Source organism: Aliirhizobium wenxiniae, assembly GCF_019511445.1.
In the GTDB taxonomy this organism is placed as follows: Bacteria; Pseudomonadota; Alphaproteobacteria; order Rhizobiales; family Rhizobiaceae; genus Neorhizobium; species Neorhizobium wenxiniae_A.
On the sequence record NZ_JAEUAN010000024.1, the window covers coordinates 1 to 57,671 of the forward strand.

Here is a 57,671-nt window from a genome sequence, read left to right on the forward strand (position 1 = left end):
GCGACGGCGGCGCTCAGGGCCGGACAGGACTTCTATCTTAGGACTGTGACTGGTCATAATGGGCACATTACCTCGCACACTTGTTAAGTGGGAGATCGTGTCCGGATATTTATGGGGCCATTACAGTTCCGGCCAGCATGTCCCAGGCGGATAGGTGGCGTTCGTAATAGAGGTCGGCCACGCCTTCGGCGACGCGGATCAGGCCGATTGCGGCGGCGCCCATGCGGCGATAATCCATGCCGGTCTCGTAGATTTTTCGGGAGATAGACAGGTAGTCTTCGAAATCGGTTCGGCGGGAATGGCCGAGAATGGCGATGCCGCGTGACGGGTCGGTTGTCTTGGCTGCCGTGATCGGCTTGCCTTCGCGGACGGCGCCTTCTCCACGGATCGCGCTGAAGACGGCGTTCTGGGTGGCGTCATATATGACGCCAACGAGGATCTCGTCGCCGCTGACGAAGGCGATCGAGACGCCCCAGTGGCGGAAGCCGCGGATGAAATTGGTGGTGCCATCGATCGGATCGACCATCCATGTGCCGCCGGACGAACCATTACGGCTGGCGCCGCCCTCTTCGCCGAGAAAGGCGTCATCGGGAAACTGCTCGAGAAGCGTTTTGCGGATCGTCTGTTCGGCGCGCTTGTCGGCGACCGTGACGAAATCCTGCAGGCCCTTGTTTTCCACGGCAAGCGTTTCCGGCTGGATGTCGGCGCGGAATTTTGCGGTTTCGGTCCCGACAAGACGGGCAATGTCTATTGCTGCCTCGGCGCGTTTGCGCAGCGAGGCGAGATCGAATGGGGATGGCATCAGGCACTTCTTCTTTTGATCAATGTGACCGGCGTGAATTCCACGCGGGCAACGGCATCGGGGTCCAGGATCCGGCTGGACAGGAGGTCGATCACCTGTTCCGCCTGAATATCGCAGGGCTGCAGGAAGGTGGTCAGGTCATAGGCGCCCCAGCTTGCCTGGGGAATGTCGTCATGGCCGATGACCCTGACCGAACTATCGTTCCGGCCAGCATCGCTTAACCCGTCGATGACACCGCAGGCCATGTAGTCGTTGACGGCGAAGATGCCGTCGATGCCGTTATCGAGCAAAGCGTGGACGATATTGCGGCCGTTGCGATAGTCGTTCTGGGCAACGGAGATGTGCGACACTTCCATGGCCAACGCTTTCGCGCGTGCCAGAAATGCTTCGGCGCGGCGGCGCGACGAATAGGAGATGGTGGTGCCGGCAATGACGGCGAGCCGGGTCGCGCCTGCCTGCAACAGGTGGTCGACTGCGAGATGTGCGGCATTGTGGTCATCGGAGAGCACACGGTCGACCAGCGGATAATCTTCGCCCTTGTTGATCAGCACGATCGGAACGCCTTCCGCCGCACATTCCTCGCAAATATGCGAGGGGGGGGCATCCGAAGTGACGATCACGCCCGATACCGCGTAATGCAGCAACTGGCCGATGACGGTGGCGCTGTCTGCTTCCTGCGAGGTGGGAAGCAGGATAGGCCGATAGTTGCGGGCGATCAGTGCACGGGCGAGATGCTCGACCTGCTGCGTTCGAAAAGGGTTGTCGAGGCCGGCTGCGACAAGGCCGACCAGATCGGAGCGCTTGTTGGTGAGGCTGCGGGCGAGATAGTTGACGCGATAGCCGAGGTCCTTGGCGGCCTGATAGACCTTTTCGCGGGTCTTTTCGGAAACGCTGGCATCCGGCGTGAAGGCACGGGAGACGGCGGCGCGGGAAACGCCGGCGGCACGTGCTACATCGTGCGACGTGACGCGCTTTGCCGGGCGATCGCTGCCATGGCTTTCGCGCGGGCGCATCAGGTCCGGCAGGTTGGTGCAGATGCCGAGGACCGGAAACGCCATGATATCGGCGAGGACTTCCGGCCGCTCCTCGTGCCACAGAACGATTTCTCGACCATTCGCGAAGGATCGTTCGATCAGGTCATCTGTGACGAATTCCTGCGGCGTGTCGCTCGCCTTTTCCCAGCATAGATGCAGGATATCGGCGGATGCTTCATCGCCCATTGCGTGGGGATCGGCACCAACGCGGATGAGGATCGCCAGCGGATAGTCGCAGCCGAGTTCGCGCAGTTCCCGTACCTGTGCCGGATCGAAGGAACCGAAACAGGCGAAACGCTGCTCCCTGTCCTTCAGGTGCTGCCAGCAGAGCGGGCCGGTGCCGGCGCGTTTCAGCTCGATATAGAGGCCGCAATCGGTTTCGCGCGCCAGCGCTGCCACTTCCTCGAAACTCGGCACGTCCGGCACTGCGGCACGCAGATCGGCAAAGGTGAGGTGCGAGATATGGACGTCCCTGCCGAAGACGCGCTCGAGATGGTCGTCATGCGAGATAACCACGATGCCATCGGCAGTCAGTTGCGTGTCGATCTCCCACATTTCGGCACCGAGTTCGGCAGCGCGGCGAAAGGCGGCGAGCGTGTTTTCCGTCGCGTGGCCGCTGGCACCGCGATGGCCGATACAGAAGGGCAGGCGTCCTCTGTTTTCAGGCCAGCCGAAGCGGGAGAAGAACGGCGAAAAATCCCTGGCAGAGGTCATGATCGTCTCCCCGTCAAAGTCTGAGGCCATCGTCAGAAAAGACGAAAGCCGATTTGCTGTCGATAAACCAGCGTACAGGTTCGCCGAGTTTCCAGTTTCTTGCCGCGGGCTGGATCGAGCGTAGTACCGATCCATCAGCAAGTTCGACATCATAAAGATTTTCGCGGCCTTGCGTTTCGGCAAAGGTGATCTTTCCTTCCACCGCTATGTCGCCTTCCGGGCCGAAATGTTCCGGCCGAACGCCGAGCTTCAACGGCGTGCCATCGGCAATGCCTTCGTGTGAGCCGAGCGGGACGCGCAATTTGATCGGCGCGATGGAGAAGGTGTTCCCCATGGCAATACCATTGAGGAGAGAGATCGGCGGATTGCCGAGAAAGCCTGCGACGAAAGACGTGCGCGGATTGCTGTACATGTCGGCCGGTGTGTCGATCTGGACGATCTCGCCCTTTTTCATGATGGCGATACGGTCGCACATGGACATGGCTTCCACCTGATCATGGGTGACCAGAACGGCGGTGATGCCGGTTTCGAGCTGGATACGGCGGATTTCGGAGCGCATTTCCAGCCGCAGCTTGGCATCGAGATTGGCCAGCGGTTCATCAAGCAGCAGCACATCCGGCTTGCGAACGAGGGCGCGAGCGAGCGCCACGCGCTGCTGCTGGCCGCCCGAGAGCTGGCCGGGGCGACGTTCGAGCAGCTCCGAGATATGGGTGAGCGCAGCAATGAAACGGACTTCGCGATCGATATCGGCCTTGTTGTCCTTCCTGACTGTCAGCGGGAAGGCGATGTTTTCGAAGACGTTCATGTGCGGGTAGAGGGCGTAGTTCTGGAAGACGACACCGACATTGCGCTTCTGGCTCGGCAGGCCGCTGACGTCGCGGTCGCCGAACATGAGCTGGCCCTTGTCCATGCGGTGGATGCCGCTGATGGTGAAGAGGGTCGTCGATTTTCCGCAGCCGGAAGGGCCGAGCAGCGCGAGCATTTCGCCATCGCGGATGGTCAGGTTCATATCGTCGATGACAGGAGTGCCATCGAATGTCTTGGTGAAGTTGTTGATCGAGATTTGCATCAGCCCTTGGTGCCCCCGCCGAAAATGTTCATGAGACGGTTCTGGAACAGCACGAAAAGTGCGAGCACCGGCAGCGTGTAGAACAGCCCGACCGACTTGAAGATGTTGAAATTATAGGTGCTGGAATTGGGGTCAGACACCGTGTTGAGATACATGGACAGGACTTCGAAATCGCTGGACGGGGCAAGAATCCGTGGCAGCATGTATTCGCTCCAGCCGTCGATGAAGGCGAAGAGCGCCAGCGACAGAAGGCCGGGTTTTACCTGCGGCAGGATGATGCGCCGCCAGACGGTGAAGCGGCTTGCACCGTCCTGCACGCCGGCCATTTCGATTTCCCACGGAACGGCGTCGTAAAAGCCCTTCATGATCCAGATGCCGAAAGGCAGCATCAGGCTGGCTTTCACCAGAATGACGCCGGTCAGCGAATTGTAAAGGCCGGCAAACTGAAGGACGAGGAAAACGCCGATGATCAGCGTGACCGAAGGGAAGGCATGCATGACCATGATGCCGGAGAGGACGAAACGCCGGAACGGCAGAGCCAGTCGCGAGAGCGCATAACCGGCGGTTGCCGAAACGGAGACGACGATGATCATCAGGCTTGCGGAGAAGATGACTGTCGTCAGCGTCGGCTTCCACACGTCGCCGGTAATGGTTGGGTCGATGAGGAAACGCCAGTGTTCGAGCGTGAACTCGTTGGGCAGAAGCGAGCCGGGCGCCGTGTTGCTGAAGGTGTCGACCAGCAGGAACAGGTACATGATGAAGAGCGGCAGGCTGAGCACGGTCAAAAGCAGGATGATCGGCCAGGCGGCGAAATTGCGGGTCATGATCGTCCTCCTTTAAAACTCGATCTTTGGCTTCGACATCATCTCGTCGAAACGGAAGAGGCGGAGATAGACAATGGAGAGGATCAGCCCGACTGCGACGAGGATCAGCGCCATGGCAGCGCCCAAGCCGTATTGCAGGTTGCCGGTATAGTTGTTGAGCGCGGTCTTAAAGGCTTCGAGCGCCCAGACCGTCGTGGTGCTGCCGGGGCCGCCATTGGTGGTGAGCCAGATCTGCTCATAGGACGAGAGCAGCGACAGCGTCTGGTAGCTGGTGACGAAGAGGATCGGCCAGCGCATATGCGGCAGGATGATGTAGCGGATCTGCTGCCAGCGCGAGGCGCCGTCCACTTCGCTGGCCCAGAGCTGCTGCACCGGAATGGCTTTCAGCGCGCCGGAAAACAGGATCATGCCGAAGGATGCGCCGACAAAACCGTTGACGAGGATGACCACCGTCCAGGCGCTCGCGACCGATCCCTTCATGTAGTTGAAGGCGGGAAGGCCGAGATCCTGGGCGATGTTGAAGACAAAACCGTCTTCCCAGGTGAACCATTTCCACATGACGGCATAAAGCACGACCGGAGTGATGCGCGGCAGAAGCCACAGTACGCTGAAGAAACCGGAGCCCGCGGGCGGCAGATAGAAGGTGGTGATGGCCAGAAACAGGCCGACCAGAACGTTGAAGGCCAGCGTCAGCACCACATAGAAGACCGTGTTGCCGATGATGCGCCAGGTATCGGGGGTAATGACGAGGTTCTTGAAATTCTCCGTCGTCCAGGTCCAGCCGGTATAGCTTGCAGTCGCGACCTTTTCGATCGCGCCTTCCGGCGGGTTTTCGAGCATATGCGTAAGCGCCGCTTCCATTTCGCCGCGGCTGGCGTAGCGCACGTTGAGAACCGATTGCTCGAAGGCGCCGGCGGCAATCTTCAGATCGCGCACCCGCGTCGGGCGGGAGGGCAGCGTCTTCAGTTCTCGTTCGAAGGCCGTGGAACTGGTGAAGGACCGGTCCTTGAGCCTTTCTGCGATCTCAGTGATGAATCTTGCATCGACGCCGGCTGCGTGGGCCTTTTCCAGCCCCGCCTGATCGATGACGTAGCTCGACTGGCCGAGTGCATCGATCGTTTTCGCGTCCAGCCCCTCATCCTTGAGTGAGCGCAGAAGGTTGCCGGTGACGACATAGGAGCCGCCGGAAATGCCGGTGGCCGTGCTCATGTTGGTGAAGGCGAAGACGCTGGTCAGCACGACCGGCAGGAAGAAGAAGCCGAGAAGCAGAACCATGGCTGGTGTCATGAAAGCCAAGCCAAGGAGATGTGCCCTGTGAGGCGAAGAGGTGCGCATGGGAACCCGAAGAAATGCAGAGGGGCCGGGCGGCAGTTACGCCGCCCGGTGGATGGATGGGATCAGCGGATGACGATCTTGTCGCCGAGTGCGTTGCGTACTTCCGTCTCGACGGCCTTGACGGCATCGGCGACGGAATTGGTCCGGGTCCAGGAGGTTTCCAGCCCCTTGTACATGGCCTTCCAGACGACGCCGAAATCGCTGTTGTTGGGAATGGCGTTCGCCTTTGGCAACAGGCCTTCCGTGGCCGCGGTCGTCCAGCGATCATTGGCGTAGAAGGGGATCGACGCTTCGGCGGAGCCGATGGCGAGATGGCCCGACTTCACGGCATGCAGAGCGTTGATGTAAGGCTCGGAGGCTGTGGTGATCAGCTCGGCTGCGAGCGTCGCATCTTCATCCGAACCGCCGGTCGACAGAAGATAGACGAGCGGGTGAGTGATCGTGTTGGCGCGGCCCTTTTCGTTGCCGGCCGGAATCAGGCTGTACTGCATCTGACCGAAGAAGTCCTTCAGGCCCCATTTGGCTTCCCATTCGGCCTTGTGCCAGGTGCCACCGTGCCAGATGCCGGCCTTGTCGCCGGCGACGGCCTGATGCCAGGTATCCCAGGTGGTGCCGAGATAGGTGGCCGGAACGACGCCCTTTTCAACCGCATCGACGAAGAACTGGTACATGCCGGTCAGCGCCTGACGGTCGAGAACCAGCTTGCCGGATTCCGCGTCGGCCATCTCGCCGCCGAAGCTTTGATAGAACTGCCAGTAGTCGGTGCCGTTGTTCGGACGCGGCATGAAACCCTTGCCGGGTTCGACAACCTTGGCATCCTGCATCTTCTTGGCGTCGTCGAGCATGGAATAAAGCGTGTATTCGCCGCTTTCGACCTTTGCCGGCAGCGCTTCGATATCGGCGTCCGAATAACCGATCGCCTTCAGATGCGCCTTGGAGAAGAAGAAGGGGCGCGCTTCGGCATCCTGCGGAATACCCCAGATACGGCCGTCATAGGAGGAGACGTCGATCAAGTTGGGGTAGAGCTGGTTAAGCGGCCAGGCGTCGAAATCGACATAGTCCTCGATCGGGCGCAGGAGGCCGGATTGCGACCAGGGGCCGATGTCTTCGTGACCGGAAACGATGATGTTCGGCGCCTTGCCGGATTCGGCGGCTAGCGTCACGGCCTGCTTGAAATCGTCCCAGCCGGTCCAGGTCTGGGATTCGATCTTGATGGTGAGGTCCTCACCACGGATCTTTGCCTGACGCGAAACGACGTCGGCCGCCATCTTGATGGCTTCGATGCGGTAATCATTGGTCGGGCCGGTGCCGCCGGCCCAGACGGAAATGGTGACATCCTTGGCCATGGCGAAGGTTGCCGTCGATGCCAGCAGCGCTGTCGCCAGAATGGCGGATTTGAAACGCGGAAGTACGGTCATGACTTATCCCCGATAAGCGATCTCGCCTCCTCCGGGGCCGGTCGCAAACAGCGTTATCCGGGTGGGAAAGCGAGGAGTTGATCCTGAACGAGGCGGACCTTAGGAGCGCTCCACAACAACGAGATGACAAATTGTACACGTGTACATTTTTTATTTTGGCGCGGTGGACTGCTCAGTCTGCCGGGGTGCGTCTGATGCCGGAGCAGCAAGATCTGGATGGTTGGATGGCGAAAGAGGTGGAAAACGCCTCCTCGTATTCGTCCCGACAAGTGAACGGCGGGGATTTCCTGGCCTTGTGTCCTCTTGCAAACGCGGTCTGAAACTATTCCGTTTTTGTTGTGCCGGTTCGGTTCTGGCTGAAGTAGTCTCCCGGCCAGCCTGAAGACCGGAACCTATTCAATGACCAGTGAACCTCGTGCGCGCCTGCGCGACCTCGATATATCCATAGGCCATTATGAGACCGGCGCGCTCAATGCGATCACCGATGTCGCGGGTGTTGCCGTTGGTCATGTCTCCTGCGTCGAGGGCGAACGGACGCGCACTGGCGCGACGGCGATCCTGCCGCATTCCGGCAATCTGTTTCAGGACAAGCTGCCGGCGGCGCTTGCCGTGTTCAACGGCTTTGGAAAATTCGCCGGTTCGACGCAGATTGCCGAACTGGGTGAGATCGAGACGCCAATCCTACTGACCAACACGCTGGGTGTCGGCCGCGCCATCGAGGCGATCAATCGGCATGTGCTGGCGCAGGCCGGTAATGAGCGGGTCGTGTCGCTGAATGCCATTGTCGGCGAGACCAATGATTCAAGGCTCAACGATATTCGTGCTGCCCGCCCGAGTGTGGATGAAATGTCCGCAGCCCTTGCCGCCGCCAAGACCGGGGCGGTTGCAGAAGGTGCGATCGGTGCCGGCACCGGCACGGTTGCCTTCGGTCTCAAGGGCGGGATCGGCACGAGTTCGCGGGTCGTGAAGGCCGGCGGAGCAGACTATACGGTGGGCGTGCTGGTGCAGTCCAACTATGGCGGCAAGCTGATGGTGGCCGGCAAGCCTTATGAGGCGGAAGGTGCGCATGACAAGGATGGCTCGATCGTGATGATCGTAGCGACCGATGCGCCGCTTTGCTCGCGCAATCTGAAGCGCCTTGCCGAGCGCTGTTTTGGCGGTCTGGCGCGCACGGGTGCGGCGCTGAGCAATGGTTCCGGCGATTATGCGCTGGCGTTTTCCACTGCCGAAGAGGTGCGCCGGACGCCGGAGCGTCGCAAGGCGGTCGCCAATTATCCGGTTCTTTCCAACGATGTTGTCTCGCCGCTTTTCGAAGCGGTGATCGAGGCAACCGAGGAGGCGATCCTCAATTCGATGACGATGGCGACGACCACGCACGGCTACAATGCCGGGACGGACAAGGCCTCGACCATCGAAGCCATTTCCCTTGACGCGCTCAAGCGCCGCTGAATTTTCTCGAAGACTGGAGTTCTTAATGCCTGCCGCAACGTCCCGCATCGTCTATCTGAACGGTGCCTTCCTGCCTGAGAACGAAGCTCATGTTTCGATCTTCGATCGTGGTTTTCTCTTCGGTGACGGTATTTATGAAGTGACGGCGGTGCTGGACGGCAAGCTGATCGACAGCCCGCTGCACATGACGCGTCTGGAGCGCAGCGTGCGCGAAATCGGCGGCCATCTGCCGATCTCGACCGACGAGATCGTCGCCATCGAAAAGCGTCTCGTCGAAGAAAACAAGCTGACCGAAGGCGTAATCTATCTGCAATATACGCGCGGTGCCGAAGACCGGAACTTTCTCTACTCGGAAGATCTCGAGCCGACGCTGCTGCTCTTCACCCAGGCAAAGACGCTGGAACATGTTGCCGCCGTCGAAAAGGGCCTGAAGGTCAAGGTCGTGCCGGATCAGCGCTGGGAACGCCGCGATATCAAGACGGTCTGCCTGCTGCCGCAGGTTCTGGCCAAGCGGATCGCCAAGGCCGAAGGCTGCGACGAAGCCTGGATGGTTCAGGACGGTTACATCACCGAAGGTGCGTCTTCGACGGCCTATATCATCACCAATGACGACAAGATCGTCACCCGCGGTAACGGCAATGCCATCCTGCCGGGCTGCACGCGTCTCGCCGTACTTGAGCTTGCCCGCGAGCAGGGGCTGACCGTGGAAGAACGCCTGTTCACCGTCGAGGAAGCCATGGCTGCACGAGAAGCTTGCCTCACCAGCGCTTCGAACTTCATCGTGCCGATCACCTCGATCGACGGCAAGCCGGTCGGTGACGGCAAGCCGGGTGCGATGTTCAAGCGCCTGCGCGAGCTTTACATGGACAATGCCCGCCGTACGGCCGTGTAACAAAAATCAACCGGCGGCCAATGTCTCCCAGATGCGTTTGACGATGGGCCGCCGGTTTTCCTTCGAACGATAGAGCCTGATCTCGACTGCGAGATCCCAGTCCTTTTCTGCGGCACGCACCAGGCGGCCGTCCGCGAGTTCCGCATTGGCGAGGCTTTCGGGTATCCATGCTAGGCCCCAGCCGGCCAGAACCATGCTCTTCAATCCTATCGAATGACTGCCGACATGGACGCGATTGTCCGTCGGCAGGCGGGTCGCCAGTGCGCCGGCCATCAACTGGCCGAAGAATGACGTTTTCTGATAGCTGACATGGGAAAAACCCGGCTCGACCCGGTGCAGCGGCGCGCCTGCTTTATCCGGGGCGCTGACGGGGATGATGGTTTCGGCTCCCAGCGTGTGGTGTTCGAATTGCGGATCGAGCAGCATCGGCACATGCAGGTTCTGGTAGGTCAGAAGAAAATCGGAATCGCCGTCGATCAGCGAGTTGAGGTTTTCTTCCATGCTGCCGGAATCCGGGCGCATGTTGGAAACGAGCGGTCCCAATTGAGCGCTCAGGTTTGTCAGCCAGCCCGGAAAGAAGGTGAAGGACAGCGTGTGGAGCGCCGTCAGCGTCACGGTGCGGGCGTCGTTGCCTTCCTCATGCTGCAGGTTGCGGCGGGCCTGATAGAGGTTCTGCAGGGTATGCTCGGCAACGGGCACGAAACGGTGGCCGGCCTCGGTCAGGCGGGACGGGTAAGTGGCGCGGTCGATCAGGCTGGTGCCGACCCAGGCTTCCAGCTGCCGGATGCGGCGGCTGAAAGCGGATTGTGTGACATTGCGCTCGTCCGCCGCCTTGGAAAAATTCAGCGTCTGGGCGAGTGCCAGAAAATCCTCAAGCCATTTGACTTCCACCGAACACTCCAAAACAAAACCGTCTGCGGTTCTGCATTGGTCCCATCGGCGGGAAAATGCAATCAGCTTGTCCGGCTATATTCGATCATGCGGGCACGGGATAACACGAGTTCGAGACGATTTTCGGACAGGAGATGCAGGCAGACACGCTTCGTCCAGGGACCATCCTTGAGGGTGAAGAGGAAACGGCCGTTGCCGAGTGCGGTCATCGGCATGCGGTGGCGGACCGGGCCGACGCCCATGACGAGGTTTTCGCCGTCGATCTCGAACGTTGCGCCTTCATCTGAAAACCAGCGGCCGGAAAGCGAGGCCGGGACGCCGGTATCGACAGCCGGGAGGAAGCGGCGGGCGGGATAGCCGATCTGGCCGGTGATCGCCGTGCCATCCATCTTCAGGCGCATGGGAGACGTGGCGGAGAAGGACGAGACATAACCGTCTTCATCCTCATAAACCGCGGTATCGGCGTCGAGCCAGTTGACACTGGAACCCTTGACCTCGATCCAGAATGGGCCGGTCTCGGTGACGTAAAGGCCATCCTGCAAGGCAGAAGAGGGGACGGGCAGAGCAAGGCCGAACAGGGCGGCCATGGCTGCCTGGGCGATCTTGCTGCCGTTGGTGTCCTCACGGTTGGAGACGATGACGACACCGGTTTGGTTCTCTTGATCGAGCAGGAAATAGGTCTTGTAGCCGGGATGCGATCCGCCATGGCCGGTGAAGTCGCGGCCGCCAAGTGTCGTGCGGCATATGCCGAGGCCGTAGCCGCTTTCGCGGCCATCGGAGAGGGCGCGCGGTGCGGCGAGGCGAGCGAGCGTTCCGGCGAACGGAGCCTTGCCGGAGAGAAGGAGGCGTAGCCAGTTGGCGAGGCTCGTGGCGCTGCCGGTCATGCTGCCGGAGGCGGAGATGTGCAGGCCGGCGGCGGAGAGCTGCCATTTTTCGCCGTCGTGCCAATAGCCCGGCACGAGACCGGCGACGGCATCGTTCCAGACATCGGGGGCATCGAGCGTGGCGCTGGCTTTTGCGCCTGCATCGCGGATGAAGTCGCGGAAGAACAGGCCCTTGCGTTCAAGTGCCGTTTCGACCAGGCGATAACCGGTGTTGGAATAGGAAACTTCCGTGCCTGCTTCGTAGTTGAGGCGCCTCTGACGGGCGAGATAGTCCATTAGCGGACCGGCCTTGGTTTCGGTATAGACCGAAAGGCCGAGAAGGGAGAGGCATTCGCGCGTGTCGGGCAGGCCGCCGCTCATATCGAGCGCGCGACCGACGGTGACGCTGGCCAATGGTTCCTGCAGCTCGGGCAGGTGCTGGCCGAGGGTGTCGTCGAGGGCGATCGCTTCCGGATGCGACAGCACCATGGCGCAGAAAGCGTGCTTGGTGACGGAGGCGTAACGCACGATCGTATCGGCGTTGAAGGGCGCCATGGTGGAGAGGCTTTCGACGCCGCCGACTTCGGCAAAGCGGATGCCTTGGGCGTCGAAGCCGATCACTGCGCCACCGGGCTGATCAGCACCCCATCCGTCAGTGAATTTCCTGACAGCCTGTTGCGCCTTATCCCAATGGGCCGTGATCGACATCTCGCTTCTCCACTTTGCTCTAAAACCGGACCGGGTCCGCCAGAACCTTAAAGGTCAGGCCGGTTCTTCGAGCTCCACGCTCAGACTGCGCAATTCGCGGGTATGAGCGTGATTGACATTACCGAGTCTCAGGTCCTCGGCCGTGACTTGTTCAACCATGTGACCATCGATCATCACACCGACTTCGGTGCAAAGATGGGTGATGACGCTGAGATTGTGGCTGACCATCACATAGGTGAGGTTCCGCTCTGCGCGGAGATCAGCCAGAAGGTTTAGGATTTCCGCCTGAACCGAGACGTCGAGCGCCGAGGTCGGTTCATCCAGCAGCAGCACTTCCGGTTCGGCGATCAGGGCGCGGGCGATTGCCACGCGCTGGCGCTGGCCGCCGGAGAGCTGGTGCGGGTAACGGAAGCGCGCGGTCTGCGGCAGGGCAACGGCGGACAGCACCTTGGCGATGCGGTCGTCGATATTGTCCATTCCGTGCACGAGCGGCAGTTCCGACAGGATGCGGTCGATCGTCTGGCGCGGGTGCAGCGAACCGTAAGGGTCCTGGAACACCATTTGCACCTTTCGGAAGAAGGCCGGCGGGCGAAACAGCGGGGCATCTTCGCCGGAAAAGGCGATACGGCCGGACCAGTCGTTGTTGAGGCCTGCCATGGCGCGCAGGACGGTGGATTTGCCCGAGCCGCTTTCGCCGACGATGCCGAAGCTTGCACCCCTGGCAACGTTGAAGGACACGCCCTTGACGACTTGCTTGTCACCGAAGGAGATGCGCAGGTTGTCGATCTCGATCGTCATTTCAGCCACTCCGGATCACGGGTAAGGACGGGCAGGCGCTCCTTCGGGTGCATCAGTGAGGGCATGCAGTTCAAGAGGCCGCGCGTATAGGGATGCTGCGCGGACAAGAGGTCCGATGCCTTCAGCTCTTCCATCACATGGCCGGCATACATGACGGCAACGCGATCGCAGAAATGCGAGACGAGCGGCAGGTCGTGGCTGATGAGCAGGAGGCCCATGCCGCGTTCCGAGACCAGTTCCTCGATGAGGCGCAGGATTTCGGCCTGTACCGTGGCATCGAGCGCCGAGGTCGGTTCGTCGGCGATCAAGAGTTCCGGATCGGGCGCGAGCATCATGGCGATCATGACGCGCTGGCCCATGCCGCCGGAGACTTCGTGCGGATAGGAGGCGGCGACCTTGCGGGGATCGCGGATTTTCACCTGTTCCAGAAGGTTGATCGCAGCTTCGAGCGCCGCCCGCTTGCTGCCGCCCTTGTGGGTGCGCCATGCTTCGGCCACCTGGCTGCCGATCGTCTTGACCGGGTTCAGAGAATATTTCGGATCCTGCAGGATGAAGCCGGCCCGCTTGCCGCGGATCGTGCGCATCTGCTTTTCCGAGGCCGAGCGGATATCGATGCCATCGAACTCCAGCTTATCCGCCTCGATGACGGTCTGGGTGGGCAGGAGTTTCATCAGCGCGCGGGCGGTCAGGCTCTTGCCCGAGCCGCTTTCGCCGACGATGCCGAGCTTTTCGGTGCCGAGCTTCAGCGATACGCCCTTGACTGCCTGATGGAAGCCGGTGCGCGACTTGAAGCCGATCTTGAGGTTTTGAATATCGACCAGCATCCGTCAGTTCCCCTTCGGATCCAGCACGTCGCGCAGCGCGTCACCCAAAAAGTTGAAGGCGAGCGAGACGAAGAAGATTGCGATGCCGGGAATGGCGGCGACCCACCACTGTTCGAAGATGAAGCGCTTGGCCGTTGCGATCATTGCACCCCATTCCGGCGATGGCGGCTGTGCGCCCATGCCGAGGAAGCCGAGCGAGGCGGCGGTGATGATGATCGAAGACATGTCGAGCGTGACGCGCACGATCAGCGTCGGCACGCAGAGCGGCATGATATGGCGGAAGATGATGCGCCAGGAGGAACCACCGGTCAGGCGGTAAGCGGCGATGAAATCGCTGCCGCGAACGGTCAGCGTTTCGGCGCGGGCCATACGGGCATAGGGCGGCCATGCGGTGAGCGCGATGGCGAGCACGGCGCTTTCGACGCCCGGCTTCAATGCGGCGACGAAGGCGAGAGCCAGAACGAGGCGCGGGAAGGCGAGGAAGATGTCGGTGATGCGCATCAGGATCGTATCGACGATGCCGCCGAAATATCCTGCGATACAGCCGATGGCCAGCCCGATCGGGGCGACCAGAACGACAACGGCAATGACCATGCCGAGGGTGACGCGACCGCCGTAAAGCAGGCGCGAATAGATGTCGCGACCGAGCTCATCGGTGCCGAACCAGTGCAGCGCGCTTGGGGCTGCAAGACGGTTGGCCAGATCCTGCGCTGCCGGATCGTGGGTGGCGAGCAGCGGCGCAAAGATGGCGATGCCGATGAAGATCGCGATGATGGTCAGGCCGATCATGCCGAGCGAATTGCCGCGGAAGTTCAGCCAGATACGGTACCAGTTGCCCCAGGCGGCCTGGCGGCGCGAGGACGGATTTTCGTCCAGCGCCCAGTTTCGGAAGGTGGCGTTCATTATTGTACCCGTGGATCGAGGACGCGGTAGAGAATGTCCGCAATCAGGTTGAGGCCGACATAGATGAGGCCGATCAGAAGCGTGGTGCCGACGACCGGGTTCATGTCCGCATTCATCAGCGAGACGGTCAGATACTGTCCGATACCCGGCCAGGAGAACACGGTCTCGGTGACGACGGCACCTTCGAGAAGGCCGGCATAGGTCAGCGCCATGACGGTGACGAGCTGGACGGCTACCGTCGGGAAGGCATGGCCCCAGATGACTTTCGTCAGCGACAGGCCCTTGGCGCGGGCGGTGATGACATATTCGCCCTTCAATGCGTCGATCATGAAGGCACGCGTCATGCGGGCGATGTAGGCCATCGAGAAATAGGCAAGGATGATGACCGGCTGGGCCATATGCGCAAGCGCATCCTTGAAGGCATCGAAATCGCCGGCGATGAGGGTGTCGATCGTCAGGATGCCGGTGACCGTATCGATCATGCCGTCATAGATGATGTCCTGACGGCCGGGGCCGGGGGCGATGTCGAGCCAGGAATAGAAGATCAGCAGCGAGATCAGCGACAGCATGAACACCGGCACGGAATGACCTGCGAGACAGACGACGCGGATCGCCTGGTCGGTGAACGTGCCCTGACGCACAGCTGCCCAGACACCGAGCGGAATGCCGATCAACGCGGCCAGGATCAGGGCTGCGGTGGCAAGCTCGAAAGTGGCCGGGAAGAAGCGGACGATATCGGTTGCGACCGGGTTCTTGGTCAGAACCGACATGCCGAAATCGCCGTGTGCCAGCTGGTAAAGATAGTGCAGGAACTGCACCGGAATGGGCTGATCAAGGCCCATTTCGGCACGTACGCGAAGAATGACATCCTCAGGCGCATTGTCGCCAACGGCGGCAATGACCGGATCGACCGGCATAACCCGGCCGATGAGGAAAGTCAGAACAGTCAAACCGAACAGCGTCAGGAGGACGCTGCTCAGTGTTGCTGCAAGGCTTTTAAAACGTCTGTTCACGCCTTGTTGGTCCCGAGGTAGGAGTTGCCGTTCGACAGGACACCGAGTTCGAAGCCGGTGACGCCCTTGCGGCATGCAGCCGTCTTGGTTTCCTGGAACATCAGGGCAAACGGGCTGTTGTGCATGAATTCCCGCTGCAGGGCTTCGTAGAGTTCCAGACGCTTTGCCGGATCCTTCTCGTCACGAGCGGCTTCCGCCTTGGCGGTCAGTTCGTCGTTCTTGAAGCTGGAGCGCCATGCGAAAGGCTTCTTCTTGGCGTCGTCCGAGTTGTCCTTGTTGATGCAGAAGACTTCGGCATTGGAGTTCGGGTCGAAGTAGTCGGTGCCCCATGCGGACAGCGCCATTTCGTGCTGGCGGGCGCGCATCTTGGTGAGAACCTGACGGTTTTCAGCCGACTGCAGTTTTACACGGATGCCGATTTCGCCGAGATTGGCCTGAATGGCCTGGGCAAGGTCCGGATAGGGCTGCGCCGAATAGTGGTCCATGGTGATGTCGAAACCGTCTGCGAGACCGGCTTCAGCCATCAGCGCCTTGGCCTTGGCGACATCCTTCTGGAACGGCGTATCGGTGACAGTGCCGGGGAAACCAGCCGGTTCCATGCTCTGGTGAATGGCATGGGTCATCGGCAAGATGTTCTTCTGCATGCCTTCGTAGTCGAGCGCCCACTTGACGGCTTCCCACACCTGCGGCTTGGCAAGGTTCGGGTTGGCCTGGTTGAGAGAGATCAGCATCAACGATGCAACCTGCTTGCGGACCATAACGACGTTTTCGTCCGACTTCAGAACCTGGAGCTGTTCCGAGGTCAGATTGCGGGCGATATCGACGTCACCCTTCTGCAGCATCAGCATCTGCGAGGAAGGATCGACGACGTGGCGGATGATGACGCGCTTGAGGTTGCCCTTGTACGGGCCGTTCTCGTTGAGCGTCAACGCGATGCTTTCGGAAGCCTTCCAGGACTGAAGCTTGAAGGAACCGGAGCCGGCGCTGTTCTTCTGCAGCCAGGCATTGCCGAGGTCGCCGTTCACTTCGTTTTCGAGAACCGTCTTCTTTTCGACGATGGCGCCGATGTTTGCCGAGAGGCAGAACAGCAGGAAGGAGATTGCGGTCGGCTTTTCGGTCGTCAGCGTGACGGTCTTTTCGTCCTTGGCAACGATCATGGCTTCGACATTTTCTGCCGTGAAGCCAAACTGATTGATGATGAAGGCCGGGCTCTTGTTCATCTTGATGGCGCGCTGCAGCGAGAACGCAACGTCCTCAGCCGTCACAGCTGCGCCCGAGGCAAAGGTGGAGTTGCCGAGCTTGAAGGTGAAGACCTTGTTATCCGCATCGGCTTCCCAGGAAGCGGCAATGACCGGGATGACTTCGCTAGGGTTGTCGCTGTTGGCGCGCACCAGCGTTTCATACATGTTGTTGATCATCTCGCTGCCGACGGCCTCAAAACCCTCATGCGGGTCAAGGCTGGTCATGTTGTCGAGCTGCTGGGCAACAACCAGGATGTCCTTCGGCGTCGCCGCGAAAACGGTGTCGGCCAGGTTGATGTAGGACAGGAAGGGCAGGGCTGCGCCGCCGATCAGGAAGTTACGTCTGGATACCATTGCTATATTCCCCATTGAACAACTGAACCCCCAGAATTTGAAGGGTCAGCAAGATTTTGCCGCAATTTGTCGCGCGTCTTAACAGTGCGTTTACGGGCCGACCAATTCCATTTTTCGAATAGGTTATGCGCGGTTTGCATTTGCGACCGCGGCCCCACCTACTTACGGATAGCCAAAACTGATAGGTTCCGGCAGGACGATTTTGAAAATGTTGAACAATCCTCTCCCGATTTTCGATGGCCACAACGACGTGCTTCTCCGCTTGCGACGTGGTGGCGGCAACGACCCGGTAAAGCGTTTTCTTGAAGGCGAAGAAACAGGACATATCGACCTGCCTCGCGCCAGAGCCGGCGGCCTGGCCGGCGGTCTATGCGCTATTTACGTGCCCTCGCCAAGCATGACGAAGGACGCGAACGGGGATTATCCAACACCTTTGCAGCCTGATGCACTGAATGAAACGCTGGCGATGGCGCGGCTGCTTTTCGATATCGAAGCCCGTTCACAGGGTTGCGTGACCGTATGCCGCACGGCCGACGACATCCGTCGATCGATTGAAACCGGCAGTTTTGCCGCGGTCTTCCATATCGAGGGCGCGGAAGCTGTCGCTGCCGATCTGGATGCGCTTCACGTGCTGCATCAGGCAGGTCTTCGTACGCTCGGTCCGGTCTGGAGCCGGCCGAACGTCTTCGCTTACGGTGTGCCGTTCCGATATCCGTCCTCGCCGGATATCGGTCCGGGTCTCACCGATGCCGGCCGTGACCTGATCCGTGCCTGCAACGAGCTGAAGATCATGGTCGACCTGTCGCACATGAACGAGGCGGGCTTCTGGGAGATCGCCAAGCTTTCCAAGGCGCCACTGGTTGCCTCGCACTCCAACGTGCATGCGCTGTGCAACCATAGCCGCAATCTCACCGATCGCCAGCTCGACGCAATCCGCGATACGGGTGGCCTTGCCGGTATCAATTTCGGTGTGCTGTTCCTGCGTGACGACGGGGTGAAGGACCCGAATACCAGCATCGATCTCCTAGTGCGCCACGTGGCCTATATCGCCGAGCGGATCGGCGTTGAGCATGTCGCGCTCGGTTCCGATTTCGACGGCACGACTATTCCGGCCGAGATGAAGGATGCAGCCGGCCTGCCGCTGTTGGTCGATGCTCTGCGCAAGCATGGCTTCAACGATGCCGAGCTGAAGAAGATCGGTCACGAGAACTGGATTTCGGTTCTGGAGCGCAGCTGGGCTGCTTGAGGTTTACGCGACTTGGCGGCGCGCTCGTGCCGCCAAGTCGTCTCGAATAAAGGGTCAGGCAGCCTTTGCCTTGATCGCCAGAGTGGCTTCCGCATAGGCCATCATGAACGGGCCCACCCCCTTGGCGTCGTCGGCCACGACTTCCTCGACCAGATAATAGGCCGGCGAGCCATCGCGATAACGGCCATTGAAGGGGCCGAGGCCCGCCACCTGGCAGATGCCGACAAGGCTGGTTTCTCCGTTTTCTTCGACAAGCCGTGTATCGACCAAGGCTTCTGCCGCCTTCTGGCCGGATGTGCGGATTTTCGATGCCTCTTCCGGAGCGGCCAGATTCAGTCGTTCGGCGCGCAGCAAAGCATAGGCGAACATGGCCGATGCGGAGGTCTCGTCGTAATTGCCGGCCAGATCCGGGGCATCCAGCACCTGCGGCCAGAGGCCGGATGGCTGCTGTCGCTCAGTAAGTGCCAGAAGAACCGTGCGTGTCTGCTTTCTCAGTGTCGCAGTTGCCTGATCTGCCGGAATAGCGGCGAGGATATCGACCAGCGCCATGATCAGCCATCCAACAGCGCGCGACCAGACGGCCGGAGATTTGCCGGTGAGCTGATCGGCCCATTGTTCGGCGCGGCTGTCGTCATAGCCGTGGACATAAAGTCCGTTGCCGACCTGAGTCAGCGCAAGCGCGGTTGCCAGTTGCTGCAGGGCATCGGTTATCCGCGGCGTCTCACCGACTTTAAGCGCATATTCGACCTGGAAGGGCAGGCCCATATAGAGCCCGTCCAGCCAGACCTGGGAGGGATAGCGCTTCTTGTGCCAGTAGTTGCCGGCTGGAATACGCGGATGCGTATCGAGCTGTGCGATCAGCCGGCGTGCGGCTGCCATGTAGCGGGGATCGCCGGTTTGCCGGTCGAGGAATATCAGCGCCCGTCCCGGCAGGACGTTGTCGATATTGAATTCTTCTTGAGTATAGCCGGCAAGGCTTCCGTCCGGGCCGACCTGGGGATCGATCAGCCGCAGGATATGGTCGAGCCAGCGCTGCTCGCCGGTTGCCTCAAAGAGCAGTTCAAGGCCGCGATAGATGCAGCCGTCTTCATAGCACCAGTTGCCGTTCTTGTAGGCCTGGTAGCGGGTGCAGAATTGGTCGAAATAGTCGGTGGGTTTCATCGGGGTGCCAGTAGGTTCGGGAGGGAGATCGGGTCGGGGGAGAGCAGGCTCGCGTCATCGATGTCGATTTCGGCGTGTTCGCAGAGGATCTGTTCGTGACGCATGGCCCGCACGCCATCGGCCATGATGGGAGGTGCCGCTATTGCGGCCGGGTCGGTGGAATGGATACGCAAGCCGCGGATGCGGATGTTGCGGACCGGCATTTCCGGCAATCCGAGGAAGACGCCTGCGGCAAGCGCCAGGCCATAGACATCGACGTCCTCGACGAAAATGCCATCGACATAGGGTGTTCCTTCGACGACCGGTGCGGGCTCACGTGACTGAACCCAGTCGTCGTGGCCATCGGCATCGCAAAAATAGTGGACGTTTGCCGAAAGCGTCACCAGAACGCCGTCCATCTTCACCCGGCGCATGGATATGTTGCTGATACCGCCGCCGCGACCGCGGCGGGTCTTGATCCGCAGGCCGCGGTCGGTGCCGACCATGTCGCAATCCTCGACGGTTACATCGTGAACGCCGCCGGACATTTCCGAGCCGATGACGACGCCGCCATGGCCGCGTTCCATCAGGCAATGACGGATTTCGACGCCGCGGGTTTCGCTCAGGTGGTCTGCCTCGCCCTTGTCACCGCGCTTGCCTGCCTTGATAGCGATGCAATCGTCGCCGACCGAGAAGCGCACGCCTTCGACAGTCACATTGCGGCAGCCTTCGGGATCGAAGCCGTCGGTATTGGGGCTGTCATGGGGCGCCTGGATGTGGAGCGAGACCGCTGCCAACCCGTCGCAGCCCTGCGGGTGGACGGTCCATGACGGAGCATTGCGTATGGTGAAGCCGAGAAGAAGGGTTTGCTTGCAATCGACCAGGTGAAGGCCGCGCGGACGCCTTGCGCCGTCACGGGTTTCCTTCGGCCATGTCCACCAGTCGCCGGCGTTGCCTGAGCCGTCGAGAATGCCTTTGCCTTCGATCGTCAGACGTTCCGAACCGATGGCATGTACGGGGGCTGCAAAGCAGGCATCGGGAAGTCCTTCCCAGCTGCCGAGCATGCGGCCGTCGTCAGCGCGCGCCGGCAGGATCGGCCAGCCTTCGCGGGTGCTCGGGGCGCGAAGCACCGCGCCTTCCGCCAGATGAAGGGTCAGGTCGCTTCGCAGCTTCAAGGGGAAGGCTGTCCATGTGCCGGGTGCAATATAGAGCGTGCCGCCCAAGGGGGTGTCTGCCAAAGCCTTGGCGAGGGCTTCGGCATTGGTGCGCGCTGCGGCAAGGTCCGACAGATCGGCATTCTGAACAAGCCCGTAATCGGCTGCGCGGACAAGGCCTGCGCAATCGCGGGTCCGGAATGAAAGAGGGTCGAAGCCTTCCGCCTCGAAAAGGTAATTCGTGGCGGGATAAAGGGCATCAAGGAGGGTCACCACGGTGGTCGCCGTTCCCTGCTGTACGGGGGCGTTTTCCCCATTGCGCAACAAGCGCCAGGCTAACGGTTGCGGCAAGGCATGGCGTGCGCCGGGCACAGCCAGCCTTATGGCCGCGATCCGTGCGGAGATCGCAACTGAAATGGCTTTGTTCATCGTTTCTCTCTTGATTTATGCACCACCCGGCCTGCGGTCAGGCCGGGTGGAGAGTTCCGTTCGCGCTTAGTCGAACTTCTTCAGGGCGTCATTCACGCCATCGATGATCTGCTCGGCGGCGTCCTTTGAATCGATCTGCTCGTAGGCATATTCTTCGAGCGTATCGATGATGATGCCGCGGATGACCGGGTTTTCGTCGAAGGGCGAAATCGTCGGACCTTCCGAGGCCATGACGATTGCATTGGCGGCACGAACTTCCGGCTCGCCTGCATTGGTCAGCCGTGCCATGGCGGCCTTGGAGGCCGGAATGCCACGCGAGGTGCCGAGAATGTCGATGCCTTCCGGTTCATTCAGCAGGCAATTGGTGATCTGTGCTGCTGCTTCCGGGTTCTTCGAGTTCTTCGAGATGGAGAAGACCATAGACGGCTTGCGGAAGACGCCTTCGGTCTTGCCGTCAGTCATCTTCAGCATTGGTACCGGTTTCAGAACCTGACCTTCCTTCAGCGGATCGGCATATTTGGAATAGGTCGAATCCCACTCGTAGGAACCTGCGATCTTGCCTTCCGACCATGCCGGCTTTTCGAAGAGGTTGACGTTGCCGTCGGCTGCTTCCTGTTTCTGCGAGCGGATTGCGCCGGTTTCCACCAGCTTGCCGAGGAAGTCGATGCCGGCTGCCAGTTCTTCAGGCGTCCAGGCAACACGGTTGGTCTTCGGGTCAACCATGCCCTTGCCGGTGGCCTGGGTTACGGCCAGCGTCATCAGAAGATGCGCCGTCTCCTTGACGGCGTTGAAGGTGTAATAATCCGGGCCGAGCTTTTCCTTGACCGTCTTGGTCATTTCGAAGAACTCGTCCCAGGTTTTCGGCACTTCCACGCCGGCCTTTTCGAGCGTCGTCGTGTTGAAGAAGAAGACGCGGCCCGAGGTGGAGACCGACAGGCCCTGCAGCACGCCGTTGGTGGAGCCCGATTCCAGATCGCCGTCGCTCCAGTTCGAAAGGTCGAGACCCTTCAGGGCGCGCAGGTCGGCAAAGCCCTTGCCGTCCTTGGAAAACAGCGGCAACCATGGCCAGTTGACCTGGATGATGTCGGCTTCCGTCTTGCCGGCCATCTGGGTGGTCAGCTTTTCCAGATAACCGTCGAAGCCGGTGAACTCGCCCTTCACGGTGTGTCCGTATTTTGCGCCGCAGGCGGCAATGGCCTTCTGCGTTGCGACGTGGCGGCTTTCACCGCCCCACCACGACATGCGCAGTTCCGCAGCGCTTGCCGAAGGTGCCATTGCGATGACCGCAAGGGCTGCTCCTGCAAGAAAGACGGATGATTTCAGTATGCTTTTCATGTGTGCCTCCTCAAATTGGCTTTAAATTGTTATGCCGCAATGCTGCCTCCATGCAGCGAAACGTTGCGGCCGTCTGACTTGTCGAAAACGTGCAATGTTTTCGGGTCGGGGCGCAGGCGGATCACGTCGGATTGCCCCCGCGCCTCGAATTCTGCTGCGCCCACGACGCTCACCAGTCTGTGGCCTTCGCAATCCGCGTGCATGTAGACCTCGTGGCCCATGAACTCGGCATTGACGAGCTTGGCCTGCAGTGCCGGGCCTTCCGACACGAGCGAGAACTGCTGCGGACGGATGCCGAGGACGGCGCTGCCGGGCTGGCTGGAAAGTCGGCCTGCGAGATCGCTGCCGAGTGCCAGGCGCTGGCTGCCCATGATGAATTCTCCGCCTTCCATCGCGCCTTCGACGAGGTTCATTTCCGGCGTGCCGATGAAGCCGGCAACGAAGAGATTGGCCGGGGCGTTGTAGAGTTCCTTCGGGGTGGCGACCTGCATGATATGACCGGCCTGCATGACGCAGATGCGGTCGCCCATGGTCATTGCTTCAGTCTGGTCATGGGTGACGTAGATGACGGTCGGCGAGCTGCCTTCCGCCTTCAGCTGACGGTGCAGATCGGTAATGCGGACGCGCATCGAGGCGCGCAGCTTGGCATCGAGGTTCGACAGCGGTTCGTCGAAGAGGAAGACGCCGGGGTTCTTGATCAGCGCGCGGCCGAGCGCGACGCGCTGGGCCTGGCCGCCTGAAAGCTGCTTTGGCAGGCGATCGAGCAGCGGTTCGATTTCAAGGATTTCCGCGACCTTGTCGACAGCCGCGGCGATTTCCGCCTTCGGGCGACCGGCAATTCGCAGGCCGAAGGAGAGATTACCGCGGACCTTCATATGCGGATAAAGCGCATAGTTCTGGAACACCATGGCGATCTGCCGCTTGCTCGGTGACAGGTCGTTGACGCGCTCGTCACCGATGATGACGTCGCCGCCGGTGATGTCTTCGAGGCCGGCGATCATGCGCAGCGTGGTCGACTTGGCGCAGCCCGAGGGGCCAACCAGAACCATGAACTCGCCATCCTTGATGTCGAGATCGATGCCGTGAACGACCTTGTTGGTCTTGTTGTAGACTTTCTCGAGGTTTTTCAGTTGTACCTGTGCCATGTCAGCCCTTTCTGCCTCCCGCAGAGATTCCTTCGATGAAGTACCGTTGCGCCGCGAAGAACACGACAAGCGCAGGGGTGATGGTGAGTACCGACATCGCCAGGATGCGGTTCCATTCGAAGGCTTCGGTTGTATCGATTGAGAGTTTGAGCGCGAGGCTCACCGGATATTTGTCGACCGACGAGATGTAGATCAGCGGTCCGAGGAAGTCGTTCATCGTCCACATGAACTGGAACAGGCAGACCGAGACCAGTGCGGGCCCGAGCATGGGAACGACGATGAAGATCAGCGTCTGCAGGCTGTTTGCGCCATCGACGCGTGCTGCTTCCTCCATGTCCGTCGGCAGCGAGCGCAGGAACTGCACCAGCATGAAGACGAAGAAGGCATCGCCGGCGAGTGCGGACGGCACCCAGAGCGGCAGGAAGCTGTCCAGCCAGCCGAGATCCCTGAAGAGGATGTATTGCGGGATGCGGGTGACGACGTTCGGTAGAAGCAGGACGGCGATGACCGATCCGAACAGGATCTTCTTGAACGGGAACTCGAAGCGGGCAAAGGCATAGGCCACCATCGTGCAGGAGATGGCCGTGCCGATGACCTTGGGCAGGATGATCAGGAACGAATTCCAGAAGAACCGGCCGAAGGTGTACGGCGTGGATGTCTGCCAGCCCTGGACATAACCTTCGAGTGTCGGGCTTTCCGGCAGGAAACCGGCGCCGGCAAAAATTTCCGAGTTGGTCTTGAAGCTTGCGCCGACCAGCCAGATCAGCGGGTAGAGCATCAGGAAGCCGACGCCAAAGAGCAGTGAGTAGCGGACGACCGCGGAGATCAAGTCCATGCGGGCGCGTTTTGCGGCTGCGGCTTCATCCGCGGTGCGGGCGGCAGTTTTAGGCAAAGTCATATCGGTCATGGCTCAGCTCCTCTTGTCGCCGGCGTAGTAGACCCACTTCTTCGAGGACCAGAAGGCCACGAGCGTGAGCACCATGATGATGGCGAAGAGCACCCAGGCGATCGCCGAGGCGTAGCCCATGTTGAACTTCTTGAAGGCCTCCTCGTAGATGTAGAGGGGCAGGAGATAGGTGGATTTCAGCGGGCCGCCCTGCGTGATGATGTAGGGACCGTTGAACTCCTGGAATGCCTGGACCATCTGCATGACGAGGTTGAAGAAGATGACCGGCGTCAGCAGTGGCAGTGTCACGAAGAAGAAGGTCGTGACCTTGCCGGCACCATCGATGGAGGCCGCTTCATAGAGCGACTTGTCGATCGATTGCAGGGCAGCAAGGAAGATCACCATGGCCGAACCGAACTGCCAGCAGCGCAGAAGCGTGATGGTGAAAAGTGCATTTGTCGGGTCGCCGAACCAGTCCACCGGCGTGAAACCGATGGAGGCAATCGCCATGTTGACGAGGCCTTCGGCCGAAAACAGGTAACGCCACAGAACGGCGATGGCGATCGATCCACCGAGGATGGACGGAACGTAAAAAGCCGTCCGGAAGAAGTTAATGAATTTAAGCTTGTAGTTGAGTATGGCGGCGATGAAGAGCGCGAAGGCGAGCTTCAGCGGCACCGTGGAAAATACATAAACAAGCGTGACAGTCAGCGACTTGTCGAATGTGCGGTCGCGGGTGAACAGCCGCTCATAGTTGGACAAACCGGTCCATTGCGGGCTGCTCATCAGGTCATAGCTGGTGAAGCTCAAATAAAGCGAAGTCAAAAAAGGGATGGCCGTGAATATGACGAGGCCGATCAAATAGGGCGCCAGATAGGCATAACCCAGGAAGCGCTGAGACCTCATGAGGCGCCTCCAATGGGCGAATGACACCCGGTTATGAGAAATACATTTTTGTGCAAATCAAATTCCTCCTCCAGCCAATAGGTGCAAGGCTGTTATGCGTCAGTGGCTTAGCTGAAAGACTGAACATTCATCAATTCTGTTCCTCCTCCAGTATTTAGCGTGACATAATTTCATTTTCAGTCGAGAATGAATGAACAAACACGGAAAAAAAGATGGACGAAATCGAAGGTGGCATTCTCTCCAGCATCGCGCCCTCTGCTCTGTCGTTGAAACTCACTCGAGCGACGATCAAGATGGAGCATTCGAAGACGTGGCGCATTGACAAGACAAACCCCGTCGAAGATTTCGTCATCTGCCTGGAAGGCTGCGGTCACTATGTGATCGAGGGTGAGCGCCGGGTGATGGAGCCCGGTGACGCAATGCTTATCCGGCGCGGGCAGCGCTTTCGCGGCTGGAACCGCGGGACGACAATCTATAGGGGAATTGCCCAACACTTTTCCTTGGACATTTACGGCAAGCACGACCTGATCGCGCAGATGCAGCTGCGACCTCATGTCCGCCTGAAGAAGTGGCCGTTGCTGGAGCCGCTGGTGCGACAATATCGCCAGACTGCGCCACCGTCGTCGCTGACGCTGAGCCAGCATCATCTCTTCATGTATCTGCTGATCGCCTATATCGAGGATGCGTTCATCGGCTGGAACGACAGTGCGACCTATCAGACCGAAGGAACCGACGCCCTTGATCTGGCGGTCATGAAGGCCGTGGCGATGATCTCGGCCAATCCTCTCGATCCGGATATCGCGGAACAGGCGGTGGATGCCTCGCCATTCAACGCGGACTATTTCCTGCGTGAGTTCAAGAAGCGGGTAGGGCACACGCCGCGTAAATACCAGGAACAGAAGCGCATGGAGCGCGCCATGCACCTGCTGGAGGCTGGGATGCCGGTTGCCAATGCAGCGGCGGAAGTCGGTTACGGCGATCCCTATTATTTCTCACGCATGTTCAAGCGAGTCTTCGGCGTCAGTCCACGCGCGCATGTCGAGCGGGTGGAGCGCAACCGGAACGGCGGGTTACTGCGTTTCGACGAGGCCGAACAGATCAGACTGATGAGCCTCGATCCCGCGTGAGACGCGTCGCTGGTTATGCGGCGATATCGCCCGTCTTCGGTTCACGCGGATCCATACCGCGCGGCTTGCCGTAGAGGCCGATATTGGTGTCGCCCCAGAGTTTCAGCGCAAGCAGGATCGGTTCCATGCTGCGGCCGAGCTCGGACAGGCTGTATTCGACCTTCGGCGGCACCTGGGCATAGACCTTGCGCTCGATCAGGCCATCGTTCTCCAGCTCGCGCAACTGGTTGGTCAGCATGCGGGGCGTGACATTGACGATGTGCCTGCGGATTTCGTTGAAACGCAGAGTTCCCGAAAGAAGGTGGTAGAGCACAACCGACTTCCACTTGCCGTCAATAAGGCCGATAGCAGCTTCCACGGAGCAACCCGGAGAGCAATCGAAACGCGTGTGACGGGCCTTGGCCATGACCGTATCCTTTTTGATACTACGTGCTGTTTTTGTGCGTATTGCGCAGATCTGAATATAGCCCATTTTGGTGACACATCAATCGACACCGAATTCGTCATCAAAAGGAGCAGATCATGAAGGCCATCGGTTACAAAGAAGCTGGCGCAATCGACCGCAGCGATGCACTTGAGGATATCGAACTGCCGCGTCCGGTGCCGACCGGCCGGGATCTTCTCGTCGAGGTCGAAGCGATTTCCGTCAATCCGGTCGACACGAAGGTTCGCAAAGGCGTTTCTCCGGAAGCCGGCCAGTGGAAAATTCTCGGCTGGGATGCTGTCGGCAAGGTGGTTGAGGCCGGCCCCGATGCCAAGAACTTTGAGATCGGCGACGAAGTGTTTTATGCGGGCTCGCTGATCCGTCCGGGTGCCAACAGCCAGTTTCACCTAGTCGACGAACGGATCGTGGGTCAGAAGCCGAAGACGCTTTCGAATGCCGAGGCTGCAGCCTTGCCGCTGACGGCGATCACCGCCTGGGAGATGCTGTTCGACCGGCTGGATATCGCCAAGCCGGTGCCGGGTGCGGCCAATGCGATCGTCATCATCGGCGGTGCCGGCGGCGTCGGTTCGATCGCCATCCAGCTTGTGAGGGCGCTGACCGATGTGACCGTTATTGCCACCGCATCACGGCCGGAAACGCAGGAATGGGTGAAAACGCTCGGTGCCCATCATGTGATCGACCACTCGAAGCCGATCGCAGAGCAGGTCAAAGCGCTCGGGATCGGCGCACCCGCCTTCGTGTTTTCGACGACCGAGACCCATCGGCACCTGAAGGAGATCATCGAGCTGATCTCGCCGCAGGGCCGGTTCGGGCTGATCGACGATCCTGAAAGCCTCGACGTGCTCGGGTTCAAGCGCAAGGCCGTTTCCATTCACTGGGAGCTGATGTTCACGCGCTCGATTTTCGAGACTGCCGATATTGCCGAGCAGGGCAAGCTGCTCAACGAGGTTTCGCGTCTGGTCGATGAGGGCAAGGTCCGCACTACGGTGACCGAGACGCTTTCACCGATCAATGCCGACAACCTGAAGAAGGCTCATGCGGCGATCGAAAGCGGGAAGACCCGAGGCAAGGTCGTCCTAGAAGGGTTCTGAGGCGAATGAGATGGTGCAGGCGGGCCGGTTCAACCCGTCCGCCTGCTGTCTTTGGGACGAAACTCAAGCGACCTTCATCGCACCCGGTCCGGGCACTGCGCCCGGCGGCACCTTGCCGAGAATGATCATGCCGAGCACCTCGTCCTTGGTGACATCCTGGGTGCGGGCATGGCCGACGACCTTGCCGTTTTTCATCACGAAGACACGGTCGGCGAGGTCGAAGACATCGTGGATGTCGTGGCTGATCAGAAAAATGCCGATACCTTCGCGTTTCAGCTGCTTGATCAGGTCGCCGACCTGGGCGGTCTCCTGCGGCCCGAGTGCTGCCGTCGGCTCGTCCATGATAAGGATGCGGGCGTCGAAGAGGATGGCGCGGGCGATGGCCACCGACTGCCGCTGTCCGCCCGACAGCGCCTTGACCGGCTCCTTGAAGCGCCGGAAATTCGGGTTCAGCCGACCCATGACTTCGCGCGTGTTGGCTTCCATCGCCACGTCATCGAGCGTACCCCATTTGGTGCGCAGCTCGCGGCCGAGGTAGAGATTGGCGGCGGCATCGACATTATCGGCCACGGCGAGCGTCTGGTAGATCGTCTCTATGCCGTATTTCTTGGCGTCACGCGGGTTTTTGATCTCGGCGGCTTCGCCATTGATCAGGATGTCGCCGCCATCGCGGCGATAAGCGCCGGAGAGGATTTTTATCAGCGTCGATTTTCCCGCCCCGTTATGGCCGAGCACGGCAACGACTTCGCCGGGGAAAAGATCGATTGTCGCTTTCTCGACCGCATGGATGCCGCCGAAGGAGATGGAAATGTCCTTCATTTCCACGAGCGGAATGTTCTGGTCCGTCACGATGGAATCTCCTCTTACTTGGCTCTGGCGCGATAAACGGTGTCGAGCCATACGGCGGTGACAAGCACGATGCCGACGACGATGCGCTGGAACGGCGTATCTATGCCAAGCAGGACCATGCCCGACTGCAGCGATTGCATGACCAGAGCGCCGAGCATGGCGCCGGCAATCGTGCCCATCCCGCCGCTGAGCGAAGTGCCGCCGATGACGGCTGCAGCGATCGTATAAAGCTCGTCGAGTTCGCCCTGTGCGTTGGTTGCGGCATTGAGACGCGCGGTGGAAATTGCGGCTGCGATAGCGCAGAGAACGCCCATCAGAGCAAAGATTTTCACCGTTACCCAACGGGTCTTGATGCCGGCGAGTTCTGCCGCCTCCGGGTTGCCGCCGATGGCAAAGACGTAGCGGCCAAAGCGCAGGCGGGTGGCGATGAAGGTCATGACGATACCGACGGCAATCGCCATCAGCACCGGAATGGCTATGCCGTGCGGGATCTGCAATCCGCCTTCCGGCCAGGCGATGCCGTTCGCCTCGGCGTAACGACGGGCAATGTTGATCGGCCAAAAGTAAGCATTGGCGACCATGACTGCGCCGATGACGGTGACGAAGCCGAGGCCGGCCAGCACGAATTCCGCCCAGAGCGGGCGGCGGGGGAAGTGAAAGCGCTTGCGCTGGTGGCGGGCGTTGATGATGGCGGCGACGATGGCGAGGCAGGCGATCAGGCCGACGACCCAGCTCCATGTCTCGCCGATTGACCCTTCAGCGCCACCGCCCATCAGGCGAAAGCTCGGGTTCATCGGCGCGACCGTCTGACCGCTGGTGACGAACCATGTGGCGCCGCGCCAGACAAGCAGGCCGCCGAGCGTGACGATGAAGGACGGGACCGACAGAAAGGCGATGATGACGCCATGCAATGTGCCGATCAGCCCGCCGACGATAATGCCGCCGATCAGTGCCACGGCCCATATGGCCGGGTGATCGAAGCCCAGCAGTTGCGGCAGATATTGCGCCTGCAGCACGCCCATGATCATGCCGGTGAAACCGAGAATGGAGCCGACCGATAGATCGATATTGCGGGTGACGATGACGAGCACCATGCCGGTTGCCATCACTGCGACAGAGGCTGTCTGTACCGAGAGGTTCCAGAGATTGCGGGCCGTCAGGAAAAGGCCGCCGGTCAGGATATGAAAGCCGATCCAGATGATCAGCAGTGCGCCGATCATGCCCAGCATGCGGGTGTCGATCTCGGTGGCACGGAAGAAACGAGCGACCGGGTTTCCCTCCGGTCTTGCCGTGGTCGTCGTTTCGGATGCCTGGGGTGTCGTCGAATGCGTCATGTCGGCCATGTCCTGCCGTTCCTCATCGAATGTCTGCCGGGTCTTGAAAGGCCCCCTCTGGCCTGCCGGCCATCTCCCCCACAAGGGGGGAGAAGACCCGCGGCATTCGTCCAGTCCAGATTGGGGCCTAGCGATGCCTCCTGGTTAAGCCCTCCCCCTTGTGGGGAGGGTTGGGAGGGGTCTTTCCCGACAAGAAGAAACGACGCCACATAATCTCCGCAGCGTCGCTATCGTCAGCAGAAAAGCCTCACTTGCAGGCGGCGACCGAGCCTGCCTTGACGCCCTGGCAGGCTTCTGCCTTGGTGATCCAGCCGGCATCGATGACGAGGTTGAGGTTGTCCTTGGTGATCGGCTGCGGCTTGAGGAAGACCGATTGCATCTTCTGCTTTTTCGGGCCGCCTTCGAACACCTGCACGCCCTTGATCTCGGTGAGCTTCTTGCCACCGGCAAGTTCAAGCGCGATTTCGGCGGCGTTCTTGCCGAGTTCGCGGCTATCCTTCCACACGGAAACCGTCTGGGTGCCGAGCGCCACGCGGTTCAGCGCAGCCTTGTCGGCATCCTGGCCGGAAACCGGTACCGAACCTGCCAGCCCCTGTGCATCGAGTGCGGCAATGGCGCCGCCGGCGGTGCCGTCATTGGATGCCACGACCGCGTCGATCTTGTTGTTCGCCTTGGTGAGGAACTGTTCCATGTTCTTCTGGGCGTTTTCAGGCTTCCAGCCATCGGTATAGGCTTCGCCGACATTCTTGATCTTGCCGCTGTCGATGGCGGCTTTGAGCACTTCCATCTGGCCGGCGAAGAGGAAGTCCGCATTCGGATCGGCGGACGAGCCCTTGATGAAGACGTAATTGCCTTCCGGTTTCACCTTGAACACGCCTTCCGCCTGAAGACGACCGACTTCCTTGTTGTCGAAGGTGATGTAGAAAGCGTCCGGGTTTTCGATCAGGCGGTCGTAACCGACAACCGGGATGCCTTCGGCCGTGGCCTTTTCGACGGCGGGGCCGATGGCGTCGCTGTCCTGCGCCAGCACGATCAGGGCGGTGGCGCCTTGCGAGATCAGCGCTTCCACGTCGGTCAGCTGCTTGGATGCGGACGATTGGGCGTCGGCGGAAATATATTTTGCACCTGCGGCAGCGAGCGCCTTCTTGATTGCGGCTTCGTCTGTCTTCCAGCGTTCTTCCTGGAAGTTCGACCAGGACACGCCGACCACGACATCGGCGGCCATTGCCGCGCCATGCATGGCAACAAGCATAGCCGTCCCGACCATCAGCTTGGTGATAGCTTTCATCTTATCCTCCTCCCGAGTGACGATGGGCGAGGCAACCTCCATTGCCGTTATCCCCCACCAGATGGCCCGTCGAAAAGGTCGCAATTGCTTTTTTCTCGACAGTCGAGAAAATTGATGGCAGAGAATTTGACAGGTGTCAATTCGGTCTTTGCAGACTGTGGTTGCGTCGTTCCCGCCTTTCACGCGGGTTGGCGCGAAAGGAATGGAACGGGTGCCGATCGCGGCCAAATCGAGCCCGGAACTGGTGCGCCAGCAGAACCGCGCGCTTGTGCTTTCGGCTTTGCGGCTTCACACCCGCATGGCGCATACGCAAATCTCCGATGCGACGGGTCTGGCGTCTGCGACAGTTTCGGCCATTACTGCCGATCTCGAGCGGGCGGGTGCGATCGAGCGTAGCGAAATCCTCTCGGCGGGTGGGCGAGGACGGCCGCGCGTGCTGTTTTCCCAGCGCCGCGATTACGGATATCTGGCGTTGATCGTCATCTCCTCCGACAGTATCGAATATTCGCTGGTGGACTACGCGGGGACGTTGCTCGACCGGTTTGTCGAGCCGCGCGGCGAGGGCGGTCCATCATTATTCCTGCAGCAGATCTCGGCGGCGCTGCAGCGACTGCTTACGCGTTCGCGTATAAGACACGAGCAGTTGCTGCTCGTTTCTGCCAGCAGTAAGGGGCTGGTCGATCCGATGCGGCCGGTGCTGCTCTGGTCGCCGGTTTTTGGCGCGCAATCGGTGGATTTTTCAAGCGCCATGCAGCCGGGTTGGCGGGTTCTTCTCAACAATGAGACGTTGCTGGTGGCCGGTGCGCTGATGGACCGTGAACAGAGGCAGGGGGCGGATGAGGTGATGCCTCTGCATCCGGGAGAAAGGCGGCTTGCGGCGCTGTCGCTCGGTCACAGTATCGGGCTTGGCATTGCGCGTTCGTCAGCTTCTGGGCCGACGGAGATACTGGCGCCGAATTTCGGGCATATGTTGCATAGCGCTGGTGGCGGGCTTTGTCGCTGCGGCGCGCGGGGCTGTGTGGAAGCCTATGCCGGTTTCTATGCCATCCTGCGCAATGCGTTCGAAGTGCCCTCGGACACCGTGCCGGCCAAGTTCGTGCCGGTCACAGAAGTCGACAAGATTGCCATCCGAGCTCGGCAAGGCGCTCGACAGGCGGTCCAGGCTTTTCGACAGGCAGGACTTGCTCTCGGCAACGGACTTTCACGGCTGATCAGTCTTCACGGTTCGATGCCTGTCTTCATTACCGGCCTTGGCGCCCGTTATTACGATCTTCTGGACGAGGGGTTGCGTGACGGATTGGCAGAAAGCCATGTCGTGCGGCTTGGCGGGATGCCCGAACTTACGGTGGTGGCGGATGAGCCCTCACTGGTATTCGAGGGGCATCTTTCCTGTGCCTTTGCTGTTATCGACCAGAAGATTGCCGGTTCCGCCGGATAATCCCGATATCAGGCTTTCCGAGGCATCGCTTTCTACTGGTGGCATTTGGCCGCACGCTTCCAGCTGCACAAAATCGAGCGCTGAAAAATCCGATGTTGACGACTGACATGTTAGTTGGTTTACTGTGTGTAATCAGTGGAGGATGATTGATGACACGCTTCGGACTTTCCGTCGCTTTGACCACGCCGTTCGACCAGAATGGCGAGATACTTATCGACATGATGATCGCTCAGGCCAAGCGCAGTCTTGATGCCGGTTGTGCGAGTTGTACGCTGTTCGGAACCACTGGGGAGGGGGCGTCGATCGGCAGCCTAGAGCGCGAGCGTGTGCTTGCGGCATTTATCGACGCAGGCATTGCCCCCGAGCAGATCGTCGTTGGCGTTCTGGTGGATGCTGCGGAAGATGCAGCACTTCAATCGTCGCAGGCGCTTTCCAAGGGCGTGCGCAACATCCTGCTTGCACCGCCATCCTATTTCAAAAATGTCAGCGATGACGGGCTTTTCGGCTGGTATGCGAAGGTATTCAAGGACCTCGGCAAGCTGGCGCGCGATATCATCGTCTACAATATTCCGTCCGTCACCATGGTGCCGCTCAGCGTTTCGCTTGTCGGCCGCTTGAAACAGGCTTTCCCTGGCATCGTGACCGGCGTGAAGGATTCGTCGGGCGACTGGCCCTATACGCAGGAATTGTTGAAGGCGCATTCGGACCTGATCATCCTGATCGGTGACGAGCGTCATCTGGCGGAAGGTGTGCGCAGGGGTGGTCAGGGAGCGATCTCCGGCATGGCCAATTTTGCACCGCATGAAATCGGCGCGATGGCCAATGAAGGTCGCGACGATGCCCGCGTGGTCGATTTCGTCGTCGAGCTGCTGAAATATCCGGTCACGCCGGCTGTGAAAGCCATGGTGGCGCGTCAGCTTGGCGACGATAACTGGCTTGCGGTTCGCGCTCCGCTGCTTTCTATATCGAAAGACGGACAGAAGCAGCTCGGCCTTGTTTTCGACGGCCTGTTTCGGACGAAAGCGGCCTGAGGCCGTAAAGGCTCAAAGCCAGGAACAGGACGATGATAGACCAGCGCCAAGACCAGCAGACAGAAGAGCCGACGCTCAGGGAAAAAGCTTACGAGAGCTTTACCCGGCACCTGCTCGCGCGCGACGTGCGCCCGGGGCAGTTCGTGTCTCAACGTCATCTGGTCGAGCTGACGGGACTTACACTTGGCGCTATCCGCGAGCTTATTCCGCGGCTGGAGGCCGAGGGACTGATCAAGACCGTGCCGCAGCGCGGTCTGCAGATCGCCCATATCGACCTGAACCTGATCCGCGAAGCTTTTCAGCTTCGTGTGTTTCTCGAAAAGGAGGCGGTCGCGCTGTTTGCCCAGACCGCTTCCGACGAGACCATCGAAATGCTTGTTCGCCAGCATCGCGAGGTCGAGGAAGCGATCTCGTCAGGAAACGAAACGCCCGAGCTGGATGCCCGGGCGCAGGCGGTCGACTGGGGCATGCATGATGCTTTCGTCGCCGCTCTCGACAATGCCATCATCTGGAACGTCTATCGGGTCAACTCGATCAAGATGCGCCTTATCAATCAGGAGCGCTTTCGCATCAACGGCCGCGTCGGTCCCGTCATGGGCGAGCATATGGCCGTACTGAAGGCCATCCAGTGTCGTTCTGCGGACGGCGCCGTCGAGGCGCTGGTCAAGCATATCGGCCATGCAAGGGATCGTGCCTTGAGACTGTAAATACACGCAAAGCCGGGGTGAGGAGACCCCGGCGAAACCTGGAGGAGGAATTTATGACATCTTCAATCTGGAGCCCGACGCGCCGGAGTTTTCTGGCGGGATCGGCAGCCCTTGGCGCTGCCGGGCTAATCGGAACGCGGCCGGCATCTGCAGCCGTCGACTGGAAGCGCTTTGCCGGCACGACGCTGGAAGTGAACCTGGTCAAGAGCCCGCGCGGCGAAACCATCCTGAAATATATCAGCGAGTTCGAGGCCCTGACCGGTATCAAGGTCAATGCCGAGGCAACGCCGGAACAGCAGCAGCGGCAGAAGACGACGATCGAACTGTCGTCTGGTCGCCCGAGCTTCGACGTCGTGCACCTGAGCTATCACGTGCAGAAGCGGCAGTTCGAAAAGGGCGGCTGGTTGGCCGATCTTTCCGGCTACTTCAAGGATCCTTCGCTGACCGATCCGTCGCTCACCGAAGGCGATTTTGCCGAAGCGGGTCTGGCATTCGCCAAGGATGCCGATGGCAGGCTGCGCACGCTGCCCTTCTCGGTGGATTACTGGATCGTCTACTGGAACAAGGAACTTTTCGAAAAGAAGGGCCTGAAATACCCGACGACTTTCGAGGAAATGGTGACCGCTGCCGAGGCGCTGACCGACAAGGCAGAGGGCACTTACGGTTTCGTTGCCCGCGGCCTGAAGAACGCCAATACGCCGGTCTGGACCTCGTTCATGCTGGGTTATGGCGCGACCCCGCTCGATGCCAGCGGCAAGCTTGCAACGACATCCGAAGGGGCAGTCGAAGCGGCAAAACTCTATCAGCGGCTGATGTCGAAATCCGCGCCGGTCGGCGTTTCCGGTTTCAACTGGGCTGAATCCCAGTCTGCATTCCTGCAGGGCAAGATCGGCATGTGGTTCGACGGCGTCGGTTTCGCACCGCCGATCGAAGATCCGCAGAAGTCGCGCGTTGTCGGCAAGGTCGGTTACGGCGTCATGCCGGCAGGCCCCAAGGCGCAGGCAGCCGCCACGACCGGCGACGGTATCGGTGTGACCGAGGCCAGCAAGAACAAGGAAGCCGCTTATCTGTTCTGCCAATGGGCGATCTCCCATGAAATGGGTGCCCGCCTGCTGCAGGCCGGTGCCGGCGTGCCCTTCCGCCAGTCGATCCTGGAAGACGCCAAGGTGCGTGAAGGCGTCAAGATGCCTTCGGCCTGGGTCGATGCGGTCGTTGCCTCCGGCAAGATCTCGCAGCTCGCACTCCCGGTCATCATCCCGGTCACGGAATTCCGCGACATCTACGGGGTCGGCCTCACCAACATGATCGGCGGCGCCGATCCCGCGAAGGAACTGGAATCGGCAACCGCTCAGTTCGAGCCGGTGCTTGCCCGAAGCGAGGGATAATGGCTTCCGTGACCATAGAACCCACCGCGGCCAGGGATCTGGCCGCAAAGGGGGGCAAGCCGCAAAGGCTTGCTCCTAACTATTGGCCCTTCGTCATGCCCGCGCTCGTCGTCATCGGCGCGGTCATCGTTTTCCCCTGGGTGTTCACCCTCTGGATGAGCGTCAATTCGTGGACGCTCGGACAGGAACAGACCTTTACGGGTCTCGATAACTATATCCGGCTCGCCGGCGACATGCGGTTCTGGGAATCCATGTGGCATACGCTGGTCTATACGGCGCTGTCGGTTATCGCACCGCTGATCCTCGGAACGCTCGCAGCCCTCATCTTCGACGGTGAATTCCCGTTGCGTGGCTTCCTGCGCGGGGTTTTCGTCATGCCGATGATGGCGACGCCGGTGGCGATCGCGCTCGTCTGGACGATGATGTTCCACCCGCAGCTCGGCGTGCTCAACTATCTTCTGTCGCTCATTGGCATCGGCGCGCAGGAATGGATCTACAACCAGTCGACCGTCATTCCGGCGCTGGTTCTGGTCGAGACCTGGCAGTGGACGCCGCTGATCATGCTGATCGTGCTCGGTGGTCTCGCCGCCGTTCCGCGCGAACCCTATGAAAGCGCGGAAATCGACGGCGCGAATGCCTGGCAAAAATTCCGCTACCTGACACTGCCGATGATCGCACCCTTCCTGATGATCGGTGTGATCATCCGCTCGATCGATGCCGTCAAAAGCTTCGACATCATCTATGCGATGACCCAAGGCGGGCCGGGTACGGCGTCGGAGACGATCAATATCTATCTCTACAACACCGCCTTCTCCTACTACGACATCGGTTACGGCTCGGCCATGGCGGTTGTCTTCTTCTTCGTCATCATCGCGCTGTCCTTCGTTCTGATGATGGTTCGTGCGCGCACCAACTGGTCGGACATGGAGGAACGCTGATGATCCCCAAAATGACACATAGGATGTGGAATCGTCTCGGCCTGTTCTTCGTGGCCCTGGTGATGATTTCGCCGGTCATCCTGTTCTTCGTCTGGATGATCTCGCTGTCACTCAAATACGAGATCGACAACGGCGCCTATCCGCCGATCCTGATCCCGGAAAACATTGCCTGGTCGAACTACGCGAAAGTGTTCGAGGAGAACAATTTCCTTCTCTATTTCTGGAATTCGATCCTCGTAACCGGCGCTGCAACCATTCTCGCCCTCGTGATCGGCGTTCCCGCCGGATACGGGATTGCGAGATTGAAGGCCGAAAAGGCGGCGATGGTGATCATGATCGCCCGCATGACGCCCGGCCTGTCATTCCTGATCCCGCTCTTCCTGCTGTTCCAATGGATGAACCTGCTCGGAACCTTGTGGCCGCAGATCATCATCCATCTGGTCGTCACCGTGCCGATCGTCGTGTGGATCATGATCGGTTATTTCGAAACGACCCCGAAGGAGCTTGAGGAGGCCGCAAGCATCGATGGCGCGACGTCCTGGCAGGTGTTTCGCCTGGTGGCGCTGCCGATCGCCAAGCCCGGCATCGTCGTCGCCTTCATTCTGGCGGTGATCTTTTCCTGGAACAACTTTGTCTTCGGCATCGTGCTCGCCAGCCGCGAAACGCGAACCCTGCCGGTGGCCGTCTACAACATGCTCTCCTTTGAGCAGGTCAGCTGGGGGCCGCTCGCCGCTGCCGCCCTGATCGTCACCCTGCCGGTTCTGGTGCTCACCATGTTCGCCCAGAAGCAGATTGTCGCGGGCCTTACCGCCGGCGCCGTCAAGGGCGGCTGAGTGGCGGCTGAGAGCAACAGATAACGACCCGAAAATCGGGAGGATTTTCAAATGGCAACAGTCAATATCCAGAACATCCAGAAGCGCTTTGGGGCCGTCGAGATCATTCGCGACCTGAGCGTCGATATTGCCGACGGCGAATTCGTCGTGCTGGTCGGCCCGTCCGGCTGCGGCAAGTCCACGCTTTTGCGCATGGTGGCGGGACTTGAGGACGTCACCGGCGGCGCGATCCGCATCGGGCCGCGGGAGGTCTCGCATCTTCCGGCGCGTGACCGCGATATCGCCATGGTGTTCCAGAACTACGCGCTCTACCCGCATATGACCGTGGCGGAAAACATGGCCTTCGCGCTGAAGCTGAAGAAGGCCGATGTCAACGAGACACGCAAGAAGGTGGAGAATGCCGCCGGCATTCTCGGGCTCGACAAGCTGCTCGACCGGTATCCGCGCCAGCTTTCCGGTGGTCAGCGCCAGCGCGTCGCCATGGGCCGCGCCCTGGTGCGCGATCCGCAGGTGTTTCTGTTCGACGAGCCGCTCTCCAACCTCGATGCCAAGCTGCGTGTGCAGATGCGCGCCGAGATCAAGGCGCTGCACCAGCGGATCGGCACGACGATCATCTATGTCACCCACGACCAGATCGAGGCCATGACCATGGCCGACAAGATCGTGGTGCTGCAGGAAGGCAATATCGAGCAGGTCGGTGCGCCGCTCGATCTCTACGATCGTCCCGCCAATCTCTTCGTCGCCGGCTTTATCGGGTCGCCTGCGATGAATTTCATCGAAGGAAAGATCGAAGAGGGCGTGTTCCGCAGCGACAAGGGTCTTGTCCTGCCGCTGCCGGCCGGGGCCGATCCGGCAAAGCTCGGCGGAAAGTCTCTGGTCTACGGCATTCGCCCTGAACATATCCGCGCCGACAATGCCGGCGGTGTTCAGGGGCGTGTCGAGATCGTCGAAGGGACGGGTTCGGAAATCTTCGCCCGTGTGGCCAGCCATGGCGAGCAGATCTCCTGCCTGTTCCGCGAACGCCTGAGCATCCATTTCGGCGACGAGATCGGTTTGGCGATCGACCCGAGCAAGGTACATCTGTTCGACAAGGTGAGTGGCCAGCGGCTTTGATCCTTCCGGGGGCAAGACCCCTCCCAACCCTCCCCACAAGGGGGAGGGCTTAACCCAGCCGGACCGTCAGGGATAAATTGGCGCAATCTGTTGCTACGGGTCTTCTCCCCCCTTGTGGGGGAGATGGCCGGCAGGCCAGAGGGGGATTTTCTCTTCGCACCAAAACCCAATTGCGGCCCGACTGCCTTTTGTAATGGATCGCACTGATATGACCTCATTCATTGGTATCGACGTCGGCACCGGAAGCGCCCGTGCCGGGATTTTTGATGCGCAAGGCACTTTGCTCGCGGCGCATTCGCAGGCGATCGCGACCGAAAAGCCGAAGCCGGATTTCGTCAATCAATCGTCGCGCGACATCTGGGCGGCGATCTCAACTTGCGTGAAGACGGCGATGGCGGATGCCGGACTTGCTGCTTCCGATATCGCGGGCATCGGGTTCGATGCCACCTGCTCGCTCGTCGTGGTGGACGGGAAGGGCGGGCCGGTTACCGTCAGCCCCGGCGGTGATGACGACTGGAACATCATCGTGTGGATGGACCACCGCGCCATCGGCGATGCGGACCAGATCAACGCGCTGAAAAGCCCGGTTCTCGATTATGTCGGCGGCGTCATCTCACCGGAGATGGAGACGCCGAAACTGCGCTGGCTGAAACGCGAGATGCCGCGGAGCTTCGCCCGCGCGCATGCGTTTTTCGATCTGCCCGACTGGCTGGTCCATAAGGCCACGGGTGAAGACATCCGTTCGCTGTGCAGCACGGTGTGCAAATGGACCTATCTCGGCCAGAACGGAACGAAGGGTGAGGGCTGGGACAAGTCCTATTTCGAAAGCGCCGGGATTGCCGAGCTTGGTGCCGATAATTTCCGCGCCATCGGCAACCGGTTCGCGGCACCCGGAGACAAGGTCGGATCGCTTTCTGATGCCGCAGCAGCCGATCTTGGGCTTGCTCCCGGCACGGCCGTTGCCGCCAGCCTGATCGATGCCTATTCCGGTGCACTCGGTACGATGGGTGTCGATCTTCGCGACGGCGCGCTCGATGAGCGTCTGGCGCTGATTGCCGGAACCTCGTCCTGCCATATCACCGTCAGTGCAAAACCGGCCTTCGTGCCGGGCGTCTGGGGACCTTACTTCTCCGTTCTGCTGCCGGGCCTCTGGGCCAACGAGGCTGGCCAATCGGCGGCCGGCGCGCTAATCGACAGGGTGATCGAGGGACATGCCGCGATCTATCAGGCCCGTGAGGCCGCAAAGGCCGAGGGCATCTCGGTGTTCACGCTGTTCGACCGACGGCTTGAGGCGATGGCTGAAGACGGTGAGACGGCGACGCTGACGAAATCGCGGCATGTGCAGCCGGATTTTCACGGAAACCGTTCGCCGCTTGCCGATCCGCTGCGCAAGGGCGGGATTACCGGTCTCACGCTCGATCGCGGGCTGGACGATCTGGCGCTCGATTATCTCGCGACGCTGCAGGCGCTCGCTTACGGCACACGCCATATCATCGCGGAAATGCGCGCCAATGGCGTCACCGTCGATACGCTGGTCGTCAGCGGTGGGCTCGCCCAGAACAAGCTGTTTTTGCGCGAGCATGCGGATGCGACGGGCTGCGCCATCGTAGTGCCGGATCAGCGCGAGCCGGTTTTGGTCGGCAGCGCCATGTTGGGCGCAGTGGCGAGCGGTCACTATGCCGACCTGCCTGCCGCCATGCGCGCCATGAGCGGCCCCGGCAGCCGGATCACACCGCGCGGGGGCGAGATCGCTACCTATCACGACCGCAAATATCACGTCTTCCGCCGCATGCAGGAGGACTTTGTTGCCTATGCCGAGCTGATGGCCGGCGCTGATCATTGATTTGAGGGATGAGGAACATGACCAAAGAGATTGCACTTTTCGCCAGCGGCGACCTTCGCCTGTCCGCCAACCAGCAATGCTGGGCGACCCAGGACGCGATGGAGAAGAAACTCGGCGAGGTGCTCGCCAGCCTCGGCTACACGGTGAAGCGCGCTCACGCCTACAAGCCGGAAGAAGGCCACGGCTTTCTCGCCTCGCAGCGCGAGGGCATGGATGCGTTTGCGAAGATCGATCCCAATGTGCCGGTGATCGTCGCGGAATCCGTCTGGCAGTATTCGCACCATGTGCTTGCCGGTCTCACCAGCCACAAGGGGCCGATCCTGACCGTCGCCAACTGGTCCGGCCAGTGGCCGGGGCTGGTCGGCCTGCTCAATCTCAACGGCTCGCTGACCAAGGCGGGCGTTGCCTATTCCTCGCTGTGGAGCGAGACCTTTGACGACGATTTCTTCCGCAACGGTCTTTCCCAATGGCTGTCGAAAGGCACCGTCGACCACGACACCAGCCATGTAACACCGTTCAGGGCCGGCAATGTGCCGCGGGACCTCAAGACACTGGCGAAGGAGATCGCGCAGGATTTCCGCACCAACAAGGTCATCCTCGGCATTTTCGACGAGGGCTGCATGGGCATGTACAATGCCATCGTGCCGGACGAGTTGCTGATGCCGCTCGGCATCTTCAAGGAACGCCTGTCGCAGTCGGCGCTTTATTTCGCTACCAATCAGGTGCCGGTAGAAGAAGGCCGTGCGGTCTATCAGGAGCTGCTCGCCAAGGGCATGAAGTTCCACCTCGGGACGGATCCGAAGCAGGATCTGACCGAGGATCAGGTGATCGACCAGTGCCGGATGTATATCGCGGCCGTGCGCATTGCCGAGGACTTTGGTTGCGAGGCGATCGGCATCCAGTATCAGCAGGGGCTCAAGGATCTGCTGCCGGCATCCGATCTTGTCGAGGGTATTCTCAATGATGACGGGCGTCCGGATGTCAAAGGCCGTGACGGCAAGGTCATCCGACACGGCAGGGCGATCGTGCATTTCAACGAGGTAGACGAATGCGCCGGTCTCGACGGGCTGATGACCAACCGCCTGCACCGGGCGCTTGGCCAGCCGGTGGAAAACACCCTGCATGACCTGCGCTGGGGCGGCATCGACCCAACCGGTACGGTCGATGGTTTCGTCTGGGTGTTCGAGATTTCCGGTGCGGCCCCGCCGGCCCATCACGAAGGCGGCTGGGCCGGATCGGACAGTCTGCGCCAGCCGCCTATGTTTTTTCCCGCAGGCGGGGGCACGCTGCGCGGTATCGCCAGGCCGGGCGAAATCATCTGGTCGCGCATCTTCGTCGAAGACAACCGGCTGAAGATGGATATCGGCCGCGGTCAGGCCGTCTCCCTGCCGAAGGAAGAAACCGAACGCCGGTGGAAATCCACCAACGAACAGTGGCCGATGATGCATGCGGTACTGACCGGCGTTTCCCGCGACCAGATGATGGCCCGCCACAAGGCCAACCATATCCAGGTGGCTTACGCCAATTCAGCGGCTGAGGCGGATCGGGCGGCGCTTGCCAAGGCGGCACTTGCGGCGGAACTCGGGCTTGAAGTCAACTTCTGCGGTGTGGATCTCGGCTGAGGCGACTTGATGGCGATCGAGTTTCGGGGGAGGGCGATGCATTCGCCCTCAGGCCGCCGACAAAGCTGTCGCCGCCCATGAGGCGCCAACTACCCTCATTCCTGTGACAAGCACAGGAATGAGGGAGAGTTTGTTTGCCTATGGTAGCCAAAGCAGACCTCGGTATTGTTGACCGCAAGCGTTGTCAGCAATACCGAGAGAGATGCATTCGCACTCCATTTTTATCCGTCGCTCTACGTCACGATGCCTGCGTTTGCCGCAACATGCGGATGATGGCGGAGAAATCCTCCGTCCCGTGGCCGTAGCGGTCGAATTCCGCGTAGATCTCGGCGGCATGGGCGCCGAGCGGGGTTCTGGCGCCGGAATGACTGGCTGCTTCCTGCGACAGCATCAGGTCCTTCAGCATCAATGCGGCAGCAAAGCCCGGCTCGTAATCGTTGTTTGCCGGCGATGTCGGCACCGGGCCGGGGACGGGGCAGTAGGTGGTCAGCGACCAGCATTGGCCGGACGAGGTCGAGGCCACATCGAACAGGGCCTGATGCGACAGGCCGAGCTTTTCCGCCAGCACGAAAGCTTCCGCGACGCCGATCATCGAGATGCCGAGGATCATGTTGTTGCAGATCTTTGCCGCCTGGCCTGCGCCATTGCCGCCGCAATGGACGATCTTTTTGCCCATGGCTTCGAGGATCGGCTTTCCCACGGCAAAGGCATCTTCCGAACCGCCGACCATGAAGGTGAGCGTGCCGGCTGCCGCCCCCGTCGTGCCGCCGGAGACTGGGGCATCGAGCGAAGGGCAGTTCATCGCGCCGCCAAGGCCATGGGCCCGACGGGCGCTGTCCACATCCACCGTCGAGCAGTCGATGAGAAGCGTGCCTTCTGCCACAAGAGTGGCGAGATCGGTCCAGACGGAGACGACATGCTGGCCCTTGGGCAGCATGGTGATGACGCATTCGGCGTCCCGTACCGCCTCGGTGAGCGATAAGGCCGGAATGACACCGGCTTCGGCAGCCGATTTCACCGAGGCTTCGGAGAGATCGAAGCCGGAGACTGCATGGCCTGACTTCACCAGGTTTGCGGCCATCGGGCCGCCCATGTTTCCGAGGCCGATGAATGCGATCCGGGTCATGTCTTTTCTCCCTTTCGTCTTGCGCCGATTGTCGTCAGCGATTGTCCGTGAGGATCATTTCCGCTGCCTTTTCGGCGATCATGATCGTCGGTGAATTGGTGTTGCCGGAGGTGATGTTCGGCATGATCGAGGCGTCGGCGATGCGCAGACGCCCGAGTGCGCGAAGTTTCAAGCGCGGATCAACGACGCTGTCGGGATCGGCGCCCATGCGGGCGGTGCCGACCGGGTGGAAGATCGTCGTGCCGATCTCGCCGGCGGCGCGCCCCAGATCGGCATCGGTCTCGTAAGCCGGGCCGGGTTTGTATTCCTCAGGATTATAGCGGGCAAAGGCAGGCTTTTTGACGATCTCGCGCGTCAGGCGGATCGATCTTATCGCGACGTCGCGGTCGGCCGCGGTCGAGAGATAGTTGGGGCGGATTGCCGGGGCGGCGGCAAAGTCCGGGCCTTTCAGATGAACGGAGCCGCGGCTTTCGGGCCTCAGGTTACAGACGCTTGCCGTCATCGCTGGGAAGGCGTGGACGGGCTCGCCGAACCGGTCGAGCGAGACCGGCTGGACGTGATATTCGAGGTCGGCGGTTTCCTTGTCGGGTCCTGACTTCGTGAAGATGCCGAGCTGGCTCGGGGCCATGGACATCGGGCCGGAGCGTTTCAGCGCATATTCCAGCCCGATCGCCGCCTTGCCGAGAAGACGGGACGCCTTTTCGTTCAGCGTCGGCACGCCGGTGACCTTATAGACGAGGCGAAGCTGGAGATGGTCCTGCAGGTTTTCGCCGACGCCCTTGACCTCCTTCACCGTCTCGATGCCGGCTTCGGAGAGTATGTCGCCGCGGCCGATGCCGGAGAGTTCCAGCACATGCGGCGTGCCGATCGCGCCGGCGGAGAGGATAGTTTCGCGGCGGGCATAAGCGCTTTTTGTGATCCCGTCATGCTGGAATTCGACGCCCTTCACCTCGCCAGCCTCGACGATCAGTTTTCGCACATGCGCTTTGGTCAGGACGTTGAGGTTTCCGCGCTTCATCGCCGGGCGCAAAAAGGCTTTCGATGTGTTCCAGCGGATGCCGGCGCGCTGGTTGACGTCGAAATAGCTGGAGCCTTCGTTGTCGCCGCGGTTGAAGTCATCGATCATCGGAATGCCGGCTTCTTCGGCGGCCTTCTGGAAGGCGTCGAGTACGGCCCAGCGGACGCGGGCCTTTTCCACCCGCCATTCGCCGCCGGCACCATGCATCTGGTCTGCACCCTTGTAGAAATCCTGGCTCTTTTTGAAGAGCGGCAGAACATCGTCCCAGCCCCAACCGGTGCAGCCCATCTGCCGCCAGAGATCGTAGTCGCGTGCCTGGCCGCGCATATAGATCATGCCGTTGATCGACGAGCAGCCGCCGAGCAGTTTTCCGCGAGGGTAGCTGAGTGAACGGCCGTTGAGGCCATCCTCCTTTTCGGTGGTGAAGCACCAGTCGGTGCGCGGGTTGTTGATGCAGTAGAGATAGCCGACCGGGATATGGACCCAGTGGTAATTGTCGTTGCCACCGGCTTCGAGAAGCAGGACGCGGTTGCGGCTGTCTTCCGACAGTCGGTTGGCAAGCACGCAGCCGGCGCTGCCCGCACCGATGATGATGTAATCGTAGGTTTCCATTCTAGCATGCCGCTCCGAATAACAAGTAGTCCCCTCCTCAACCCCTCCCCACAAGCGGGAGGGGCTAACCTGCCGCACCGCTAATCCACGATAGGGGCAGGCGAGTGCCTCGGATTTTCTCCCCCCTTGTGGGGGAGATGGCCGGCAGGCCAGAGGGGGATTTCCTCACCGCCTGTGCTCGAAGCCAAGCTTGCGGCCCAGCCTCGAGGCATAGAACTCCCCGATGATGCCGCGGCGGAAGAGGAGGACGCAGACCATGAAGACGACGCCGGTGATGATGGTGACCGGGAATTGCGAGGTGGCCAGATAGTTCTGCAATGTCACCACGAGGCCTGCGCCGAAAACCGGACCGATCAGCGTGCCGATGCCGCCTAGCAACGTCATGAGGATGACTTCGCCGGACATCTGCCAGCCGACATCGGTAAGGGTGGCGAACTGGAAGACGAGCGCCTTGGTGCCGCCGGCAAGCCCCGCAAGCGCTGCCGACATGACGAAGGCGCCGAGCTTGTAGCGGGCGACCGAATAACCGAGCGAAATGGCGCGCTGCTCGTTTTCACGGATCGATTTGAGGATCATGCCGAAGGGCGAGTTGATGAAGCGCCAGATGACGATCATGCCGATCAGGAAGACGGCGAGCACGAAGTAATACATGCTGGTCGTGTCGTTGAGATCGATAAAGCCGAAAAGATGGCCGCGCGGCACGGACTGGATACCATCCTCGCCATGGGTGAATTCGGCCTGCAGGCAGAAGAAGAAGAACATCTGCGACAGCGCCAGCGTGATCATGGCGAAATAGATGCCCTGACGGCGGATGGCGAAAAAGCCCATGATCAGGCCGAGCGCTGCTGCCCCCGCAACGCCGATGAGGATGCCGATCTCCGGGGTTACGCCCCATTCCTTCGTGACATGGGCGGTGAAATAGGCCGCGCCGCCGAAGAAGGTGGCGTGGCCGAAGGAAAGCAAGCCGGTATAGCCGAGCAGAAGATTGAAGGCGCAGGCGAAAAGCGCGAAGCACAGGAGTTTCATCAGGAAGATCGGGTAGAAAAATAGGGGTGCGACGATCAACAGGACGAGGCCGATGCCGAGAAAGGCCGCATAGGCTTTCGAGGCGGTTGCCGAACGCTCGGTGCGGGCGGTTGTCGTTGTGGTCGAATGGGCGACATGGCTCATGACTTTGCCTCCCTTCAAGCATCCCGGCCGAAAAGGCCGGCGGGGCGGATGAGAAGCACGATCGCCATGATCACGAAGATGACGATATTCGAGGCTTCCGGATAAAAGACCTTGGTCAGGCCCTCGGCGATGCCGAGCATGTAGCCGGTGACGATGGCACCCATGATCGAGCCCATGCCGCCGACCACGACGACGGCAAAAACGACGATGATGATGTTCGATCCCATCAGCGGCGAGACCTGGTAGACCGGGGCGGCCAGCACGCCGGCAAAGGCGGCGAGACCGGCACCGAGTGCATAGGTGAGCGTCAGGAGCATCGGCACGTTGACGCCGAAAGCCTGTACCAGCGTCGGGTTTTCGGTCGCGGCGCGCAGGTAGGCGCCGAGCTTGGTCTTTTCGATCAGAAGCCAGGTGCCGATGCAGGCGATCAGCGAGACGACGACCACCCAGCCGCGGTAATTCGGCAGGAACATGAAGCCCAGATTGGTGGCGCCGGTGAGGGCCGGCGGTGGCGCGTAGGGCTGGCCGGAGGAACCGTAGAGATAACGGAAGGTGCCCTCGATGGTCAGCGCCAGACCGAAGGTGAAGAGCAGGCCGTAGAGATGATCGAGCTTGTAGAGCCGCGACAGGAGCAGCCGCTCGATGACCGCACCGAACAGACCGACGACGATGGGGGCCAGCAGAAGCGCGAACCAGTAGTTGATGCCGAAATATTGCAGCATCAGCATCGCGACAAAGGCGCCGAGCATATATTGCGCGCCATGGGCGAAATTGATGACGCGCAGCAGGCCGAAGATGACCGCGAGGCCGAGGCTTAAGAGCGCGTAGAAGGAGCCGTTGATCAGGCCGATGAGGAGCTGGCCCATGAACGCTTGCAAAGGGATGCCGAAGATCATGGTCATGGGGTGAGGCTCCTCTCCGGTACTGTCGAGTGTGGAGCGTTGCCCCTCACCCTAGCCCTCTCCCCGCGCGCGGGGAGAGGGGACGTGCCCCGCTCGACGCTGGAGAGAGACGGAAACGTTGCGGCTTGTGTCCTTCTCCCCGTTTTTACGGGGAGAAGGTGCCGGTAGGCGGATGAGGGGCCGCTTTTTTTCGCAGGTGGAGCCGTGGTCGTATGCTTGAGAAACCCAGCCATCCTCAAACCCCCAGAACCTTGTGCAGCGTATCCATCCGCTCAGGCAGTTCACCGACTGGGAAATCCGCCACCATCCTACCGTGGTCCATCAGGTAGAAGCGATCCGCAACTTTGCTGGCGAAGCGGAAGTTCTGTTCGACCATCAGCACGGTCATGCCGCGTTGTTTCAATGTCTTCAAAACCTCGCCGATGCGCTGGACGATGACGGGAGCGAGGCCCTCCGTCGGTTCGTCGAGGATCAGCAGCTTGACGCCGGTGCGCAGGATGCGGGCGATGGCGAGCATCTGCTGTTCGCCACCCGACAGTTTCGTGCCGGGGCTGGAGCGTCTCTCGTGAAGATTGGGGAAAAGCGCATAGATTTCATCGAGCGGCATGCCGCCTTCGGCAACGACGGGCGGCAGCATCAGGTTTTCGTCGACGGTCAGCGTCGAGAAGATGCCGCGTTCTTCGGGCACGAAGCCGAGGCCGGCATGGGCGGTCCGGTGCAATGGAACACCGAGCATATCCTTGCCGGCAAAGCGGATATCGCCCTTTCGTTCGCGAATGATGCCCATGATGGTGCGCAGCGTCGTCGTCTTGCCGACGCCGTTGCGGCCTAAAATGGTGATCGTCTCGCCTTCGCCGACAGTCATGTTGACGCCGTGCAGGATGTGGCTTTCGCCATACCAGGCGTTAAGGTTGGAGACTTCGAGAAGCGGTTTTGCCATCACGCGTCCTCCGTGCCCATGTAGGCGAGCCGCACGCGCTCATCCTCAGAGACCGCCGCATAGTCGCCTTCCGCGAGGATTTCGCCGCGCTGCAGAACCGTGACGTGGTGACAGATGTCGGCAACGACCGAGAGATTGTGTTCGACCATCAGTACAGCGCGGGTTTTCGCCACTTCGCGGATGATGCTGGAGACGGTGCCGATATCTTCCTGGCCCATGCCGGCCATCGGTTCGTCGAGCAGCAGCACTTTCGGATCGAGCGCCAGCGTGGTGGCGATTTCCAGCACGCGCTTGCGGCCGTAGGAGAGGTCGGCGGCGATCGCATCGCGTTCGCGTTTCAGCCCGACATTTTCGATCAATTCGTCAGCACGGGCATTCAGCCGGTCGAGCGACGAGGTTGGCAGCCAGAACTGGGTCGCCAAGCCGTTCGGGCGCTGCAGCGCGACGCGGACATTGTCGAGAACGGTGAGGTGCGGGAAGACCGCGGAAATCTGGAACGAGCGGACGAGACCCATGCGGGCCACCTTGTCCGGTGCGGTCTTGGTGATGTCGGTGCCGAGCAGGGTGATCGAGCCTGCGGTTGGCTGCAGGAATTTGGTCAGAAGGTTGAATACTGTCGTCTTGCCGGCGCCGTTAGGGCCGATCAATGCGTGGACGCGGGCGTGGTGGATGTCGAGATCGACATCCCTTACAGCGGCAAAAGCGCCAAAACTCTTGGAGAGACCGCGGGCGGACAAGACCACCCGCGGCTCCTCGTGCAGTTCCTGAACAGGCGCTGCCATTATTTCACCAGCTCGCAACCGGCCTTGGCAGGATCGAGATAGGCATCCTTGCCGGGAATGGTGGCGAGCACGTTGTAATAATCCCAAGGCTCCTTGCTGTCGGCCGGTTTCTTGACCTGCAGGAGATACATGTCGTGGATCATGCGGCCATTGGCGGCCACCGTGCCGCCGCGGCCGAAGAAGTCGTCCACCGGCATGTCGCGCATAGCCTTTGCCACCGCATCGGCATCGTCCGAGCCTGCCTTTTCGACCGCCTTCAGATAATGGGTCACGGCCGAATAGGTGCCGGCATGGACCATGTTCGGCATTCGCTGGGTCTTGGCGAAGAATTTCTTGCCGAATTCGCGGCTCTGGTCGTCGAGGTTCCAGTAATAGCCTTCCGTCAGCGTCAGTCCCTGTGCCGCCTCAAGCCCGAGGCCATGGACTTCGGCCAGCGTGAAGAGCAGCGCCGCAAGGTTCTGGCCGCCCTGCGTGATGCCAAATTCGGCGGCCTGCTTGATGGTGTTCGCGGTATCGAGGCCGGCATTGGCAAGGCCGATCACCTTGGCGCCGGAAGACTGGGCCTGCAGCAGGAAGGACGAGAAATCCTGGCTGGAGAGCGGATGGCGCACCGAGCCGAGCACCTGTCCGCCATTCGCCTTGACGTAATCGCTGGTCTGCTGTTCCAGCGAATAACCGAAGGCGTAGTCCGCGGTCAGGAAGAACCACGTATCGCCGCCCTGCTTGACCATGGCGCCGCCGGTGCCGACAGCGAGCGCATGTGTGTCATAGGCCCAATGGAAACCATAGGGGGTGCAGGCCTTGCCGGTCAGATCGACCGTGGCGGCTCCGGTGTTGATGGTGATCTTCTTCTTGTCCTTGGACAGCGCCTGCACGGCGAGACCGACCGACGAGGTGGTCAGGTCCATGATCGCATCGACCTGCTCGGTATCGTACCACTGGCGGGCGATGTTGGAGGCGACGTCGGGCTTGTTCTGGTGGTCGGCGTTTACGAGTTCGACCGGGACGCCCAGCACCTTGCCGCCGTAATCCTCGATCGCCATCTTCGCGGCCTCGACGGATGATTTTCCGCCGAAATCGGCATAGACGCCGGATTGGTCGTTTAGAATGCCGATCTTCACCTTGCCGTCGGATGCCGATTGAGCAAATGCAGTGCCGCTCGCCAGCAGCACGGCCAGCGACGTCAGGAACGTCTTACGCATAAGGTCTCCTCCCAGAGATTGCAGAGCGCTAATCTGTTCAAAATTGGCAGGCCGCCCTCCTCAAAGCAGCTCTTCCATAAGCACATGGTTGAGGAAAACGGCCGTTGACGCAAGAAGCTCGCCACTATTAATTGCAAACAGCATCTGTGCATTTTTGAACAGATCGGCTCGAGCCGGGGAGGGGTTATGAGCGGCAATCCCATCTTTACCTGGGATGACCTACAGTATTTTCTGGCGGTTGCCCGAACGGGGCAGTTGTCGACTGCGGCGCGCCACCTGCGCACCAGCCATGCCACCGTCTCGCGCCGCATCGACCGGCTTGAATTTGCCCTGAAGGTCAAGCTTTTCGAGCGCAATCCGCGTGGTTACGTGCTGACAGCGGTAGGCCAGCGGTTCGTCGAGACGGCGGAGCGGATGGAGGGGGAAGCCGATCGCTTACAGGCCGAGATCACATCGGGCAATGCGGCGCATCAGGGCGTCGTGCGGCTGAGCGCGCCGGAGGGTTTTTCGAACTTCTTCCTTACCCATCATCTCGGAGATTTTACCGCGCGGCATCCGAGCCTTTCATTGGAACTGGTGACGATCCAGCAGATCATGTCGCTGTCGCGCAAGGAGGCGGATATTGCGGTTGCGCTCGATCCGCCCAAGGCCGGGCCTTACCTGATCGAGAAGATCACCGACTACAAGCTCAACATCTATGGATCTAAGCGCTATCTGGCCGGTGCGGCACCGCTGAAGCGGCGGGAAGACCTGCTCGATCATCCGTTCATCGGTTATATCGAAGACATGATCTTCGCGCCGGGGCTGGATTATCTCGGCGACGTGCATCCCGGCATCAAGCCGAAATTCCAGAGTTCCAGCATTTTCGCGCAGCTGACGGCGACGCTGAACGGGCTTGGGCTCTGCATTCTGCCGCATTTCATCGCCAGCCGGCAGAGCGAACTGGAGATCGTGCTGCCCGGTGAGGTGCAGCTGACTCGGCATTATTACATCGTGCGCCATCGCGACATGAGCCGGGTTCCGCGCGTGCGGGCTGTTGCCGATTATCTGACGGCGCTGGTGCAGGATAATCAGGATGCGTTTGTGGGAGGCTGATTTTCGAGCCTCCCGGATTTCTCGCCAGATTTAGAAGCTGGTGATGACGGCGATGCCGGGTGTCTCGGCCTTGTCGAGATTGACCAGTTCGGTGACGCCTTCTGAGAGGCTCACACGCTTGGAGATCAGCTGCTGCGGCTTCATCTTGCCGGCGGTCAGCATGGCAAGCATCGCGTCGTAACGCCAGGCCTGCATGCCGTGGCTGCCGTAGATTTCCAGCTCATGGCCGATGACCTGCGCCATCGGAATCTGCGGGGTCGAATGCGCGCCGAGCATCAGGCCGACCTGAACGTGGCGGCCGCGGCGGCGCAGGTTCTTGATCGAGTTGAAGCAGGTTGTCGGGTGGCCGAGCGCGTCGATCGAGACATGCGCGCCGCCCTTGGTGATTTCGCGTACGGCTTCCACCACATCCGGCACGGAGCCGCCATTGATGGTGGCGACGGCACCGCATTGGCGCGCCATGGCCAGCTTGTCTTCGGTGAGATCAATGCCGATGACGTTGGCGCCGAGGGCCGTCGCGATCATGATCGCGGAGAGGCCGACGCCGCCGCAGCCGTGGACGGCGACCCAATCACCGGGGCCGGTGCGGGCCTGATCGGCAACGGCGCGGAAGGAGGTGGCGAAGCGGCAGCCGAGGCTTGCGGCCGTTGCGTCGTCGATCTCTTCGGGAAGATGTACGAGATTGGTGTCGGCGTAATCGATCGCGACATATTCGGCAAACGAGCCCCAATGGGTGAAGCCTGGCTGGAACTGGTCGGGGCAGACTTGCTGGTTGCCGGAATGGCATTCGGCGCAATGGCCGCAGCCGGAAACGAAGGGTACGGTAACGCGGTCACCGACCTTGAAGCGCATGACGCCCTTGCCGGTCGCCACAACCTTGCCAGCCAGTTCGTGGCCGGGAACATGGGGCAGCCTGATATCCGGGTCATGGCCCTTCCAGCCATGCCAGTCGCTGCGGCACAGACCCGTCGCGCCGACCTTGATGACCACGCCGCCGAAGGTCGGCTCGGGATCGGGAAGCGTCCTGATCTCCGGCATCTGTTCGAACGCTTCGTAATACATGGCCTTCATGACGCATTCCTCGCCTGTTCAATGTGGAAAGTCCCCGATCCTCAAGGAGGTCGGGGACATCGATTTTTGTGCTACGGTAGCGCGGTAAACTGCGTTTACGAAGCCTGTTTCTGCTGATCCTTCATGAAGGCGATGTCGCCGACGACGCGGACGCGCACACGGCGGGCATCACCCGGCAGGTAGGCGATCGGGATGTCTTCCGTATCCAGCGTGACAATCGACTTCGGATCGGCGCCGGATTCGATCGCACGTTCGCGGGCGATACGCTCGGCTTCGGCAAGCGCCTTGTCGCGCGACATCTCGGAAAACACCTGATCGACTTCACCGGAGACCTGCGCCATCGCCGCACCGAGTGCGTTGGCAACGCCGGCATGTTCGACGCGCAGCACTTCGCTGGCGCCTTTGAGCTTTTCCGGGATGAGGAAGGCACCGCCGCCGACGGCGATCAGGCTGACGCCTTCGGCCGAGGTCTTCATCCGGTCGACGCCGTCTTCCACCATGGCTTCGATACGCTTCAGAAGGTCGGCAACCATTGCCTTGTCGAGATGCTTGACGCGGTCGCGGTCGCCGATTTCGACGAGGCCAGCAGCGACGGCAACGTCGGTCGTGGTCAGAGTATCGCCGCCGAAGACGAGCGCCTTTTCGGTGATGCGGTAGCCGACCGAGCGCGGGCCGATCTTGCGGGTTTCCGGATCGATGATCGTGCCGCCGCCGAGTGCCATGGGCAAAAGGTCGGGCATGCGGAACAGGGTGCGCACACCGCCGACTTCGACGACGTTATTGGCTTCCCGCGGGAAACCGCCAACGAGGCAGCCGATATCGGAGGTCGTGCCGCCGACGTCGATGACCATGGCTTCCTTCAGGCCGGTGAGGAAGGCCGCACCGCGCATGGAGTTGGTCGGGCCCGACGCGAAGCTGTAGACCGGATTGGCCGCTGCGACATCCGCCAGCACGACGGTGCCGTCGTTCTGAGTGAGGTAGAAGGGCGCATTGACGCCTGCCTTGACCAGAGCATCCTTGAAGGCGTCGATCGTCTTGCGGCCGAGGCCCTGAAGGGCGGCGTTCAAAAGCGTGACGTTTTCGCGTTCCAGAAGACCGATGCGGCCGAGGGTATGCGACAGCGTGATGCGCGCATCCGGGATGACCGAACGGACGATCTCGGCTGCTTCCAGCTCGCATTCGGCAGTCAGCGGCGAGAAGAGCGCGGTGATGCCGACGGAGGTGATGCCGGCGTCGCGGATCTTCATTGCCGCGTCGCGGATTTCGTCGCGGGCAAGCGGCACCAGCGGACGGCCGTCATATTCGTGGCCGCCATGGACCATGAAGGACAGGGGATCGACGCTTTCGCGCAAGTCGTCCGGCCAGTCGATCATCGGCGGCAGCGATGCGCCGGCCGGCATGGCGATGCGGATCGCGGCGATGCGCTCGAGGCGGGCGCGCTCGACAACGGCATTGGTGAAATGCGTCGTGCCGATCATCACGGCGTCGATCGGAGATGCACCCGGCGTCTGCGAGGAGACGACGTGACCTATGGCGTTGACGACGCCCTGCATCACATCCGCTGTGGTGGGAAATTTGATGGCGGAAACGACTTTCTCGCCATCGATGAGCACGGCATCCGTATTGGTGCCGCCGACGTCAATTCCGATCCGCTTCATGCTGCAAACACCGATTTGAAATCAAGATCATATCCGAAGGCACGCGGGCCGACATGTTCCAGACCCTTGGGGCTGGTCAGGACATCCGGTGCCGGCAGGGCGACGACAGTGACGCGCTGGCCGTAACGCACTGTCTCCGTGCCGATCGCTTCGCCCGACACGGTGTCGAGCAGGCAGATCAGGTCCGGCGTCATGGCGATCGGCTGGCCATCGCGGAAGGCGACTGCCCATTCGTTCTGGAAAGCGAGTTCGACTTTGGAGCCGCGATCGTCGTCCAGACCTTCGAGATGGGCCGCTCCGCGAAGGAAGCCGCCGGTCGTGGTACGATCCACGTCGGCAACCTTGCCCTTGAACAGGATCTTGCCGCCTTCATGGGCCAAAACGGCTGCAATCGGATCTGCATGGGCAGCGCGGGCTTCAAGAACCGCACGGCCGAGGCTGACGGCCTTGGTCACGGTGTGGAGCACGCCCCATTCCTTGACTTCCTTGCCGGTGCGCGGCGCCTTGCATGTGGCAGAGGTCGAGCCAACTTCGGTGCAGATCTTGCGCGAGATGCGCTCCATCCACTTCCACGACGCGGCTTTGGCAACGATCGCCTCGTTGTCGCGGCAATCGACGAGCGTCAGCGGGTACATCGGCAGGTCGCCGATGGCAAAGCTGGTCATCTGCGCTTCCGGATAGGCACGGCCCATCGCGTCGGCGTCAACCACCGGAATGTCCAGCATGGCGGCTGCGAGGAAGGGCGACAGCGCGTTGCCGCCGCCGATTTCGACGCTCATCACGGCGCGGAATTTTCGGCCGGTATATTCTTCCATCAGCTGCATGGCGCGGGCCAGATGAGCCGGGTCCACCAGACGTTCCTGGCCGACAAGCGGTGCGCCCATCTTGGAAACCACGGCGACGGCATCGCCATCATCCAGTGCGTTCGGGTCGATAAGCTTGATGCGCTTGCCGTCCTTGTAGAGTTTTTTCAGGTTGAGCTGAGCCAGATAAGGACTGCCACCGCCACCGGTCCCGAGAATCCAGGCACCAATCGCGAGGGGGTCGATCTCGCTCTCATCGAAATCACGGATCATGTTTGCCTCCGAATAATGTGCTAGAACCTAGCCATGTGAGGCGAGGGCTGCCTATAGGGGACTGCCCCTAGAATGGGCTTGCCTTTAATTTGTGCATGTCTAGAACGAAGTTGACGATACGATCAGAAGGACCGATTCCCTGCCCGTGACGAAGCATCCTCAAACTCCGTCTTCGACCATCGCGGAAGCAGCGGAACCACCCCATCGCGTGATGTTCCTGAGCGTCGGCCAGTCGCCACGTTCGGACATTATAGACGACATGCTGGAGAACCTCGATCTGCCGATAGAAGCGCTGGAAATCGGCGCTCTGGATGGGCTGTCGCCTGTAGAGATCAATGACCTGAACGTGCGGCCCGGCGAGACCAGTATCGTCACCCGGCTTGCCGATGGCAGCAGTATCGTCGTTTCCAAGCCGCGCATTGCCGAGCGCATGGCGAAGATCGCCGCCGCCTTCCAGCCCAACGAATTCGATCTGGTGGTGATCCTGTCGACCGGACTTTTCCGGGATTTCGAGAGCACGTGTCCGACCGTGAATGCCCAGCGCGCGATGGAATCGACGGTGATTTCGCTTGCCGCACATGGGTCTGCCGTAGGTTTGATCCAGCCGCTGGAACAGCAGATCGACGAGCTCGATATCCCGGCACTTTCGCCCTACAAGATCACCGCAAGCTATGCCGCGGATGGCGACAAGCGGTTGCTGGCGGGGGCGTTGCTCGATCTCGCGGACGCAGAGATCATCGTGTTGAATTCGGTGAGTTTTACCGAGGCCGACAGGCAGACGGTCGCCAAGGCGAGCGGTAAGCCGGTGGTGCTCGCCCGCCGCATCGTTGTCAGCGCAATTCGCCTGCTTCTGCACGGCACGCATCCGGTAGCATTGCCCGGCGTTCCGGCGGAATTTTCGGAAAAGCTGCAGCGGTTGACGCCGCGCGAGCGACAGGTGCTTTCGCTGGTGGCCGAAGGCCTGTCCAACAAGGCGATTGCGCGCCAGCTCGGCATCAGCCCGAAGACGGTCGAGATCCACCGCTCCAACGTGATGGCGAAAATGGAGGTGACGTCATCGAACGCGCTGATCCGCATGGTTGTCGCTGCGGGCCATCCGTAACAAAAATAATCTCAATTGCGTAAGAAAATTGCGTGAAAAAGGCGATTTGCCTAAAAAATGATCGCAAAAGATCTTTCCGAATTGTTACCCACTAGGGGCATTACCCTATAGTGAAGTCGCGCATTCGAGCGCTAGGCTCCCTGCCAACAAGATAAAGCAGGGAATGAACGAGAGCATGGCTTCCACATCCAAGATTGCCTTCGTGACTATCGGTCAGACACCACGCGTCGACCTCGTACCTGAAATGATGGCCGAAATTACCCTCGGCCTGCCGGAAGGCCGTATCGTGCATGAAGAGTTCGGCGTGCTGGACGGTATGAGCCCGGCGGAACTCGATGCAATGCGCGCCAGGGATGGCGAGCATTCGTTTGCGACGCGTCTTGCGAGCGGCGAGGAGATCGTTTCTTCGAAGGCGCTGACGGAAGAGAAGCTCAACGTGCTTCTACAGAAGATCGATGGCGAAGGTTTCGATCTGATCGTTCTTCTGTGCACCGGCACGAAGATCGAGCCTTTGAAGAATACGCTCGTGGTCGAGGCCCAGCGGATCGTCGATTCCACCGTCGAGGCGCTTGCCGCTTCTGCCCGCAAGCTTGGCGTCATTGTGCCGCTCGAACGGCAGATTCGGGATTTCGAAGAGCGTCATGTGCTGCCGGGCAATCCGAGCCTCGTTTCCGCATCGCCTTATGCCGGCGACGAGATGGCTGAGCGGGCGAAGCTGCTGGACGGTTGCGATCTCATCGTCATGCATTGCATGGGCTATTCGGCCGAGATGCATGAGGAAGTACGTAAATCGATCGATGCGCCGGTGCTTCTGTCGCGCCGGTTGGTGGCGAGCGTCGTTCGCCAGATGCTTTAAGGGTTGAAAGTCAGTCTGATCTAAAAGCCGTCTAATAAGAGAGGGAACTACATGTTCGGCAAAATCATCAGGAATATCGCAATCGCGGGGCTTCTCGCCTCGTCGGTTCTCGGCACCCCTGCCAGCGCTTTCGAGCGCACCGACAAGGGCAATGTCATCGTGTTCGGCGGCCGTCAGGCCATCCCGGTTCTCGATCCGCATATCCGCTACGACTGGTCGACCCGCATGATGCAGCAGGCCGTCTATGATGGTCTCGTCAAGTACGAAGGCGATCCGGCTGTCATCAAGCCTTGGCTCGCCGAAAAGTGGGAAACCAGCGAAGACGGCAAGACCTGGACCTTCCATCTGGTCAAGAACGCAAAATTCCACAATGGCGACCCGGTTACTGCCGAAGCCATCCGTTACTCCTTCGAGCGCGGCCTGAAGCTCAACAAGGGCGTCGCCTGGATGCTCAAGGACTTTCTGGCGCCGGAAGGCATCAGCGTCGTTGACGATTATACCGTCAAGTTCGAGCTGAAGGCTCCCTATACGCCGTTCCTTTCCTTCCTGCCCTGGTGGTACATCGTCAACCCGGCCCAGGTTAAGGCCAATGAAGTTGACGGCGATTACGGCCAGAAGTGGCTGACCGACAACGAAGCCGGTTC

50 protein-coding genes and 2 pseudogenes (1 of these 52 running past the window's edge) are annotated in these 57,671 nt (G+C 60.6%); 18 read left to right on the forward strand and 34 right to left on the reverse strand.

Annotated elements, in window-relative coordinates; all coding sequences use genetic code 11:
- Positions 1-115: 115 nt before the first annotated feature.
- The 7 genes and pseudogenes from JNB91_RS24335 to JNB91_RS24365 all read right to left on the reverse strand — a co-directional run.
- A pseudogene (locus tag JNB91_RS24335) lies at positions 116-802 on the reverse strand (inositol monophosphatase family protein); the annotation flags it as partial.
- Positions 802-1,815: a LacI family DNA-binding transcriptional regulator gene (locus JNB91_RS24340; protein WP_220328135.1), complete on the reverse strand. Its 1,014-nt coding sequence runs from the start codon at positions 1,813-1,815 to the stop codon at positions 802-804. The gene JNB91_RS24340 and the pseudogene JNB91_RS24335, both read right to left, overlap by 1 nt.
- Positions 1,816-1,878: 63 nt before the next feature.
- Positions 1,879-2,580, reverse strand: a pseudogene (locus tag JNB91_RS24345) (glycerophosphodiester phosphodiesterase); the annotation flags it as partial.
- Positions 2,564-3,619 (reverse strand): ABC transporter ATP-binding protein, encoded by a 1,056-nt coding sequence (locus tag JNB91_RS24350; RefSeq protein WP_220328070.1) that lies wholly within the window; start codon positions 3,617-3,619, stop codon positions 2,564-2,566. The gene JNB91_RS24350 and the pseudogene JNB91_RS24345, both read right to left, overlap by 17 nt.
- Positions 3,619-4,443, reverse strand: a complete 825-nt coding sequence (locus JNB91_RS24355) for a carbohydrate ABC transporter permease (protein ID WP_148145229.1) — start codon at positions 4,441-4,443, stop codon at positions 3,619-3,621. Before JNB91_RS24355 ends, JNB91_RS24350 begins: the two co-directional genes overlap by 1 nt.
- 12 nt (positions 4,444-4,455) lie before the next feature.
- Positions 4,456-5,730, reverse strand: coding sequence for a carbohydrate ABC transporter permease (locus JNB91_RS24360; RefSeq protein WP_223218362.1), 1,275 nt, complete (start codon positions 5,728-5,730; stop codon positions 4,456-4,458).
- 110 nt (positions 5,731-5,840) lie between these two features.
- Complete coding sequence (locus JNB91_RS24365; RefSeq protein ID WP_220328072.1) at positions 5,841-7,196, reverse strand: ABC transporter substrate-binding protein; 1,356 nt, start codon at positions 7,194-7,196, stop codon at positions 5,841-5,843.
- Positions 7,197-7,595: 399 nt separating this feature from the next.
- On the opposite strand from JNB91_RS24365, the gene JNB91_RS24370 reads away from it, so the two are divergent.
- Complete coding sequence (locus JNB91_RS24370) at positions 7,596-8,645, forward strand: DmpA family aminopeptidase (RefSeq protein WP_220328073.1); 1,050 nt, start codon at positions 7,596-7,598, stop codon at positions 8,643-8,645.
- Between the two features lie 25 nt (positions 8,646-8,670).
- Entirely contained in the window at positions 8,671-9,537 is an 867-nt protein-coding gene (locus tag JNB91_RS24375) for a D-amino-acid transaminase (protein ID WP_220328074.1), read from the forward strand.
- Positions 9,538-9,543: 6 nt separating this feature from the next.
- Here the strand turns inward: JNB91_RS24375 and JNB91_RS24380 are convergent, their stop codons facing one another.
- From JNB91_RS24380 to JNB91_RS24410, 7 genes are all read right to left on the reverse strand, one after another.
- Positions 9,544-10,428, reverse strand: coding sequence for a LysR substrate-binding domain-containing protein (locus tag JNB91_RS24380; protein ID WP_220328075.1), 885 nt, complete (start codon positions 10,426-10,428; stop codon positions 9,544-9,546).
- Positions 10,429-10,490: 62 nt separating this feature from the next.
- Entirely contained in the window at positions 10,491-11,999 is a 1,509-nt protein-coding gene (locus JNB91_RS24385) for a serine hydrolase domain-containing protein (RefSeq protein WP_220328076.1), read from the reverse strand.
- A 54-nt stretch (positions 12,000-12,053) separates the two neighbouring features.
- A complete protein-coding gene (locus JNB91_RS24390; protein WP_220328077.1) occupies positions 12,054-12,797 on the reverse strand; it encodes an ABC transporter ATP-binding protein in 744 nt (247 codons plus the stop codon).
- Positions 12,794-13,621: an ABC transporter ATP-binding protein gene (locus tag JNB91_RS24395; RefSeq protein WP_220328078.1), complete on the reverse strand. Its 828-nt coding sequence runs from the start codon at positions 13,619-13,621 to the stop codon at positions 12,794-12,796. Before JNB91_RS24395 ends, JNB91_RS24390 begins: the two co-directional genes overlap by 4 nt.
- Positions 13,622-13,624: 3 nt before the next feature.
- Complete coding sequence (nikC, locus tag JNB91_RS24400) at positions 13,625-14,527, reverse strand: nickel transporter permease (RefSeq protein WP_220328136.1); 903 nt, start codon at positions 14,525-14,527, stop codon at positions 13,625-13,627.
- The gene (locus tag JNB91_RS24405) at positions 14,524-15,537 is read right to left on the reverse strand and encodes an ABC transporter permease (protein WP_220328079.1); all 1,014 of its coding nucleotides are present in this window, start codon (positions 15,535-15,537) and stop codon (positions 14,524-14,526) included. The genes nikC and JNB91_RS24405 overlap by 4 nt, the downstream gene beginning before the upstream one ends.
- Positions 15,534-17,132, reverse strand: coding sequence for an ABC transporter substrate-binding protein (locus JNB91_RS24410; protein WP_220328080.1), 1,599 nt, complete (start codon positions 17,130-17,132; stop codon positions 15,534-15,536). The genes JNB91_RS24405 and JNB91_RS24410 overlap by 4 nt, the downstream gene beginning before the upstream one ends.
- 208 nt (positions 17,133-17,340) lie before the next feature.
- Here JNB91_RS24410 and JNB91_RS24415 point away from each other — a divergent pair, with 208 nt between their 5' ends.
- A complete protein-coding gene (locus JNB91_RS24415; RefSeq protein ID WP_220328081.1) occupies positions 17,341-18,378 on the forward strand; it encodes a dipeptidase in 1,038 nt (345 codons plus the stop codon).
- 54 nt (positions 18,379-18,432) lie between these two features.
- Here JNB91_RS24415 and JNB91_RS24420 read toward each other — a convergent pair whose 3' ends face one another.
- From JNB91_RS24420 to JNB91_RS24445, 6 genes are all read right to left on the reverse strand, one after another.
- Positions 18,433-19,539 carry a glycoside hydrolase family 88/105 protein gene (locus tag JNB91_RS24420; RefSeq protein ID WP_220328082.1) on the reverse strand — a complete coding sequence of 369 codons (1,107 nt, stop codon included), beginning with the start codon at positions 19,537-19,539 and terminating at the stop codon, positions 18,433-18,435.
- The gene (gene pglA, locus JNB91_RS24425) at positions 19,536-21,101 is read right to left on the reverse strand and encodes a polygalacturonase PglA (RefSeq protein WP_220328083.1); all 1,566 of its coding nucleotides are present in this window, start codon (positions 21,099-21,101) and stop codon (positions 19,536-19,538) included. Before pglA ends, JNB91_RS24420 begins: the two co-directional genes overlap by 4 nt.
- Before the next feature lie 66 nt (positions 21,102-21,167).
- A complete protein-coding gene (locus JNB91_RS24430; protein ID WP_220328084.1) occupies positions 21,168-22,436 on the reverse strand; it encodes an ABC transporter substrate-binding protein in 1,269 nt (422 codons plus the stop codon).
- 29 nt (positions 22,437-22,465) lie between these two features.
- Positions 22,466-23,581, reverse strand: coding sequence for an ABC transporter ATP-binding protein (locus tag JNB91_RS24435; protein ID WP_220328085.1), 1,116 nt, complete (start codon positions 23,579-23,581; stop codon positions 22,466-22,468).
- Position 23,582: 1 nt separating this feature from the next.
- Positions 23,583-24,488 carry a carbohydrate ABC transporter permease gene (locus tag JNB91_RS24440; protein WP_220328086.1) on the reverse strand — a complete coding sequence of 302 codons (906 nt, stop codon included), beginning with the start codon at positions 24,486-24,488 and terminating at the stop codon, positions 23,583-23,585.
- A gap of 3 nt (positions 24,489-24,491) precedes the next feature.
- On the reverse strand, positions 24,492-25,373 hold the full coding sequence (locus JNB91_RS24445) for a carbohydrate ABC transporter permease (protein ID WP_220328087.1): 882 nt from the start codon (positions 25,371-25,373) through the stop codon (positions 24,492-24,494).
- 212 nt (positions 25,374-25,585) lie between these two features.
- Here JNB91_RS24445 and JNB91_RS24450 point away from each other — a divergent pair, with 212 nt between their 5' ends.
- The gene (locus tag JNB91_RS24450; protein ID WP_220328088.1) at positions 25,586-26,500 is read left to right on the forward strand and encodes an AraC family transcriptional regulator; all 915 of its coding nucleotides are present in this window, start codon (positions 25,586-25,588) and stop codon (positions 26,498-26,500) included.
- Positions 26,501-26,513: 13 nt separating this feature from the next.
- Here the strand turns inward: JNB91_RS24450 and JNB91_RS24455 are convergent, their stop codons facing one another.
- On the reverse strand, positions 26,514-26,906 hold the full coding sequence (locus JNB91_RS24455; RefSeq protein WP_220328089.1) for a winged helix-turn-helix transcriptional regulator: 393 nt from the start codon (positions 26,904-26,906) through the stop codon (positions 26,514-26,516).
- A gap of 116 nt (positions 26,907-27,022) precedes the next feature.
- Here JNB91_RS24455 and JNB91_RS24460 point away from each other — a divergent pair, with 116 nt between their 5' ends.
- Entirely contained in the window at positions 27,023-28,036 is a 1,014-nt protein-coding gene (locus JNB91_RS24460; RefSeq protein WP_220328090.1) for a zinc-binding alcohol dehydrogenase family protein, read from the forward strand.
- Positions 28,037-28,099: 63 nt separating this feature from the next.
- Here the strand turns inward: JNB91_RS24460 and JNB91_RS24465 are convergent, their stop codons facing one another.
- The 3 genes from JNB91_RS24465 to xylF form a co-directional block, all read right to left on the reverse strand.
- The gene (locus JNB91_RS24465; protein ID WP_220328091.1) at positions 28,100-28,885 is read right to left on the reverse strand and encodes an ATP-binding cassette domain-containing protein; all 786 of its coding nucleotides are present in this window, start codon (positions 28,883-28,885) and stop codon (positions 28,100-28,102) included.
- 14 nt (positions 28,886-28,899) lie between these two features.
- On the reverse strand, positions 28,900-30,228 hold the full coding sequence (locus tag JNB91_RS24470) for a sugar ABC transporter permease (protein WP_220328092.1): 1,329 nt from the start codon (positions 30,226-30,228) through the stop codon (positions 28,900-28,902).
- Between the two features lie 238 nt (positions 30,229-30,466).
- A complete protein-coding gene (xylF, locus tag JNB91_RS24475) occupies positions 30,467-31,507 on the reverse strand; it encodes a D-xylose ABC transporter substrate-binding protein (RefSeq protein ID WP_220328093.1) in 1,041 nt (346 codons plus the stop codon).
- A 217-nt stretch (positions 31,508-31,724) separates the two neighbouring features.
- Here xylF and JNB91_RS24480 point away from each other — a divergent pair, with 217 nt between their 5' ends.
- The 9 genes from JNB91_RS24480 to JNB91_RS24520 all read left to right on the forward strand — a co-directional run bounded on the left by JNB91_RS24480 (position 31,725) and on the right by JNB91_RS24520 (position 42,417).
- Positions 31,725-32,945, forward strand: a complete 1,221-nt coding sequence (locus tag JNB91_RS24480) for an ROK family protein (RefSeq protein WP_220328137.1) — start codon at positions 31,725-31,727, stop codon at positions 32,943-32,945.
- A 146-nt stretch (positions 32,946-33,091) separates the two neighbouring features.
- The gene (locus JNB91_RS24485; RefSeq protein WP_220328094.1) at positions 33,092-33,976 is read left to right on the forward strand and encodes a dihydrodipicolinate synthase family protein; all 885 of its coding nucleotides are present in this window, start codon (positions 33,092-33,094) and stop codon (positions 33,974-33,976) included.
- Positions 33,977-34,008: 32 nt separating this feature from the next.
- Positions 34,009-34,683 (forward strand): GntR family transcriptional regulator, encoded by a 675-nt coding sequence (locus tag JNB91_RS24490; RefSeq protein WP_220328095.1) that lies wholly within the window; start codon positions 34,009-34,011, stop codon positions 34,681-34,683.
- 53 nt (positions 34,684-34,736) lie between these two features.
- The gene (locus tag JNB91_RS24495) at positions 34,737-36,068 is read left to right on the forward strand and encodes an ABC transporter substrate-binding protein (protein WP_220328096.1); all 1,332 of its coding nucleotides are present in this window, start codon (positions 34,737-34,739) and stop codon (positions 36,066-36,068) included.
- Positions 36,068-37,006, forward strand: a complete 939-nt coding sequence (locus JNB91_RS24500) for a carbohydrate ABC transporter permease (RefSeq protein ID WP_220328097.1) — start codon at positions 36,068-36,070, stop codon at positions 37,004-37,006. The genes JNB91_RS24495 and JNB91_RS24500 overlap by 1 nt, the downstream gene beginning before the upstream one ends.
- Positions 37,007-37,017: 11 nt before the next feature.
- Positions 37,018-37,839, forward strand: coding sequence for a carbohydrate ABC transporter permease (locus tag JNB91_RS24505; RefSeq protein WP_183685316.1), 822 nt, complete (start codon positions 37,018-37,020; stop codon positions 37,837-37,839).
- A 51-nt stretch (positions 37,840-37,890) separates the two neighbouring features.
- Positions 37,891-38,952 carry an ABC transporter ATP-binding protein gene (locus JNB91_RS24510; RefSeq protein ID WP_220328098.1) on the forward strand — a complete coding sequence of 354 codons (1,062 nt, stop codon included), beginning with the start codon at positions 37,891-37,893 and terminating at the stop codon, positions 38,950-38,952.
- A 208-nt stretch (positions 38,953-39,160) separates the two neighbouring features.
- Positions 39,161-40,795, forward strand: a complete 1,635-nt coding sequence (locus tag JNB91_RS24515) for an FGGY-family carbohydrate kinase (RefSeq protein WP_220328099.1) — start codon at positions 39,161-39,163, stop codon at positions 40,793-40,795.
- A 17-nt stretch (positions 40,796-40,812) separates the two neighbouring features.
- A complete protein-coding gene (locus JNB91_RS24520; protein WP_220328100.1) occupies positions 40,813-42,417 on the forward strand; it encodes a fucose isomerase in 1,605 nt (534 codons plus the stop codon).
- Between the two features lie 238 nt (positions 42,418-42,655).
- Here the strand turns inward: JNB91_RS24520 and mmsB are convergent, their stop codons facing one another.
- The 7 genes from mmsB to JNB91_RS24555 form a co-directional block, all read right to left on the reverse strand.
- Positions 42,656-43,543 (reverse strand): 3-hydroxyisobutyrate dehydrogenase, encoded by an 888-nt coding sequence (gene mmsB / locus JNB91_RS24525; RefSeq protein WP_220328101.1) that lies wholly within the window; start codon positions 43,541-43,543, stop codon positions 42,656-42,658.
- Between the two features lie 34 nt (positions 43,544-43,577).
- The gene (locus JNB91_RS24530; protein ID WP_220328102.1) at positions 43,578-45,173 is read right to left on the reverse strand and encodes a GMC family oxidoreductase; all 1,596 of its coding nucleotides are present in this window, start codon (positions 45,171-45,173) and stop codon (positions 43,578-43,580) included.
- A 165-nt stretch (positions 45,174-45,338) separates the two neighbouring features.
- The gene (locus JNB91_RS24535) at positions 45,339-46,343 is read right to left on the reverse strand and encodes a branched-chain amino acid ABC transporter permease (protein WP_220328103.1); all 1,005 of its coding nucleotides are present in this window, start codon (positions 46,341-46,343) and stop codon (positions 45,339-45,341) included.
- 14 nt (positions 46,344-46,357) lie between these two features.
- Positions 46,358-47,245: a branched-chain amino acid ABC transporter permease gene (locus tag JNB91_RS24540; RefSeq protein WP_148170480.1), complete on the reverse strand. Its 888-nt coding sequence runs from the start codon at positions 47,243-47,245 to the stop codon at positions 46,358-46,360.
- 235 nt (positions 47,246-47,480) lie between these two features.
- Positions 47,481-48,185 (reverse strand): ABC transporter ATP-binding protein, encoded by a 705-nt coding sequence (locus tag JNB91_RS24545; RefSeq protein ID WP_220328104.1) that lies wholly within the window; start codon positions 48,183-48,185, stop codon positions 47,481-47,483.
- On the reverse strand, positions 48,185-48,967 hold the full coding sequence (locus JNB91_RS24550; protein WP_220328105.1) for an ABC transporter ATP-binding protein: 783 nt from the start codon (positions 48,965-48,967) through the stop codon (positions 48,185-48,187). The genes JNB91_RS24545 and JNB91_RS24550 overlap by 1 nt, the downstream gene beginning before the upstream one ends.
- The gene (locus JNB91_RS24555; RefSeq protein ID WP_220328106.1) at positions 48,967-50,169 is read right to left on the reverse strand and encodes an ABC transporter substrate-binding protein; all 1,203 of its coding nucleotides are present in this window, start codon (positions 50,167-50,169) and stop codon (positions 48,967-48,969) included. The genes JNB91_RS24550 and JNB91_RS24555 overlap by 1 nt, the downstream gene beginning before the upstream one ends.
- A gap of 186 nt (positions 50,170-50,355) precedes the next feature.
- Between JNB91_RS24555 and JNB91_RS24560 the strand changes: the two genes are divergently transcribed.
- The gene (locus JNB91_RS24560; protein WP_220328107.1) at positions 50,356-51,264 is read left to right on the forward strand and encodes a LysR family transcriptional regulator; all 909 of its coding nucleotides are present in this window, start codon (positions 50,356-50,358) and stop codon (positions 51,262-51,264) included.
- Positions 51,265-51,294: 30 nt separating this feature from the next.
- Here JNB91_RS24560 and JNB91_RS24565 read toward each other — a convergent pair whose 3' ends face one another.
- The 3 genes from JNB91_RS24565 to JNB91_RS24575 all read right to left on the reverse strand — a co-directional run bounded on the left by JNB91_RS24565 (position 51,295) and on the right by JNB91_RS24575 (position 55,069).
- Complete coding sequence (locus JNB91_RS24565; RefSeq protein WP_220328108.1) at positions 51,295-52,335, reverse strand: zinc-dependent alcohol dehydrogenase family protein; 1,041 nt, start codon at positions 52,333-52,335, stop codon at positions 51,295-51,297.
- 95 nt (positions 52,336-52,430) lie between these two features.
- Positions 52,431-53,993, reverse strand: a complete 1,563-nt coding sequence (locus JNB91_RS24570) for a hydantoinase/oxoprolinase N-terminal domain-containing protein (protein WP_220328109.1) — start codon at positions 53,991-53,993, stop codon at positions 52,431-52,433.
- Positions 53,990-55,069 (reverse strand): DUF917 domain-containing protein, encoded by a 1,080-nt coding sequence (locus tag JNB91_RS24575; RefSeq protein WP_220328110.1) that lies wholly within the window; start codon positions 55,067-55,069, stop codon positions 53,990-53,992. Before JNB91_RS24575 ends, JNB91_RS24570 begins: the two co-directional genes overlap by 4 nt.
- Positions 55,070-55,214: 145 nt before the next feature.
- Between JNB91_RS24575 and JNB91_RS31755 the strand changes: the two genes are divergently transcribed.
- The 3 genes from JNB91_RS31755 to JNB91_RS24590 all read left to right on the forward strand — a co-directional run.
- Positions 55,215-56,171, forward strand: a complete 957-nt coding sequence (locus tag JNB91_RS31755; protein WP_430736359.1) for an AroM family protein — start codon at positions 55,215-55,217, stop codon at positions 56,169-56,171.
- Between the two features lie 175 nt (positions 56,172-56,346).
- Positions 56,347-57,027: an AroM family protein gene (locus JNB91_RS24585; protein ID WP_220328111.1), complete on the forward strand. Its 681-nt coding sequence runs from the start codon at positions 56,347-56,349 to the stop codon at positions 57,025-57,027.
- A 51-nt stretch (positions 57,028-57,078) separates the two neighbouring features.
- Positions 57,079-57,671 carry the start of an ABC transporter substrate-binding protein gene (locus JNB91_RS24590; RefSeq protein WP_220328112.1) on the forward strand. 1,000 nt of this gene lie beyond the right edge of the window, so 593 of the gene's 1,593 nt are visible here — the first part of the coding sequence; its start codon is at positions 57,079-57,081; its stop codon lies off the right edge, out of view.

Bases quoted from the DNA above. Each gene is read 5' to 3' on its own strand.
- JNB91_RS24340 (WP_220328135.1), bottom strand. From the start codon at position 1,815: ATGCGCCCGCGCGAAAGCCATGGCAGCGATCGCCCGGCAAAGCGCGTC.
- JNB91_RS24350 (WP_220328070.1), bottom strand. From the start codon at position 3,619: ATGCAAATCTCGATCAACAACTTCACCAAGACATTCGATGGCACTCCT.
- JNB91_RS24355 (WP_148145229.1), bottom strand. From the start codon at position 4,443: ATGACCCGCAATTTCGCCGCCTGGCCGATCATCCTGCTTTTGACCGTG.
- JNB91_RS24360 (WP_223218362.1), bottom strand. From the start codon at position 5,730: ATGACACCAGCCATGGTTCTGCTTCTCGGCTTCTTCTTCCTGCCGGTC.
- JNB91_RS24365 (WP_220328072.1), bottom strand. From the start codon at position 7,196: ATGACCGTACTTCCGCGTTTCAAATCCGCCATTCTGGCGACAGCGCTG.
- JNB91_RS24370 (WP_220328073.1), top strand. From the start codon at position 7,596: ATGACCAGTGAACCTCGTGCGCGCCTGCGCGACCTCGATATATCCATA.
- JNB91_RS24375 (WP_220328074.1), top strand. From the start codon at position 8,671: ATGCCTGCCGCAACGTCCCGCATCGTCTATCTGAACGGTGCCTTCCTG.
- JNB91_RS24385 (WP_220328076.1), bottom strand. From the start codon at position 11,999: ATGTCGATCACGGCCCATTGGGATAAGGCGCAACAGGCTGTCAGGAAA.
- JNB91_RS24390 (WP_220328077.1), bottom strand. From the start codon at position 12,797: ATGACGATCGAGATCGACAACCTGCGCATCTCCTTCGGTGACAAGCAA.
- JNB91_RS24395 (WP_220328078.1), bottom strand. From the start codon at position 13,621: ATGCTGGTCGATATTCAAAACCTCAAGATCGGCTTCAAGTCGCGCACC.
- JNB91_RS24410 (WP_220328080.1), bottom strand. From the start codon at position 17,132: ATGGTATCCAGACGTAACTTCCTGATCGGCGGCGCAGCCCTGCCCTTC.
- JNB91_RS24415 (WP_220328081.1), top strand. From the start codon at position 17,341: ATGTTGAACAATCCTCTCCCGATTTTCGATGGCCACAACGACGTGCTT.
- JNB91_RS24420 (WP_220328082.1), bottom strand. From the start codon at position 19,539: ATGAAACCCACCGACTATTTCGACCAATTCTGCACCCGCTACCAGGCC.
- pglA (WP_220328083.1), bottom strand. From the start codon at position 21,101: ATGAACAAAGCCATTTCAGTTGCGATCTCCGCACGGATCGCGGCCATA.
- JNB91_RS24430 (WP_220328084.1), bottom strand. From the start codon at position 22,436: ATGAAAAGCATACTGAAATCATCCGTCTTTCTTGCAGGAGCAGCCCTT.
- JNB91_RS24435 (WP_220328085.1), bottom strand. From the start codon at position 23,581: ATGGCACAGGTACAACTGAAAAACCTCGAGAAAGTCTACAACAAGACC.
- JNB91_RS24440 (WP_220328086.1), bottom strand. From the start codon at position 24,488: ATGACCGATATGACTTTGCCTAAAACTGCCGCCCGCACCGCGGATGAA.
- JNB91_RS24445 (WP_220328087.1), bottom strand. From the start codon at position 25,373: ATGAGGTCTCAGCGCTTCCTGGGTTATGCCTATCTGGCGCCCTATTTG.
- JNB91_RS24450 (WP_220328088.1), top strand. From the start codon at position 25,586: ATGGACGAAATCGAAGGTGGCATTCTCTCCAGCATCGCGCCCTCTGCT.
- JNB91_RS24455 (WP_220328089.1), bottom strand. From the start codon at position 26,906: ATGGCCAAGGCCCGTCACACGCGTTTCGATTGCTCTCCGGGTTGCTCC.
- JNB91_RS24460 (WP_220328090.1), top strand. From the start codon at position 27,023: ATGAAGGCCATCGGTTACAAAGAAGCTGGCGCAATCGACCGCAGCGAT.
- JNB91_RS24470 (WP_220328092.1), bottom strand. From the start codon at position 30,228: ATGGCCGACATGACGCATTCGACGACACCCCAGGCATCCGAAACGACG.
- xylF (WP_220328093.1), bottom strand. From the start codon at position 31,507: ATGAAAGCTATCACCAAGCTGATGGTCGGGACGGCTATGCTTGTTGCC.
- JNB91_RS24490 (WP_220328095.1), top strand. From the start codon at position 34,009: ATGATAGACCAGCGCCAAGACCAGCAGACAGAAGAGCCGACGCTCAGG.
- JNB91_RS24495 (WP_220328096.1), top strand. From the start codon at position 34,737: ATGACATCTTCAATCTGGAGCCCGACGCGCCGGAGTTTTCTGGCGGGA.
- JNB91_RS24500 (WP_220328097.1), top strand. From the start codon at position 36,068: ATGGCTTCCGTGACCATAGAACCCACCGCGGCCAGGGATCTGGCCGCA.
- JNB91_RS24505 (WP_183685316.1), top strand. From the start codon at position 37,018: ATGACACATAGGATGTGGAATCGTCTCGGCCTGTTCTTCGTGGCCCTG.
- JNB91_RS24510 (WP_220328098.1), top strand. From the start codon at position 37,891: ATGGCAACAGTCAATATCCAGAACATCCAGAAGCGCTTTGGGGCCGTC.
- JNB91_RS24515 (WP_220328099.1), top strand. From the start codon at position 39,161: ATGACCTCATTCATTGGTATCGACGTCGGCACCGGAAGCGCCCGTGCC.
- JNB91_RS24520 (WP_220328100.1), top strand. From the start codon at position 40,813: ATGACCAAAGAGATTGCACTTTTCGCCAGCGGCGACCTTCGCCTGTCC.
- mmsB (WP_220328101.1), bottom strand. From the start codon at position 43,543: ATGACCCGGATCGCATTCATCGGCCTCGGAAACATGGGCGGCCCGATG.
- JNB91_RS24530 (WP_220328102.1), bottom strand. From the start codon at position 45,173: ATGGAAACCTACGATTACATCATCATCGGTGCGGGCAGCGCCGGCTGC.
- JNB91_RS24535 (WP_220328103.1), bottom strand. From the start codon at position 46,343: ATGAGCCATGTCGCCCATTCGACCACAACGACAACCGCCCGCACCGAG.
- JNB91_RS24540 (WP_148170480.1), bottom strand. From the start codon at position 47,245: ATGACCATGATCTTCGGCATCCCTTTGCAAGCGTTCATGGGCCAGCTC.
- JNB91_RS24545 (WP_220328104.1), bottom strand. From the start codon at position 48,185: ATGGCAAAACCGCTTCTCGAAGTCTCCAACCTTAACGCCTGGTATGGC.
- JNB91_RS24550 (WP_220328105.1), bottom strand. From the start codon at position 48,967: ATGGCAGCGCCTGTTCAGGAACTGCACGAGGAGCCGCGGGTGGTCTTG.
- JNB91_RS24555 (WP_220328106.1), bottom strand. From the start codon at position 50,169: ATGCGTAAGACGTTCCTGACGTCGCTGGCCGTGCTGCTGGCGAGCGGC.
- JNB91_RS24560 (WP_220328107.1), top strand. From the start codon at position 50,356: ATGAGCGGCAATCCCATCTTTACCTGGGATGACCTACAGTATTTTCTG.
- JNB91_RS24565 (WP_220328108.1), bottom strand. From the start codon at position 52,335: ATGAAGGCCATGTATTACGAAGCGTTCGAACAGATGCCGGAGATCAGG.
- JNB91_RS24570 (WP_220328109.1), bottom strand. From the start codon at position 53,993: ATGAAGCGGATCGGAATTGACGTCGGCGGCACCAATACGGATGCCGTG.
- JNB91_RS24575 (WP_220328110.1), bottom strand. From the start codon at position 55,069: ATGATCCGTGATTTCGATGAGAGCGAGATCGACCCCCTCGCGATTGGT.
- JNB91_RS24585 (WP_220328111.1), top strand. From the start codon at position 56,347: ATGGCTTCCACATCCAAGATTGCCTTCGTGACTATCGGTCAGACACCA.